We start from the raw sequence: 57041 nt of genomic DNA, 5'->3' as shown, positions 1-57041 counted from the left end.
TGGGCCTCGCCGTGACCGCCGTCGTCCTCCTTCCGGCACCCTGGACACTGGCCGGGCTGTACCCCGCGTTCCAGGAGCCTGCGCGCCATGCCCAGGTGCTGGCCCTCCTGGTGATCCTGTTCCAGTTCGCCACCGAGCTGTTCATGACCAGGCACTACGGCTTGGCGATGGTCTGGTTTACCCCGGTGATCCTGCTCATGACCCAACTGGCCTCTCCGGCCGAACCAGGGGTCCTGATCCTGGAGCGGGCCGTGGAAACGTTGGTGGGCGCGCTGCTGGGGATCCTGGTGGTGGTGGCCGTCCGCCGCTCCGGGCCGCACGCAGGCACCGGCTTCGAAAGCCCGGTGCAGCTACCCGGGGTTGCGCGCCGGCTTGGGTTTGCGCGCCGGTCCCGCCATTAGCCGCGCCGGCGCCAGCTTGGCCACGGCGGCCACCGCCTTGTAGCGCCTGGAAGGCACGGACACCGCCTTGCCGCGCTCGTTGTCCGCGAGCCCTTCCCGCACCACCCGCTCCGCGCGCAGCCACGTCCAGGACGGGGCCACGGACTTGTCCATGCCCATCCGGTCGTGGAATTCGGTGTGAGTGAAACCCGGACATACCGCGGTGACCTTGATCCCGCGCGAGCGGTACGCCAGGTTGGCCCACCGGCTGAAACTGACCAGCCAGGCTTTCGCTGCCGAGTAGGTGCCGCGGGGAAGGAAGGCGGCCACGCTGGCCACGTTGATGATCCTGCCCTCCCCGCGTTCGAGCATTCCGCCGAGCGCCGCATGGGTGAGCACCATGGCCGTTTCCCCGTGCAGCTTCAGGTGGTCTTTTTCCACGCTGATCGGGTTGTCTTCGAAGTTGTGCAGCAGCCCGATTCCGGCGTTGTTCACCAGGATTCCCACCGGCCGCGCGGGGTCCTGGAGACGTTCGACGACGGCGGCGACGTCGGCGTCCACCGTGAGGTCAGCGCGCAGCACCTCAGCCGTGATCCCGTAGCGCCGGTGCAGGTCCGCCGCTGTTTCCTCCAGGCGGGAGGCGTTGCGGGCCACCAGGACAAGGTTGTTCCCCTGGGCCGCTAGCTGCTTGGCGAATTCGTGTCCCAGCCCGGCGCTGGCTCCGGTAACGAGTGCGATTGTTGGCTCCATGCTGCCAGCCTAACCAGTTGCCGGTGCTACACCCCTGCGAACCGGGCCAGCGGGTTGGCCAGGCGTCCGGCCAGCTGCAGGCCGCCGGAGGGATCGGAGAGGTCCAGCATGTGCTGGTTGTTGCGCAGCTGCAGCCGGTTGAGGCACGACAGGGGAAAGTCCGGGGCGAACAGGTTGTGCCTTGCGAACTGGTCCGCGAGCTCGGGATGCTCCGCCTGGTAGTCCCGGATGGCTGCGGCTGCGGTGCGCCAGAACTCTTCCTGGGGCAGGGTGCCGTCCGCGTCCAGCAGGGCCGCGAGGAAGCGGAAAATGCAGTCGAAGACGTCGGTGAAGATTGCCAGTACCTTCTCCCCGTCCGGAATCGCGGCCTTGATCCTTGCGGCTTCGGCGGGCACCTCCAGCCGGTCCCCCATCACCACGATTTCCTCGGCAATGTCCTTCATGACGGCCCGGACGGGCACGCCGTCGTCGAGGACCAGGATGACGTTTTCGCCGTGCGGCATGAACGCCAGCTCGTAGCGGCAGAGGCAGTGCACCAGGGGAACCAGGTAGGCCTCGAAGTACCGGCGGAGCCACGTGGCCGGCGCCAGTCCGGAACGTTCGATCAGTGCGGCGGCCATCGGTTTTCCTGACGCATCCACATGCAGGAGCGACGCCATGGTGGCCAGCTGCCCGCCGTCGCGCACCAGCGGCAGCGGACTTTCCCGCCACAGGGCGGACAGCATCTTGCGGTACGGTGAGCCTTCCGCGGAGCCGGCCTCGTAATGCCGGTTGTGGTAGCCGACGGCGGCCACCTCGCCAATCATGGTGAACCCGCGGCGCTGCAGCGCCGGGTCTGAGCCCATCAATCCCCGCAGCCAGTCGTTGATGGCGGGCGTCGCCTTCATGTACTGGGGGAGAGTCCGCGCATGAAGCCCATGTTCAGCACGGACAGGGCGGTCTTGACGTAGTGCTTGGCGGGGGCTGTGGTGTTGAAGAACGTCCGGATCGACTGCTGCGCCTGGTACTGATCGGTTCCCGTGCCCAGGTGGACGATGCGTTGCCGGGCGATCTCCGCCGCGAACGTACCCGTGAGCTTGTTCTGCCACTGCCAGGGATGCACCGGCATGAGGAAGTACTGCTCCGGCCGGAGTCCCTGTTCCACCAGCACGGCCTGGAAAGTGCCCAGCAGGGGCCCCAGTTCGGCGGCCAGGTGTGTCCGGTAATCCAGCCCCGCTGCGGAGGTGAAGACGGCGCAGCTGCGGTGCACGGCGATCCATTCCAGGCGCACGGCGGCACCGGTTTCGGGGGCGAAGGCGTGGTAGTCGCCGATGCCGAAGCCCAGCCGGCCGTTGTTGGCCACGAAGCAGGGGTGGCCCTCGGACATGCAGCGTTCGATGGCCTGGAAATCGGCGGCAGCGTCAGCGCCGCCGGTTATTCCGGCCGCCAGCTCCGCCGAGTCCGGCCGGCGGGCCGCCAGTTTGTAGGCGTGTCCGGCCAGCGTGCTGCTGGCTTCTTCCAGGTAGACCGGAAGCATGGAGATGGTGATGCCGAGGGTCTTGTGGAAGGCAGTGATGAACTCCATGGCGTCCAGCGGCGCCTCGGAGCCTTCGTGGAGATGCCGGATTGAACCGGCGTCGATGGACCAGTGGTCCAGGTCCAGGATCCGCGCGTCGAAACGGTACTCGCGGGTTCCGTCGTCGCTGACCACCCGATAACTGGCGGTGTGCTCCGTCCCGCTGAGGCGCTCAGGCGCAAGGATCCGTTCGTGCGAGAACTCGGCGAGCGCCTTGCGGAGCAGATGCCGGTTGGCTGCCTCCCAGCGGTGCGGGCTGAGGTGGGAAACGTCGGACGGGAAGGCAGGGGCCGGGGCGGGGTAGAGGTCAGTGGTCACAGTGGTGCTCCATTGCGGTCGGAGTGGCGGGCAAGCGGATTGGGGCGGTGAGAAGGTTCAACGCCCGGGCGGCCAGGTAGTCCTCCCGGCTGCAAAAGCTCAGGAGCGCGTCCTTGTCCGGGAGGGCCACCACCCCCTCGGGGCGGAAGCCGAGCCGTTTATTGAGGGAGTGGATCCGGGTATTCCGGACGTCGGGTTCCACCACGATCCGGTCCACCCCGGGCTTGGCGAACAGCCGGGCCAGCACGGCATCCATGACGGCCGTGGTGAAGCCGGCCACAGGAGCGTTCGACGGCGGGGCCACCAGCAGGTGCATGCCGGCGTCACCGGGCCGGACCGGGTAGGCCGTGGCCAGCGGTGAGGACGCGGGCAGGTACTCCTCAACGAGGAAGGCCGGCACGCCGTCGTCGAGCCCCAGCAGGGCGTGGTGGTGTCCGCTCGCCTGGATGGTGGCGTACTCCTTTTCGACGTCGTCAACGCCGGCGGCCAGCATTCCCCAAAAGGAGGCGTAGGGCCTCGTGACCCAGCTGTGCAGGAGCGGGGCGTCGGCCGCGGGGTCGACGCAGCGGAACGTGAACCTCATGCGTGCACCTCCGCCGTGATGCTCTCCGGTGCGCCGAAGTGTTGGAACGCGATGCTGCGTTCCACCGGGTAGACCTCCCGCCCGCTAATTGCCCGGAGGATGCACGAGTTGCGGTAGGCGCCCATGCCCAGGTCCGGGGCGGCGAATCCGTGGGTGTGCAGTTCGGCGTTCTGGACGAAGATCTCTCCGGGTTCCACGCCGGTGCTGTAGTTGCGGTCCACCGCAAAACGGCCCCCGCTGTCCCGGGCAATCCTGTCCCGGATTCCCGCGAGGAACTCCGGTTCCCGGTAGGTGTAGCCGGTGGCGAAAACCACGGCGTCGCTGTCCAGGGTGTAGGGGGTGCCCTGCTCGTCGTGGTGCAGGTGCAGGGTGTGGGTTCCGGCGGCGGCGTCCCATGCGGCGGCTGTGAGCGTGGAACGGGTCAGCAGCCGCGTGTCCACCAGCCCTGCGAGGCTCCGGGTGTAGAGGAGGTCGTAGATCGCGTCGATCAGGTCCGCGTTGATGCCCTTGTAGAGGTTCTTCTGCGCCTTGTTGAGGTGGTCGCGGCGGTGCGGCGGGAGGCCATGGAAGTAGTCCACGTACTCGGGCGAGGTCATCTCGAGGGTCAGTTTGGTGTACTCCAGGGGAAAGAACCGGCCGGAACGGGTCACCCAGTCCAGCCGGTAGCCGTGGGCGTCCGCGTCCGTGAGCAGGTCAAAGTAGATCTCCGCCGCACTTTGCCCGCTGCCCACGATGGTGATGCTGCGGCGCTGCTGCAGTTCCGCCTTCCGGGCCAGGTAGTCGGCATTGTGGAAGGCCATGCCCCCGCGGCCTGCGGCGGCCTCGGCCATGATGCGCTGGCCGGCTTCCGGTACGTAGGGGCCGGTGCCGGTGCCCAGCACCAGCCGGCGGGCGGAACGTACCTCCGTGCCGCCGGGTCCGGAGACGGCCAGCCGGTACACGCCGTCGTCGTACGCCGCATCCAGCACGGTTGTGCCAAAACGTACCGAAGGCAACTGCCCGGCCACCCACTGGCAGTACTGGTTGTATTCGGCTCGCAGCGGGTGGAAGTCCTCGCGGATGTAGAACCGGTACAGCCGGCCGGTCTGCTTGAGGAAGTTCAGGAACGAGTAGGGCGACGTGGGGTCCGCCATGGTCACCAGGTCCGCCAGGAAAGGGACCTGCAGGTGGGCCGGTTCCAGCATCATGCCGGGATGCCACTCGAAGGATTCGCGCTGGTCGAGGAAGATGCCGGCCAGGCCCTCGACGGGCTCAGCCAGGGCGGCGAGGCCAAGGTTGAAGGGGCCGACGCCGATGGCTGCGAAGTCATGGACGTGGCCGGTTGCGGGGGTGGTCATGCGGCTGCCCCGTCCTGCAGGAGGTCCGCGCCGGTGCGGCGCAGGAGGGCGATGATCCCGGCGATGTCCTCGAGGGTGGCCTCGGCATTGAGGAGGGTGAACTTCAGGTAGTGGCGGCCGCCCACCGTGGTCCCGGCAACCACCGCCCGCCCGGACGCGAAGACGGCGGCGCGCACGGCAGGATTGAGCGCGTCGGCGGCGTCCTCACTGAGCCGCGCTCCCCCGTCCAGCCTCGGGCGGTAGCGGAACACGAGGGTGCTGAGCTGCGGCGGTGCCGCGAGTTCGAAGTCGTCGTCTGCGTCGAGGAGCAATCCGACGCGCCCCGCGAGGTCGATGGCTTCGTCGAACAGAGCGCCGATGGCGTCCGCACCCATGACCCGCAGCGTGAGCCACAGTTTCAGGGCGTCGAAGCGGCGGGTGGTCTGGAGGCTCTTGTCCACCTGGTTGGGAATGTCCGCGAGGGCAGCGCTTTCCGGGTTCAGGTAGTCGGCATGGAAGGTGACGTGCCTCAGCATGGCCCGGTCCCGGACCAGAAGCGCACTGGAGCTGACGGGCTGGAAGAAGGTCTTGTGGAAATCCACGGTGACCGAGTCCGCGAACCGGGTCCCGTCCAGGAGGTGCCGGTACCGGCCGGAGACCATGAGGCCGCCGCCGTAGGCGGCGTCCACGTGGAGCCAGGCGCCGGAGGCGCGGGTAAGGGCTGCGAGGTCTGCGAGCGGGTCCACCGCGCCAAAGTCGGTGGTCCCGGCGGTGGCCACCACCGCCATCGGGACCAGGCCGGCCCGGTTGGCGTCGGCCAGTGCACCGGCGAGGGCTTCGGGGTCCATCCGGCGGTCCGGGGTGTAGGGGACGCTGATGACGGCGTCGAATCCGAGGCCGAGCATGGCGGCCGACTTTTGGATGCTGAAGTGGCTGTCCCCGGAGGTGAAGATCCGGAGTTTATCCAGCAGCGCCGGCAGGCGGAGGCTGCTGCGGGCCGGGTCCTGGCGGAGGCCTGCCACGGCATGGTTGCGGGCGATCAGCAGCGCCTGCAGGTTGGACTGGCTGCCGCCGGAGGTGAAGATGCCGTCCGCGGTGGCGCCCAGGTGCAGCCGTTGCGCGGTCCAGTCGATGAGGCGGCGCTCGATCATGGTGGCCCCGGCGCTCTGGTCCCAGGTGTCCAGCGAGGAGTTGACGGCGGAAAGGACGGCTTCGCCCACCAGCGCCGGGATCACCACCGGGCAATTGAGGTGCGCCGCGTATTTTGGGTCGTGGAAATAGACGGCGTCGCGCAGGTAGACGTCCTCGAGCTCCGCCAGTGCCGCAGCGGTGTCCCGCAGCGGCACGTCCAGGTCAACCGTTCCCACCCGGGCCTCCAGCTCTGACGGTTCGACGCCGGTGAAGGGCCGGGTGGTCCGCTCCAGCTTGGTGGCCACGGCGGTGACACCCTGCAGGACCTGCGCCACGTACCGGGCTGAGTTCCTGGCATTGAGGAGGTGGTTGCTGGCCCCGAGCACCAGTTCCAGCCGGGAGGCAAAATCCTCACCGGCCGAAGTGGATGGCGGGCTCTTTGGGGAGGCGGTGGCGGGTCGCGGTGTTTCCACGTGCGGAGCAGGGTGGGGCATCAGCGGCATGGGTTTCCTTTGCTGGGCATTGCCGGAGTGGCAGTGGTCGTATAGCAGGCAGGGCTGGAGCGGAACACCCCGCCCTGCATTCTTGTAAGGTAAGCCTTACTTAGGTAACCCTTTTAATCAAACTTTTGTGATGTATTTCGTGTTGAACCGCAGCTACCCGCCCGGAGGCGCCGGCGGAGCCCCACGACGCTACGCTGGCCAAGCGGGCACTAGGGGCTGCCGGTCCATCACCAGATACCAGAACTTGTGCATCAATTAGTAAGCATGCTTTTCTTGTGGGGTAGATGAACCTCCGCAAGCAGTTCGCGGCGGGACTGCCGGCCATGGCGGTTCCGTGAAAGAAGCCCAAGGAAGAACATAATGACCACCGCAATGGATGAGCAGCTGATGGCGTTTGGGGAGCGCCGCGAACCGGCTGAGCAGTTTCTGGCCACCACGGTACCTGTCGACGCAGGACTGCTGGTGACCCTCAATTCGCGCATGCACTGCCGCACGCCGATGCAGCTTGTCGATCACGGAGAACTACCGGTCCGTCAGCCCGTTTACGTTGACGGAACCTCCGTGGTTGCACTGCGGCCGGAGGCGGCCGAAACCGTCACCACCTACCGCTGCGCCTGCGGCTTCACCATCGACGACCCCGGGACCGCCTGGGCGGTCAGCGATTCGGCCCTGGCCAGCTGACTCTGCTCCGAGCGCGGACGCCGGCCAGCGGCCAGCGGTCATCGCATGCGATCAGCGTGCGGGGCCGGCGGGCGGGTCAGCGCTCGGGCCAGTCCACGAACTGTTCGTAGCCCTCGTGCTTGCGGAGGTAGCTGGACATAAACGGGCAGTGCGGGATGATGCGTTTGCCGGTGGCCACCACGTCATCCAGGGCAAAATGCGCCAGCACCTTGCCCAGCCCTTGCCCTTCGAAGTCCTGGCCCGTTTCGGTATGGGTGAAGTCGATATGTCCCGGCAGGTCGTGGAAGAAGGCCTGGACAGCGAGCCTGCCGTCCACCAGGAGTTCATACCGGTGGTCCGCGTCGTTGCGCCGGAGGGTGACGTTGGGGGTGAACTTATCCTCTGTGGACATGGTGTTCTCGGTCATGGTTTGACACTGGCACTACTTCACCCCGCTGGCAATGCCCCTTCGGCCGCGCCTCCGGCGGGAGGTGGTCCGTGCCGCCGGGCCGCGCGCCGGCCGTCGCGGGGGTCTGGTTCCGGCCAATGGCCGGCGCCGCAGCGGAAACCCGCCCAGCAGGAGGATCGCCGCGGAAAAGCACAAGGTGCCGGCAGCCAGCAGCCCCAGTGACAATCCTTTAAGGGCGGCGTCTGCCGCGGGAAGGAATACCACTACGACGGCGGCCGCCGCCAAGGCTGGCCGGCTGCGGTAGGCGTATGGCGCCGTCACCCGATCCTCAAGGCGGCCGAAGGCGGCAGCCACGGGGAGCAGCAGGAGGACCAGGGCCAGGACCACCACGGGCCGCGACCACCACCATGCGGCGGTGCCGGCACCGGGCTTGGGGAACGGCACCAGGAGCAGCAGCCCCGACATCGCGCCCAGCAGCGGCAGGTGCCACAAGTACACCGTCAGGGACCGGCTGCCCGCCAGGCCTACGAGGCGGCCAATCCAGCGGACCTCGGCGAGCGACGCGAGGACCGGCCGCGCCAGCTCCATCACGGCCAGTTGGGAAACGCCCAAGAGGACCAGGGTGAGGTTGGGTGGATTGAGGTTCACCAGCATGTTGCCGGTGTACAGGCCCAGCCCCGTCACCAGGCCCAACGAAAGGTTTGCTGCCAGCGCGATGGCCAGCAGCCCGGAACGGGACAGCCGGGACGTCCAGCCGTCTGCCGCCAGGAAGCCCAGTTGCTGCACTGCGCACCACACGAACACCAGGTTCGCGTAGGCAAGGTTCGGCAGCGCCTCGCGGAGGCAATCCACGGCGACCACCAGGCCGAGGAGCAGGCCGAGGGCCAGCCAGGGGGAACGCGCATGGAGCGCCGCCAGGACCGGAATGTTCAACTGCGCCGCGAGGTAGGCGGCCAGGAACCACAGCGGCATGCCGGCGCCGGTGGCCATGAGCTGGACCACCTGAGGGTCCACCCCGAGGGCACGGGCCAACGACAGTCCCAGGACCATCGCCGCAAGCAGCGCGGTGGCCGGACGGACCAGGCGCAGGAGCCGTGCCCGGATGAACTGGGCCGCCGTCCCGCCCCGCGCCTTCAGCCGGCGCCAGGACTGCAGGCCGGTCACACCCCCGGTAACGAAGAACAGGGGCATCACCATGAAGATCCAGATGACGGGGACAAACCAGTCCTGGTCGCCAAGGGTGTTCTCCGTTGTCACGGTCCCGTCCGGGTGCAGGACCGGACTGACCATCATGGAATGGCCCACCACTACCAATGCCAGGCAGACGAAGCGGACAAGGTCGATCGCCGGATCACGGCCTGCCGTGTCCGAGTGCTTTTCGTTCCCTTGACCCCGCCGCACCGCGTGGCCTTACAGCGTCCCGGCCCTGTTCACAGCACCATTCTGCGCCTGTTGCCGGTGGTGTAGAAGGGGCAGCGGTGCCGGACTAGAGCACCGCCAGCAGGCCCAGGACGACGGCGAGCAGCGGCGTTGCGCCCTGGGTGGCGGCCGCACGGAGGTACTTGCGGCCGCTGAGGGCCAGGACCACGGCCGCCAGGAGCATGGAGCCGCAGCTTGAAAACACCAGGGTCCAGCCCGCCACGTGCTGCGCCGGGCCGGCCCCGAACACCACCAGGCCGATTCCAATCAGGGCGCCCACCGCCAGGAACAGGTTGTAAAACCCTTGGTTGTACGCCAGTGGCCTGGTGATCTCCGCATGATCCTGGGATGCGATGCTGAAGCGTTTCCAGGTGGCGGGCCGGGTCCAGGTCACGGATTCCATGGTGAAGATGAAAACGTGCAGCGCCGCGGCGAGGAAGGCAAAAGAGGGAGGCCAGGATCATGGCTTGATCCTAGCCTCCCCCGGAGTGGAGCCTTTCCTACCGTGCCAGCGTGGCCAGGGTTGCGGTGGCGAAGTCCTTGGCCGAGTGGTTCCACCGGGCCAGCAGGCCCTGCAGGTTTTCGCCGTCCGCACGGTGGGCGGGCAGCTGGTCCTGGAGGGTGGCCAGCACGCCGGTCCGCAGCTCGGTGTTGAAGTTGACCTTGCCTACGTTCATGGCCGCGGCTTTCACCAGTTCGCCGGCGGGGATGCCGGAAGCGCCGTGCAGCACCAGCGGAATGTGGACCCGGGCCGCAATGTCCTGGAGTACGTCCCAGCGCAGCCGCGGCTCACCTTTGTACTTGCCGTGGACATTGCCCACGGCAACGGCGAGCAGTTCCGCGCCGGTGCGGGACACGAAATCCTCCACCTGCGCGGAGTCGGTCAGGCCCGCAACGTCGGCGCCGGACTGGTCTGCACCGAAGGCGCGGTCTTCGTCGCCGGCCAGGCCGCCAAGTTCCGCTTCAAGCACCACGTCGGGGCCCAGCAGGGCGCGGGCCGACTTGACCAGGGCAATGTTGTCCTCGTAGGGAAGGGACGAACCGTCGGCGAGGACCGAATCCGCCCCTGCTGCGACGGCGTCGGCCATCACCTTCAAGTCGCTGGCGTGGTCAAGCTGCACGGCCACCGGAACCGCGGCCGCGTCAGCCAGGGTGCGGAGCGCCGCGATGAGCCTGAGTCCGTTCGTGGTGGCGGCGGTCTTGGGTGCCACCAGCAGGATGGCGCCGCGTCCTGATTCCTCTGCGGCACCCACCACGGCCAGTGCGGTGGTGAAGTCGTAGCAGGTGAAAGCCGGCACGGCGGAACCCTGCTGCAGGGCGGAGGTCACCAGGTGGTCCAGTCGGGTACGCATCAGACTCCCAGGCCTCCCACCAGGATCCAGGCCACGAAGGTCAGCGCGAAGCCGGCCAGGCCCAGGATGGTGGTCAGGACGGTCCACGTCTTCAGGCCGTCCGAGACGGTCAGTCCGTAGTAGCGCACCACCACCCAGAAGCCGGCGTCCGTGACGTGGGAGAGGCCCAAGGCGCCAAAGCCGATGGCGATCACGATCACGGCGATCTGGGCCGGGCTGTAGCCGCCGCCGCTGACCGCTGCGGAGAGCAGGCCGGTGGTGGTCACGATGGCCACGGTGGCCGAACCTTGGGCAGCACGCAGTGCGAGGGAAATGATGAAGCCGAGCAGCAGCAGCGGCACGCCGAGCGTGTCCAGGGTCTTGGAGAGCGCCCCGCCGATGCCGGAGACCTGCAGGACGTTGCCGAACACGCCGCCGGCAGCCACCACCATCAGGATGGAGGCGATGGGAGGCAGGGCCCCTTCGAAGATTTCACCGGTCTCCTTGAAGGACCAGCCGCGGCGGACGGCCAGCAGGAAGAAGGACAGCGCCACAGCCACCAGCAGGGCCAGGAAGGGGTTGCCGATGAAGGATGCCAGGCCGTAGAGGGGGTCGCTCTTGGGGAGGATGAGGGTGCCGGCGGTACCCAGGAGGATCTGCACGATCGGTGCGGCGATCAGGAAGATGATCAGGCCCGGGCGAGGGGGTGCGATGGCGGCAGCACCGGGGCCGTCGTGGCCCACCTTGACCAGCGAGTCGGAACCGAACTCCTCCACCTGGGTCTTCACGGCCGGCAGCAGCTCGTAGTCCTTGCGGTTCATGATGGACGCCACCCAGTAGGACAGGAAGCCGAGCGGAATGCAGATGAGCAGTGAGATCAGGGCGATCAGCCCGATGTCGGCACCCAGCACGCCGGCGCCGGCAACGATTCCCGGGTGCGGCGGAACGGCCACGTGGATGGCGAGCATGATGCCGGCCATGGGCAGGCCGAACTTGACCGGGTGGACCTTGGCGATCTTGGCGAAGGCGTAGACGATGGGCACCAGCACGATGATGCCGACTTCGAAGAACACGGGGATGGCCACCAGGAAGCCGACGGCGGTCAGTGCCACGGCCACCCGGCGTGCGCCGAGTTTGCGGGTGAAGTGGTCGGCCAGCGACTGGACACCGCCGGAAACCTCGATCATGCGGCCCAGCACGGCACCGAGCGCGATCAGGATGGCCACCTTGCCCATGGTGCTGCCCACGCCGCCGGACACCACGGTGAAGATGTCCTGGAGCGGGATCGTGGCGGCCACGGCGACCAGGATGCTGACGGTCAGCAGGGCCACGAACGCCTGGACCTTGAAGCGGATGATCATCACCAGCAGGATGGCGATGCCAACGGCGGCGATGGTGAGCAGCAGCGGGGTGCCCAGCTCCACGGCGGGCTTGATGGCCGGAGCATCGGCCGCCCGCTGTATCAGCGGGCTCATCAGGTGGTTCACGGGAAATGTCTCCTTTGACGTGCCGGTCCGGGGCAGACGGGCATCAGGTATCGCGGCGGGGATGGAACGCTGCGGAACAAAGCCGCAACGCTGGGAGGTACGACGACGGCGGAGGGGGGACCGCCGTCGTCGTACCGTTTGGGGGAAGGCGCTTACTTGGTCCGCTTGGCCGGGGCGACCACCTTGATGACGGCGGAGTCATCGGCGGCGGCGAGGCCCTGGGCCTGGCCCAGCAGGTAGAGCTGCTCGGCGGCGGCGGCAACGGGGGCGGCCAGGCCGGCGGCGCGGGTGGCTTTGCCCACGATGCCCATGTCCTTGACGAAGATGTCCAGGCGGGACAGGACCTCGGCGCCTTCTTCGTTGTAGGCCTCCAGGATGCGGGGGCCGCGGTTGGACAGCATGAAGGAACCGGCAGCGCCGGCTTCGAGGGCGGCAAGGGTCTTGGCCTGGTCCAGTCCCAGCGCGTCGGCCAGGGCCAGGGCCTCGGCGGCCGCGGCGATGTGGACGCCGCACAGGAGCTGGTTGACGGTCTTCAGGGCCTGGCCGTCGCCGGGGTTGTCACCCACCACGGTGAGCGTGGAGGCCAGCAGGTCCAGGGCCGGCGCGGCCTTTTCGCGGGCTTCGGGGGACGCGCCGACGACGATCAGCAGGTCGCCTTCGCCGGCGCGCTTGGGGCCGCCGGACAGCGGGGCGTCCACCAGGTCCACGCCGTATTCGGCCAGCTTGGCCACGGTGGCGGGGATGGCGTCGGTGCCCACCGTGCTGCCGAGGATGACGACGGCGCCCGGCTCCAGGACGGAGGCCACGCCGTTTTCGCCGAAGAGGACGTCGTTGAGCTGCTCGCCGTTGCGGACGGCCAGGAGGACGGCGTCCGCGCCCTTGGCGGCTTCGCGGGCGGTGGTGAAGGTGGCAATGCCGGATTCTTCGGCGAGCTTGAGGCGGGGCTCGGCGATGTCGAAGCCGTGGACAGTCAGCTGGGAGGCCAGGCGGGTGGCCATGGGCAGGCCCATGGCGCCGAGGCCCAGGACGGTGACGGTGTAGTTGCTGGTCATGGTGTTCTCCGTTGAATTTGTTCGGGACTCTTAGAACTTGTTGCTGAGCTTGCGGGTGACCTGGGCCAGGGAGTCGTCGTCGCCCACGTTGCCGGCGAACACGATGTACGGGATGCCCTTGGCGGGGCCGTCCACCGGTTCCCAGAGGCTGACGATGCCCGGGAGCATGGGACCGCGGACAATGCCGTGCCGGATTTCCAGGCCGTGGGCGGCGACGTCGGAGGACGTGATCCCGCCCTTGGCGATGACGAACCGCGGCGGGAAGGTCTTCAGGGTGCGGTTGACCACGTCCACGACGGCGGCGGAGACCGTGCGGGCGATCCGCAGGCTTTCGGCGGGGTCGTCCGTCTTGATCAGCAGGCGGCTGGTGTGGACGATCACGTCACCGGCGTGAAGGGCCTCGACCACGGCGTCCACCGTGCGGTCCAGGTGCTCCATGGCGTCGGGGTCGGCCGTTCCAGTTTCGGCGGCGAGGAGCTTCTCGACGTCGATCTCGATGATGTGCGCCGAGCTGTGTTCGGCGGTGAGGACGTTGAGCTGGCGGGTGGTCAGGCCGACGTGCGAGCCCACCACGATCAGGCCGCCCGCCTCCGACGGGGTGTTGCCTGCGTAGGCCTCTTCGGAAGTCAGTGCGGTGCGGACTTCCTGGCCGATCCGGCCGCGGACGAATGGCGGGCCCACGCGGTACAGGAGCTTCTTGCCGCGGCGTTCGGCCTCTTCCAGGCCCAGCGCCAGGGCGCGGAAGTCGTTCTCGGTGACGATGTCCGCCACGATGGGCGTGGAATCGGTGGCGGGCTCGATGGCGTCCGCGATCGCCTTGGCGGAGATGGCCGGGTCCTGGGCGGCGGCGCCGGCACGGATAATGTTCAGGTCCAGGACGACCACTGAGTCCGCGGGGAACCTGCCCTGGGATTTCTCAGCGACATAGTCGGCCATGACGGAGGTGCTGAAGCCGAAGGACGCATCCCTGGCGAATTCGGTCTCGGAGACGGGGAGCACAGTGCCCTTGGCGTCACCGGTGCCGCGCATGTAGTGGACGCCGCCGATGGTGAGCCGGCCGGCGTCGGGGAATGCGGGGACCAGGACCACGCCGTCGGTCTTCTCTCCGCTGACCTCCGCAACGGTGGCCGCGATGACGTCGGGCTCCAGCGGGTAGTGGCCGCGGAGGGTGGAGTCGCTGCGGCTGACGAATCCCAGCCGCAGGGAGTCGGGCGATCCTGCTGCGGTGAGGGCGTTGCGGACCACTTCCTCATTGCGCGCTGCCGCTTCGGCGGGGTCGAGGGACCGGGTGTTGGTGAGGACGTAGACCGCGGGTTTCCCCTGCGCAAAAGCCCAGGTGAAGTCCTCCACGTCCCACCTGGTGAGCACGGGGAGGTCTGCCACGGACTGGGTGCCGGTGGGGTCGTCGTCGAGCACCACCAGGACGCGGGGAACCTCTGCGTTGGAAGCGGCCAGGGTGCCGGCAACGAGTCCTGCGGGGATCTCGAGGTCTGCCGGATAGGCGGCCAGAAGGTCTGCTTCAAGCGTCACAGTGCACTCCATTGTGTAGCGATCCGGGACCCGGATACTGATGTAAAGGTAACTGTAAGATGTCTGACATCTTGCATTTGAATGTTAGTGTGGCACACGGCATAAAGACGCGCAAGTAGACTTGTCTGACATATCCGCCGGGCGTGGGCCGGAAGCAGGAAGCGGGGGAACCATGGCAAGGAAATCGCTGGTCGGCATCGTGGCCGATGAGCTGCTGGACCGCATCATCGAAGGCGAGTTTCCGCCCGGCGCCACGGTTCCCGGCGAACTGGAACTCAGCGCCCGCCATGAAGTCAGCCGCATGACGGTCCGTGAAGCCATGAAGACGCTCCAGGCCCAACAGATCCTCAGCGTCGAACGCGGGCGGGGGACGTTCGTCAACCCCCTGAGCCGGTGGACATCGCTGGAAGCGGTGCTGCGGGCGGCATCGGAAGGCAAGAACGACGCCGACGCCTCCATCCAGCTCATCGAGCTCCGCCGGATGCTGGAAACCGGAGCCTGCGAACTTGCCGCCGGACGCATCTCGGAGGAGGACATTGCCTCCTTGTTCGCCTACGTTTCCGCCATGAAGGCCGCCAACAGCATCAACGACGTCGCAGCGTTCGTAGAAGCCGATCTCGGCTTCCACGACGTCATCCTGCGCGCCTCGGGGAACGTCTTCGTCTCGGTCCTGTTCGAGCCGCTGCACCGCGTCCTGGAAAAGCGGCGCGCCGAGACTTCGGCGGTACCGGCCATCCAGGAACACGCCATCGGGCACCACCAGAACATCGCCGAGGCCCTCGAGTCCCGCGACCCGGCCCGCTCCCGCACCGCCATGGACGCCCACATGCAGCAGACCCTGGACGACCTGCGGAACCTGGTCCTGCCCGCCAAGTGAGTCCGCGGGCGGCCTGTATGAAGGGGGCCCGCCCCTCTGGTCAACGCTCTCGCAGTGCCACTAGGCTTCAGGAACGGCCCGCAACCGGGAGCAACGATGATCACGAGGAGCGAAGTTGTCCAACCACACGTACAGCATTTCTGAAATTGTCGGCACCTCCACCGAAGGCGTGGACGACGCGGTCCGGAACGGGATCGCCAAAGCCTCCCAGACCCTCCGGAACCTCGACTGGTTCGAGGTGAAGGAAATCCGCGGCCACCTGGAGGAAGGCAAGGTCGCGGACTGGCAGGTAACCATCAAACTCGGCTTCCGGCTGGAAGATCACTGAGCACTCCAGCCTTAACGCCGGGAGGTCGTGAAGCACTGGCTTCACGACCTCCCGATTTCAAGCTTGGTGCCCCGGGCTCGTGCCTTAGTTGGCTGTTCCCGGGCTGCGGCGCCGCCAGACTGTTGGAACGCCGTCGAACGCGGGGAAAACCTGGCCTTCGAAGAAGGACAGGACGGTGCGGGAATCGGAGTCCGGGCTCCAGAGTCCGGAGGCCGGGCAGTGCGAACCCGTGGCTGTGGACGTGGCACCGGCGGAAGCCTGGCGTTCCTTCAGCAGTGCGATGCGTTTCATCGTTGAGACCATCCTGGGGTGATAAGAACCGGGCGGGAAAGCTTGCTCTTCAACCCTAGGAAACAGCCGGCCGAAGCCCAATGGGCGGCTGGCCAGAATCGGTGCCATTCGCTGGACGAATGTACAGTTACCGCGCCCTTGCCGCCCCGCTTAGTCCGCCGGGCCGCCGTCGGCCGCCGTGGCTGCGGCCCGCAGCGTGCTTGCATCCCCCGCACCAGGAGCACTGGGCGCACCCAGGCTGCCAAGCAGGGCCAACGCGTCCGACGACGGCGAGCCCGGACGGGCCGAATACACCCGCAGCATCTGGTCGGGATCCTCCGGCAGGACCAGGTTCTCAAAGTTCAGTTCCAGGTCGCCCACCGCCGGATGGTGCAGCCGGACAGTTCCCGCCGCCCTGGTGGCCACCCGGTGCCCGGCCCACCACTGGCGGAAATGCTCGCTGTTCACGGCCAGCTCCCCACCAGGTGGTTGGCCTGGGGATCGTTGGGATGCCGGCCCACGTCGAGCCGAAGGGATCCGGCGGCTTCGGCAGCCACTGTCTTCCAGTCCCTGAAAAGCTCCCGCGCCGCTGGATCAAGGATGGTCCAGCGGGTGAGGTTCCGCTCCGCCGCAGGCAGTGCCGGAAAATCGGTGAACAGCAGGAACGCCATCCGGTTGCCGGCCAGGACATCGCTGCGCCGGCCCAGTACCAGGGCGGGAACCTCCCCCACCGCGTCGAGGAGCTGGCGCAGCGCGGGCCGGACACCCTGCGCAGCCGCCGTGCCGGCCTCGCGCGGACCACCGGCGCAGTTCTCCAGCAGGTCCAGCATGTGCGCGTGCTCGCTGCTGTCCAGCCGCAGCGCCCTTGCCACGGCGTCCAGGACGGTACGTGAGGGGTGGATGTTGCGCCCCTGCTCCAGCCGGACGTAGTAGTCGGTGCTGACCCCGGCCAGCCGCGCCACTTCCTCCCGCCGCAGGCCCGGAACCCTGCGGGCACCGGTGCTGGGACCCGTTCCGGCAACCTCCGGACTCAGCCGGGACCGCATGGCTTTGAGGAATTTTCCGAACTCGGCGCTTTGACCCATGCAGACCATTCTGCCCGGGAAGGGTGCCCCGCTCCACCCAAAAGGTAGGACTGGGAATCCTAGGAAAAACAGGAACAGCCTTGCCTGCTGACTTGTCGGGCAAAAGTGCATAGGCTCAGGAGTGAGCCAGCGGAAACCGCTTTCTTCGTCGAGCAGCCGGCACCGATCCACATCACCATCGTCCTAGGAGCACACCCATGTCAGAGCTGACACTCAACAACGGCGTCACCATCCCGCAACTTGGCTTCGGCGTTTTCCAGGTTCCGCCGGAAGACACCCAGCGCACCGTGGAGGACGCCCTTGAGGCCGGCTACCGGCACATCGATACCGCCGCCGCCTATCGCAACGAGGCCGGAGTGGGTGCGGCGCTGGCCGCCACCGGCATCGACCGCGACGAGATCTTCGTAACCACCAAGCTGCGCAACGGCGAGCAGGGCCGCGCGCAGGAGGCCTTCCAAAACAGCCGCAAAGCACTGGGCCTGGACTTCATCGACCTCTACCTCATCCACTGGCCGGTCCCCTCACAGGGTTTGTTCGTCCAGGCGTGGAAGGAGATGGAGCGGCTGTACCAGAACAAGGAAATCCGCGCGATCGGGGTCTCGAACTTCCTCTCCGACCACCTGGACACCCTGCTGGAGTCCGCCGAAACCGTCCCTGCCGTCAACCAGATCGAACTGCACCCCAGCTACCAGCAGGCGGACCTCGCCGCAAAGTGCCGGGACCTGGGCATCGCCGTGGAGGCGTACAGCCCGCTGGGCCAGGGCGGGGACCTGAACGGAAACGCCGTCACCGCGATCGCCAGCGCCCACGAGGCCACCACTGCCCAAGTGGTACTCGCCTGGCACCTGGCCCAGGGAAACATCGTCATCCCCAAGTCGGCCAACCCCGGCCGGATCCGGGAAAACTTCGCGGCATCATCGCTCACGCTCTCCACCGACGAACTGGCCGCCATTACGGCACTTGAGTCCGGTGCCCGCATCGGGTCCGATCCCGCCGTCGCGGCCTTTACCCAGATGTAGTTTCGACAAGCCCGACCACCGGGCCGACAAGCTCCACCACCGAAAGGATCTTCCGTGCAGTACACCCACCTGGGCCGCTCCGGCCTGAAAGTCTCCCGCCTCTGCCTTGGCACCATGAACTTCGGGCCGCAGACGGAGGAAGCGGACGCCCACAGCATCATGGACTCCGCGCACGCGTCCGGCATCAACTTCTTCGACACCGCCAACGTGTATGGCGGGGCAGACCACCGCGGCTGGACCGAGGAAATCATTGGGCGCTGGTTCGCGAAGGGCGGCGAGCGCCGGGAGAACACCGTCCTGGCCACCAAGCTCTACGGCACCATGACGGACCGGCCCAACGAGTCCAAGCTCTCGGCACTGAACATCCGCAGGGCCCTGGATGCGAGCCTCAAGCGGCTGCAGACGGACTACATCGATGTGTACCAGTTCCACCACATCGACCGTGACACACCGTGGGACGAGATCTGGCAGGCCATCGAGGTGGCGGTGCAGCAGGGCAAGATCCTGTACTCCGGCAGCAGCAACTTCGCCGGCTGGCACATCGCCCAGGCCCAGGAAGCGGCGCGGCGCCGGAATTACACCGGGCTGGTCAGCGAACAGTCCATCTACAACCTGTTCATGCGGCAGGTGGAGCTGGAAGTCATCCCGGCGGCGCAGCAGTACGGCCTGGGCCTGATCCCTTGGTCCCCGCTGCAGGGTGGCCTGTTGGGCGGTGTGCTGAAGAAGGAGCGCCAGGGCGTGCGGCGTACCGAAGGCCGTGCCGCCGAGACGCTGAAGAAGCATGAAGACCAGATCCGCCAGTACGAGGACTTCGCCGACGAACTGGGGCACGAACCGGGCGACGTCGCACTGGCGTGGCTGCTGCACCAGCCCGCCGTGACCGCCCCGATCGTGGGCCCGCGCACGCAGGAACAACTGGATGCCGCCATCCGCGCCCTGGACGTCACTCTCGACGCAGACGCGCTCAAGCGGCTCGACGACATCTTCCCCGGCCACCGCACGGCACCGGAAGACTACGCGTGGTAAATCCCCTTGCGGCCGGCACGGTGGCGCCAAGGAACCTCCTTTCGTCGGCGGCACCGGGGTCATCAGCGCGGCGGCGGCAGAACACGCCGTCGCGCTGGGCCACCGGCTGACCATCCTGAACCGGGGCCAATCCACCAGGCCGGTTCCGGACGGGGCTGAAGTGCTGCACGCGGACGTCCGTGATGCGGCCGCCGTCCGTGAGGTGCTGGGCGGCAGGGAGTTCGACGCCGTGGCGGACTTCATCGCCTATACCCCGGACCAGGCGCAAACCAGCATGGAACTGTTCCGGGACCGGGTGGGCCAGTACGTCTTCATCAGCTCCGCCTCTGCCTACCAGAAGCCGCCCACCAGGCTGCCCATCTTGGAGTCCACGCCATTGAAGAATCCCTTCTGGCAGTACTCCCGGGACAAGATCGCGTGCGAGGAACTGTTGTTCCGGGCCTACCGGGAAGAGGACTTTCCGCTGACCGTGGTCCGGCCGTCGCACACCTACGACCGCACCAAAATCGCCATGGTGGGCGGCTGGACGGACATCCACCGGATGCGGAGCGGACTTCCGGTCATGGTGCACGGCGATGGCACCTCACTGTGGACGCTGACGCACAGCAAAGACTTCGCCAAGGCGTTTGTTGGCCTGCTCGGAAGGCCCCAGGCGGTGGGTGAAAGCTACACCATCACCTCCGACGAATACCTGCCGTGGAACCAGATCTACCGGCTGTTCGCCCGGGCGGCAGGCGTCCGTGAACCCGAACTGGTGCACGTGGCATCCCAGACCATCGCCGCGCACGACCAGGAACTGGGCTCAAACCTGCTGGGCGACCGGTCCCACTCGGTGGTCTTCGACAACACCAAGATCAAATCCCTGGTCCCGGACTACACGGCCACCATCCCGTTCGCGGACGGAGCCCGGGAAATTGTCCGGTGGTACGACGCCCACCCGGAGCTGCAGCAGGTCAACGAGGCCTATATGCAGCTTTCGGACAAGCTCACCGGCTGGGCCCGGCAAGGCGCCTGATCCGTACCTGCCGGTGTGGCCGGCCTGCCGCACCATCCCGCGGCAGGCCGGCCACATTGCCGCTGTGCTAGATTTCGGCGCATGACCTCACCCCCTCCCAGCCATCCTGCCGACGGGCCTGTCGCCGCCGCCATCGAACTCCTGGCAAAGCAGGGTTTCGATGCGACGTCTGTTGAGGAACTCGCGGAGGCCTCGGGCATGAGCCGCAGCACGTTCTTCCGGAGGTTCGGGTCCAAGGAGGATGTGGTCTTCGCTGACCATGAGCGCATCCTGCAGCAGGTGAACAACCGGCTGGCGGACTCGCGGCTGGAGCCCCTGGCCGCCGTGGCGGATGCGGCACTCCTGGTGTTCGACCACCATTTGCGGAACCGCGAAACGTCCCTGGCCCGGTACGGTCTGCTGCAGGCGGTGCCGGCCCTCCGGGACCGGGAACTGGTCACCTCCCACCGGTATGAGCGGGCCTTCCTGCGGTACCTCAATGACAACCTGCCCAAGGACGGCCACCGCGAGTACGCCGCCGTTGCCTTCGCCGCAGCCGTGGTGGCCGTGCATAACGCCTTCCTCCGGCAATGGCTTCGCGCGTCCCCCGCGCCCGGGGAATCCGGGCAGCCTGACAGGGCCCGGGCGGCAGCCCTCGCGAGTGAACTCGCAGCGCTGGCCGATACGTTCCGGCCAATCCTCCTCGGTCCTGGCGCCACTGTTGACACCACGGATCAGAAGGCGGCCACAGTCGTCGTCACCGTGCTCGCCGGCCCGGCGGACAAGGATGCCATCGCCCAGGCGGTCCGCGATGCCTTGCCCTGACGCCCGGGCACGCAATTTGGCACGGAGTTTCTTGACGTGGGACTGCGTTTCAGTGCATTCTTAGTCGGTGCGGCGTGAGCCACATCACCCGGGCGGCCCGCAGCCGCCGCTGAACCAGAGGATGCAGACATGACGACGACGTCGCCCAGCCCGGCACCCACCGTCACCGGCGGTGCGCCGGACTTCCCGGCCGGGACGGTGGAACCCGAGTACCTTCTCACCGAGGCCCTCGGCACCGATCCCGCCTCGGTCTTTGCCGGCATCAACACCGAAGACCGAAAGTACTGGGACCGTGCCCGCCGCTTCGTCCAGGAGGAAGTCCTCCCTGTCATCGACGGGTACTGGGAGCGCGGTGAGTACCCGCTGCACCTCCTGCACCGCCTCGGCGAACTTGACCTGCTCCGCGACGGCATCGCCGTGGACGGCTTCGAACCGATGAGCAGCATGGCCGCCGGACTGGTGAACATGGAAATCAGCCGCGGGGACGGATCCGTGGCCACCATGATCGCGGTCCAGGGCGGCCTCGCCCTGCGGTCCGTCGCGGAGTGCGGATCCGAGGCGCAGATGGAACGCTGGCTGCCCGCGATCGCCCGCGGAACCGAGTATGCAGCCTTTGCCCTCACGGAGCCCACCCATGGATCCGACTCCGTGGCCCTGGAAACTACGGCGACCCGCACTGACGGCGGATTCCTGCTCAATGGCGAAAAGAAGTGGATTGGCAACGGCTCCATCGGCGGCGTCAGCGTTGTCTGGGCGCGCGGTGACGATGGCCAGGTGCACGGCTACCTGGTCCCCCAGGATTCCCCCGGCTACGCCGCCACCAGGATCGAGGGCAAGCTGGCCCTTCGCGCCATCTGGCAGGCCCACATCCGGCTGGAGAACGTCTTTGTGCCCGAAAGCAACGTCCTGCCGGGCGCACGCACGTTCAAGGACACGGCCCGCGTCCTGTTGGCGACCCGGCTCGGTGTGGCCTGGTCCGCCGTCGGGCATGCCACCGCCTGCTACGAGACGGCCGTCCAGTACGCCAAGCAGCGCAAGCAGTTCGGCCGGCCCTTGGCCGCCTCCCAGATCATCCAGGAGCGCCTGGCTCGGATGCTCAGCGAACTGGCCACCATGCAGCTCATGGTGGTGCAGATGACCCGGCTCGACGAAGCCGGAACGCTGACCCCGGAGCAGGCCTCGCTGGTCAAGTACACCTGCACCCGGACGGCCCGCGGGATCGCCTCGAATGCCCGCGACCTGTTGGGCGGCAACGGCATCCTGCTGGCCAACCGGGTGGCCCGGCACCTGGCCGATATCGAAGCGATCCATACCTACGAAGGCACCGAAACCGTGCAGGCCCTGATCATCGGCCGCGGCATCACAGGTGTCTCCGCCTTCGCCTGACCCCTGCCGGCCGACTTTGGCCGCCCCATCGTCCCGAAAGGATTGTTCTTGAACCAGAACGCCAACATCCCCGTCATCCTCGGCGGCGCCCGGACTCCCTTCGGCAGGTTCCGCGGCGGCCTCACCCCCTTCTCCTCAAGCGAGCTGGGCGCCCACGCGATCCGGGCAGCGCTGGAACGGACGGGCGTGGCCCCGGAACTCATCGGAGCCGTCATCGTGGGGCAGGTCATCCAGGCCGGCGCCGGCCAGGGCCCGGCGCGGCAGGCCAGCCTGGCCGCCGGCATCGGCTGGGACGTTCCCACCATCACCATCAACAAGCTCTGCCTGTCCGGCCTGACGGCAGTCATTGACGCCGCCCGGATGATCCGCACCGGCGAAGCCGACTTCATTGTCGCCGCCGGCCAGGAATCAATGACCAACGCACCGCACCTTGTGCCCGGGCTTCGCGCCGGCGTCGTCATCGGCGATGCCCCCATGCTGGACTCACTGAACCACGACGGGCTCCAGGATCCGGTGAGCGGCAAACTGATGGGCGAGGCAACTGACGCCGGAAACGTCGAACGCGGGATCACCCGTGCCGAGCAGGACGCCGTGGCCGCCCGCTCCCACCAGCGCGCCGAAGCGGCGCGCGCTTCCGGTGTCCTGGCAGAGGAAATCGCGCCGATCCAGGTACCGCAGCGCAAAGGCCCCGCCCTGACCCTTGAGCACGACGAGGGCATCCGGCCGGAAACCACGGCCGAATCGCTGGCCCAGCCCGGCCTGCCTTCTCAAAGGATGCCGCAGCCACCATCACCGCCGGCTCGGCGTCGCCTCTGTCCGACGGCGCGGCCGCACTGGTGATTGCCAGCAAGGCAGCCGCCATCGCCGCGGGGCTGGAATGGATCGCCGAGATCGGCGCGCACGGCCAGACTGCCGGCCCGGACGGATCACTGCACTCCCAGCCCGCACGGGCCATCGAGCGCGCCCTCAAGGTCGAGGGCCTCAGCACGCAGGACCTCGACCTGGTGGAAATCAACGAGGCCTTCGCCTCGGTCCTGATCCAGTCCGCGAACGATCTTGGCATCGACGCCGAAACGGTAAACGCCGAGGGCGGGGCGATTGCCCTGGGCCACCCCGTCGGCGCCTCGGGCGCCCGCCTGGTGCTGCACCAGGCGTTGGCACTCAAACGGCGCGGCGGCGGCACCGGCGTCGTAGCCCTCTGCGGGGGCGGCGGCCAAGGCGACGCCCTCATCCTCAAAGCCTGACCCTCCCACCAGCGCGCCACTCCCACCAAAGAAGCAGGCCATGAACACCAACAACTCCGCCGACGGTTTCGCCACCATCTCTGTCGCCGCCATCCTGGCCGAATCGGCACACCGGACCCCGGACAGCATTGCCCTCGTCGTCGGTGAGGACCAGGTCAGCTACCGGGACCTGTGGAGCCAGACCCGCGCCTACGCCGGAGCGTTGCGGGCCCGCGGCATAGGTTCGGGAGACGCCGTCGCCGTCCTGATTCCCAACGTTCCGGACTTCGCGCGGGTTTACTACGCCATCCTGTCCCTGGGCGCCATCGTGGTCCCAGTGCACGCCTTGCTCAAGGCCCGTGAGATCGAATATGTCCTGCAGGACAGCGGGGCCGGGCTGCTGATCTGCGCTGCCCCGCTCCTGGCCGAGGGTGCGGCGGGTGCTGCCGCCAGCGGAGTGGACGTGGTGACGGTGTTGGCACCGGACGACGACGGGTTCCCCCGGCTGGAGACGGCGGCCGCCGCCGCCGACCCCATCCGGACCTATGAACCCTGCCGCCCCTCGGACACGGCCACCATCCTTTACACCTCGGGCACCACGGGCAAACCGAAAGGGGCGCTGGGCACGCACTTCGCCCTGGTGGAACAGACCAGCGTCCTGCTCACCAGCGTGATGGACTTCCGGCCCGGCGACGTCCTGTTCGGTGGACTGCCCCTGTTCCACACCTTCGGCCAGACCGTTGTCCTCAACACGGGACTCCGCGCCGGTGCCACGATCGTCCTGATGCCGCGATTCACCGGCGCAGACGCCCTGCAGCTGCTGGTAAAGCACGACGTGAACATCTTCCTCGGCGTGCCCACCATGTACGTCGCTCTCCTGGAAGCCGCCAAGTCAGCGCCTGAACGGCCGGCGGCCTTGCGGTACGGCATCTCCGGCGGGGCCTCCCTTCCGCTGGCCGTGATGGACCGGTTCCGCGACGTCTTTGGGGTGGAAATCCATGAAGGCTACGGCCTCACCGAGACCTCCCCGGTGGCCGCCTTCAACCACGTGGGCACCCCTCCCCGGCCGGGAACCATCGGGGTCCCGATCTGGGGCGTGGACATCGAGATCGCCCGTCCCGAGACGGTGGAAAGCATCGAACTGCTGCCCAACGGGGAACTGGGCGAGCTCGTGATCCGCGGACACCTGCTGATGAAGGGCTACCTCAACCGCCCGGAGGCAACGGCGGAAGCGGTGGTGGACGGCTGGTTCCGCAGCGGCGACCTTGGGACAAAGGACGACGACGGCTACCTCACCATCGTGGACCGCAAGAAGGACATGATCATCCGCAATGGATACAACGTCTATCCCCGGGAGGTGGAGGAAGTCCTGCTGACCCACCCGGCCGTGGTCAGCGCCGCCGTTTACGGAATTCCGGACGAGATGCATGGGCAGGAGATCGCGGCCGCAATCGTACTGGACCCGGGAGCCGCCGTCACCGAATCCGAGCTGGTCGAGTTCGCCAGCACCCGACTGGCGGCCTACAAGTACCCGCGGGTGGTCAGGATCCTCTCCGAACTGCCCCTCGGACCAAGTGGAAAGATCCTCAAGCGGAAACTGGCCGGGGACGCCGGCTAAGCCCGCGGGACCGGCACACCGGAGGACAAACCCCAAAGCTTCCCCCGAAACCTCATGGACGAAGGCACCGCCGCGGCCGATTCAGGGCAGACTGATGCCATGACACTTGCACCGCTCATCCCCCTCAATGACGGCAACAGCATTCCCCAAATGGGCCTTGGCACCTGGCCGCTGGACGACGACCAGGTGGCTGCCGCCGTCGTACAGGCCGTGGAAGCCGGGTACCGGCACATCGATACGGCCGTGAAGTACGGCAACGAACGCGGCGTGGGCAACGGCATCCGGGCGAGCGGACTGGACCGCAGCGAGCTCTTCATCACCACCAAGCTCGACGGTGAGTTCCAGGGCCACGACCGCGCCGTCTCAGGACTGGAAGGCTCGCTGAAACGCCTGGGCCTGGAGTACGTGGACCTTCTGCTGATCCATTGGCCCCTCCCGGGCAGGGACCAATATATTTCCACCTGGCAGACGTTCGAGCGGCTGCAGGCGGAGGGAAAGGCCAGGTCCATTGGGGTGTCCAATTTCAAGCCGTCGCACCTGGAGCGCCTGATGGCGGAGACGGACGTGGTGCCCGCGGTCAACCAGGTCCAGCTCAGCCCCGCAATTACCCGGACCGCTGAGCGCGAATTCCATGCCAGGCACGGGATCGTCACGGAATCCTACAGCCCATTGGGTGGATCCGGAGCGGGTTTGCTGGGTGCCCCCATTCTGGCGCAACTGGCGGAAAAACACGGGAAAACACCCGGCCAGCTGGTCCTGCGATGGCACATACAAAACGGATTGGTAACGATTCCCAAGACCTCGTCCCCGGAGCGGATGCGGGAGAATCTGGACGTGTTCGATTTCGCCCTGGACCCGCAGGATCTAGCGGAACTTTCGGTCCTGGACGAGGGTCCCGGGGCCGGCAATGATTCCGACAAAACCGGGCACTAGAAACAGCCTGGAGAGCACTTTTTCCAAAACAGGTTGGCAAATAGATAGTAAGCATGATTACTATTGAGCCAGAAGGATGAAGTGCCTCCGGGACCCGGAGGCCTCCTCTACCTAGGAAGAGAGCAACAAATGGGATTTATTGCATTTCTGATTCTCGGACTTATCGCTGGTGCGATCGCTAAGGCGATCCTCCCGGGCAGGCAGGGTGGCGGCTGGGTCGTCACGCTGATCCTGGGCGTTGTTGGTGCGCTCCTCGGCGGCTGGCTGGGCGGAATGATCTTCGGCAGTGGACTGCAGGAGTTCTTCTCCATCCAGACGTGGCTGCTGGCGATCGTCGGCTCGCTGATCGTCCTTGCCATCTACGGCATGGTCACTCGGCGCAGCGCCCGCTAACACCTCGGGCAAGCCAGGAAGCCGGCTTGGGGACATCCTCCCCAGGCCGGCTTTCATTTCTCCGGCAACGGGCGCCCCCGCCCACTGCCGGAACTGACAACCCTCTCGCAGAGCAGGAGTTCATCGTGAAAAACAAGCTTCTTTTGGGTGTGGGCGTGGCTGTCGGCTACGTTCTCGGCTCACGGTCCGGCCGTGCAGCGTACGACAAACTGAAGGCGCGCGCGGCCGGCATCTGGGAAAGCAAGCCGGTCCAGGAGAAGGTCGCCGCAGCCACGGAGGCCGTCAAGGATAAGGCTCCTGAAGTGGCAGACCAGCTCGGCGAAGCCGCCCGCAGGGCAGGCACCGTGATCGGCTCCGCAATGCACCGCGACGGTGCGTCCGACGGGAGCCGGACCTCCGCCACCGTTCCGGGCATCTCTCCGACTGACAGCGCGGCAGGGGTGGGCGAAGACCACGTTCCCGCCCACAGTACCCACCCGGAGACCACCAACCTTGGCACCTCGGACATGGCCGGACGTTAGGCCTGACTCCAGGTCTTCGCCATAATTCAGTGCTGCAGCCGTGTGACAAGCACAGCCGGCCAGTGTTGTGCTACAACTGAATCGCCTTGCTGGCCGTCGCGATCCTTGGGGGACGCGGCGGCCAGCATTGTTTTAAGCGCGGCGGGGTCATTTCCAAAGGGCAGAATTCCTGCGCCGCGGCGGGACTTAGCCCCTGCCGGTCCCGGTCAGGGCGCGCCCCGCCACCACCGTCGCGTCCAGGTCCTCCGAGCGGACCGTCTGCGTCCGGAAACCGGCCCCGGACAGGATGGCAGCTGTGCCGGCCGCTTGGCGATCACTGGTTTCGATCAGCACGTGTCCTCCGGGTGCGAGCCACTCGATGGAGCCGGCGGCAACGCGTCGGTGGAAGTCCAGCCCGTCCTCGCCGCCGTCCAGCGAGGCCACAGGCTCGTGGAGCCGGGCCTCGGGCGGCATGGTCCTGATGGCCCCGGTGGGCACATAGGGCGCGTTGACAGCCAGCAGCCCGACCCGGCCGTGCAGCGAGGAAGGGAGTGCCTCGAACAGATCGCCCCGGTGGACGCGGCCGCCAAGCGGCCCGATGTTTCGCATCGCACACCGGGTGGCGGTGGCGTCGATGTCGGCCGCGTGCAGCTCCACGCCGGGCAACGCGTACAGGATGGCTGCCCCCACGGCACCGGACCCGCAGCACAGGTCGACGACCACCGGGGGTTCCGCCACTGACCAGCCGGACAAGAGTGCCACAGCGTGGTTGGCCAGCAGCTCAGTGCGGCGCCGGGGTACGAAAACCCCGGCCTCAACACCAATGCGGCGGCCCGCGAACTCCGCCCAGCCCAGCACGTACTCCAGCGGCACCCCCTCAACGCGCCGCCGCACATTCCGCGCGAGCTCTGCTGGCCCGGACGCTTCCGCCAGCAGCAGCCGGGCCTCCTCCTCGGCGAAAACGCAACCGGCCGAGCGCAGGAGGGTGACGATGTGGTCGAAGGCCCGGGTGGGGTGGCCGGCAACAGCGCTTGATTCAGGAACTGGCATGTCGACGCCTCTCAGGTGAATCAGCAGGAACACCCACCGCACCGGCCGCCAAGAGTTTCGAACGGCATCCGGCAGGCCTCCGAAACTGCAGAAAACGGCACGGCGCCCTCCTGCCACAGCCGGAATTCCCATGCTAGCGGCCAGCGCGATGCAGGGAAATGGGGCCCAGTCCTGCACCGCCTTTCCACCCCGTCACCCACCGCCCTCATAGCCGCCGGCTGACGGCAAGGCATCCGGGTAAGCCACCTTCCCCAAACGCTGGAGTAATCCGATGCAAGCGCTTACAGTTGTGACTTGGTTCACAAGGACAGCAAGCTGTCCTTTCGAGCTTCTCCTGCCGCATCCCCATGTCAACGGCACGCCTGTACAGCAGCGCTGCTTCCCAGGAAGGTCTCACCCTTGTTATTCCGCACCCCTCATGGCGCGCCCCCACGCGCCCACCTGCCGGGCACTCCGGCACCCTCCCAACACGTCCCTGCGTCCCGACGGAACAAACGGTCCCGCCGCGCCGCATTCCGGCCAACTGCCGCAGTCTGCTACACCGCTGCCCGGTCCGCCGCCGCATTGCTGGCAACGGCACTGGCCGCAGGCATTGCGGTTCTCCCGGCCCAGGCGGCGCCAGGGACCAAGGACCCCGGATCCGCTCCGGCACTGCATTCGCTGCGCGGCCCGGTGACCGACGAAAACTTCTACTTTGTCATGGCGGACCGGTTCAACAACGGCAGCACCGCCAACGACCAGGGCGGTCTGGGCCCGGATCCCATGGTGTCCGGCTTCGACCCCACCAAGAAGGGTTTCTACAACGGCGGCGACCTGGCTGGCCTGCTCAACAAGATCGACTACATCCAGGGCCTGGGCACCACCTCCATCTGGTTGACGCCCAGCTTCAAGAACAAGGCAGTCCAGCCGGAGGACAAGTCGGCCGGTTACCACGGTTACTGGGTCACCGACTTCACCCAGATCGATCCGCACCTGGGCACCAACGATGAACTCAAGGCGCTCATCGACCAGGCCCACGCCCGCGGCATGAAGGTCTACTTCGACATCATTACCAACCACACGGCGGACGTCATCGGCTACCAGGAGGGCGACCGCAAAGGCTACGTGTCGAAGGACGCCGCACCGTACAAAACTGCCTCGGGCCAACCGTTCGATGACCGGGATTACGCCGGCACCGGGACCTTCCCGCAGCTGGATGCCGGGGCATCCTTCCCCTACAAGCCGGTCCTGGCGCCCGGCGAAGAGAACCTCAAGGTGCCGGCCTGGTTGAACGATCCCACGCTCTACCACAACCGCGGCGACACCACCTTCACCGGCGAAGATTCCATGTACGGCGACTTCTTCGGCCTCGATGACCTCTTCACCGAAAATCCGACGGTGGTGCACGGCATGGAAGACATCTACAAGTCGTGGATCGGCAATTTCGGCGTGGACGGCTTCCGGATCGACACCATGAAGCACGTGAACAACGAGTTCTGGCAGGAGTTCGGCCCCAACGTCCTCAGCTACGCCAAGGAACACGGCAAGGACGAATTCTTCATGTTCGGCGAGGTGTTCGATACCAGCAAGAGCTTCACCTCCCAGTTCACCACCCGCAACAAAATGCAGGCAGTCCTGGATTTCCCGTTTCAGGATGCCGCCCGCAACTTCGCGTCCAAGAGCCAGGAAGCCAAAGCACTGCAGGCTTTCTTCGCCGGCGATGACTGGTACACCGACGCCGATTCCAACGTCTACGAGCTGCCTACCTTCCTGGGAAACCACGATATGGGCCGCATCGGCAGCTTCATCAGCCAGGACAACCCCGCCGCAGGCGACGCCGAGAAGGTGGCACGGGACGAACTGGCCCACGAGCTGATGTACTTCTCGCGCGGCAACCCGGTGGTGTACTACGGCGACGAACAGGGATTCACCGGCCCGGGCGGTGACCAGGATGCCCGGCAGACGCTCTTCGCCAGCAAAGTTCCGGACTACCTCGACGACGACCTGCTGGGCACGGACGCCACCCACGCCACCGACAACTTCAACCCAAGCCACCCGCTGTACGCCAAGATCCGGGAGCTTGCAGCCCTCACCAAGGAGCACCCGGCGCTGCGGAACGGCGCGCACCAAAACCGTTACGCCTCCGACGGCCCGGGCATCTACGCCTTCTCCCGCACGGACGCCCAGGACCAGCGCGAATACGTGGTGGCATTGAACAACAGTGCCCAGGCCCGGACGGCGGACGTTCCCACCTACATCGCCAAGCGCAGCTACACGCGCGTCTACGGCGAAGGCGCAGATGAAGCCAAAACCTCCGACGACGCCAAACTGACAGTGACCGTCCCGCCGCTCTCCGCCGTCGTCTACGAATCCTCAGGCCGCATTCCGCACTCAAAGGCCGCTCCCGCCGTCGCCCTCCAGCAACCGGCGGCAGCCGCGAGTGACAACGGACGCATCCAGGTGACGGCCGACGTCGACGGTACCTCGTTCAACGAGGTCACCTTCGAGGCCAGGACGGCAGGCGGCAGCTGGGAACCGATCGGGACGGACGATACCGCCCCGTACCAGGTATTCCACGACGTGGCGGCCCTGGATGCCGGGACACCGCTGGAATACCGCGCCACCGTGCTGGACAACGGCGGCCACACAGCCACCAGCCAAAGCCGCTCCACCAACGTTCCCGCGCCCGTGCTGACCCTGCAGAAGCCGGCCGACGGCAGCAGCGTCGAAGGCAAGGTTGAACTCAGTGCCACCGCCGACCCGGAGAAGGCAAGCCATGTGGTGTCCTTCGAGCGCAGCGTCAACGGCATGGACTGGACTGCTGTGGGCACAGACTCGTCCTCGCCCGTGTACTCGGCCACTGATGACGTCTCCGGACTGGCGGACGGCACCAAGGTCCAATACCGGGCCGTGATGACTGGCGCCGGCTTCAACATCACCAGCAACACCAGGACTGTCCTGGTGGGCCAGGCCCCGCAACCCGATTCGGTCACGGTGGCCGGATCACTGAACCAGGCGATGGGCTGCAGCGCACAATGGGACCCGGCCTGCTCCCAGGCACGGATGGCGCTGGACCCGGCGGACCGGATCTGGCGGCTGACCGTGGACCTGCCGGCCGGGAAGTACGAATACAAGGCAGCGCTCAACGGCGGCTGGGACGAAAACTACGGCGCAGACGGCCAGCTCAACGGGCAGAACATCGTGCTGGACCACCCCGGCGGCCCGGTCACGTTCCGCTATGACAACAGCACCCACCTGCTCAGCGCCGTCTACGCGTCGCAGCAGCCGGCCGCCGTGGCAGCCGCCGGAAGCATGGACAGCGAGCTGGGCTGCGCCTCGGACTGGGAGCCGTCCTGTCCCCAGGCGCAGCTGGTACTGGACCCTGCCGACCTCCTCTGGAAGCTGTCCATCCCGGACCTCCCGGCGGGAAGCTACGAGTTCAAGGCCGCCCTCAACAAGTCATGGGACGTCAGCTACGGAGCGGGCGGGGCAACGCCTGGCGCCAACATCGTGTTTAAGCACGACGGCGGCCCGGTCACCTTCCGCTACGACCACTTCATCCATGTGATGACCGCCGGCTAGCGTTCGCCGGCAACACCGAAGGGCCCCGCCGCTTCCCGGGCAGTTCACGCAGCGGCGGGGCCCTTCGTCAATGAAGACCAGTCAGGACCCGTGCAGGGCCCCCTCCACCACCGCGAGCAGCGAACTGAACCTCTTGTTGGCCGGGAGGTCGTCCAGGAAAACCGGCTTGCCGTCGGGGCCGCCCAGAGGCACCTGCCAGTTGGGGTACAGCGCTTCGGTGGTCCCGGGCTGGTTCTGGACCCGCCGCTCCCCTACCGCATCCACCAGGGCCACGCCGAGCAGTACCGAGGGCGCCTGGGCCAGCAGCAGGTGCAGCGCCTCGATGGTGTTCTCCTCGGCACCGGGTTCGCCCGGTCCGGTGGCATTCGCCTCGGTGAGATAGCCGCGTTCGCGCAGCAGGGCGAACATCTTTTCCAGCGACGCGTTGTGTTCGGCCCGCTCGTCCTCCTCGGAGCGCTCCAGCAGGCCAAGACGGCTCCGCAACGCCACATGGTCCCCGGCGAGGTAGCCGGCGGTGGGCGGGAGGTCGTGGGTGTTGACGCTGGCGAGTGCCTGCGTACGGTACTTTTCGGGCGCCAGCGGAGAGTCGCCGTCGTACTCGAACCACAGGATGGACGTGCCCAGGATGCCGCGGGCAGCGAGGTAGTCACGCACCCACGGTTCAAAGGTTCCCAGGTCTTCCCCGATCACCACGGCACCGGCGCGGTGCGCTTCGAGGGCGAGGATGCCGATCAGGGCCTCATGGTCGTACCGGACGTAGGCGCCGTCCCCCGGCGCGTTGCCTGCGGGGATCCACCACAACCGGAACAGGCCCAGGATGTGGTCAACGCGGATGCCGCCGGCGTGCCTGAGCACGGTGGCGAGCATGTTGCGGAACGGCTCGTAGCCGGTTTCGGCAAGCCGGGTGGGGTGCCATGGCGGCTGGCCCCAATCCTGGCCCTGCTGGTTGTACATGTCCGGCGGTGCGCCCACGCTGGTGGCCGGCGCCAGCACGCCGCGCAGCGTCCACGCGTCGGCACTGCTGTGGTCCACCCCTACGGCGAGGTCGTGCACCACTCCCAGCCGCATTCCGGAGCGCAAGGCTGCCTGCTGGGCTTCTTCCAACTGTTCGTCGCAGATCCACTGAAGCCAGCGGTGGAAACCGATCCGGTCCGCCAATTTCTCCCGCAGTGCCTCCGCCTCGCGGGTTCCGATGGCGCAGGCCGGGTCTGTCCAGAGCGGATCGTCCGGCGCGAGGTCCTCCCTGATGGCGGACCAGAGGGCAAAGTCGTCCAGGCCGCTGCCGGAGATATGGCAGAACTCGTCGAACGCCGCCTGCCGGGCCGGCGAGCGCCGGGTGTGGTACAGCATTTCCAGCGCCTGGAGCTTCGCCGCGTAGACGGCATCGCGGTGCAGCCGGGCCCCGTCCCTGTTCAGCCCGGCGACTTCCTCGTGCAGCTTTTCCAGCGCCGCCCGTTTCCGCGGCCGCAGGTAGGCAAGCTCGGGGACCGCCTCAATACGGATGTAGAGCGGGTTGAAGAACCGCCGCGTGGACGGGGAATAGGGCGAGGGCTGGATGGGTGGCACCGGTTCCGCCGCATGCAGGGGATTGACCAGCACATAATCGGCGCCGCGCCCGCCACTGATCGCCGCCAGGTCCGCCAGGTCCGCGAAATCGCCGATGCCCCACGAACGCTTGGACCGGACCGAATACAACTGCGTGGCCAGGCCCCAGCCGCGCCGCTCCATCAGGGGCGCCGCCGTGTCCAGGCGCGCCGGCGTCACCACCAGCGTGGCGGTGGCCGTGGCGCCCTCGGAGTCGGCGTGCAGGGTATGCCAGCCCAGCGGGAGATCCGGCGGCAGGGAAAAGGTGGCGCGTCCGGTGGGGATGCCGTCGACGTCCCGGGGCTGGACCCAAACGTCCTCCTGGGCCGCCTCGAGTGAGCCTGCGCCGCCTTCGAGGGCGACCGTCAGCCGGGCCGTTGCGCCGTCCCGGACATGGACCGGAACCTGGGCGGGCTCACCCTGCTTGATGACGACGGCGGGCGGCAGCATCCGCCGCCATGGCGCCAGTTCCGCTTCCGCCAGGGCAGCTTCGATGTGCTGGTTCGTATGGGCCTGCACACCCAGGGCGGCGAGCACCTTGATCAGCGTTGGCGCGGCCACGGAGTGCGGGAGCCCGTCCCAGCCTTGGAAGGACGTGCCCACCCCGTGCGCATCCGCCAACTGCTGGAGCAGGTGCGGATCCACCGGCGCCTGGGCGGCGGGAGGGTCTGCGGGCATGTTTGGCCGTGGTTCGTGCTGGTCTGAAGCCGTCATGGGTGTCCGCCTCGTCTGTGATGGTCCCGAACTTACAGTGCTGCCTGTTGCCCCGGGAGCTGACACCCCAGTGCACAACCGTTGGTTCAGATTATTGCAGGGGGCAGCCGGGGCGAAACCCGGGCCGCGGATGGCGGCGGCCGCCACAAAACGTCATCCTGCGGCGCTCCGGTTACTCCATGCGACGAAAAGAGAAGGACTAAGGCGGAATTCTGCGGCCGTCCGCGGAATCTGTGTAGCGTCATGACGATCCACGGCGCGGCAACTATATGGAGGAGACCGGAGATGAGCCTTAGCGAACTGCGGGTGTTCGGACGGTCAGGCACCCCTATCAGCCCGCTCACCCTTGGCACCATGAACTTTGGCGAAGGAACCGGTGGGCCGCCGGGCGCCCCCACAGGCGCCGATGAGGCCATCCGCATCATCCACGCGGCGCTTGATGCCGGCATCACGGCGGTGGACACCGCCGATGTCTATTCCCAGGGCGAGTCCGAACAGGTGGTGGGGAGGGCACTGCGCGGGCGGCGGGATGACGTCTTCCTGGCCACCAAGTTCCACGGCCAGATGAGCCCCAATCCGGCGCACTCGGGCAACTCCCGCCGCTGGATCACCCAGGCCGTCGAGGGCAGCCTCCGCCGGCTGCAGACGGACCGCATCGACCTATACCAGGCGCACCGGCCGGACTACAACACCGACGTCCTGGAAACCATCACCACCCTCAACGACCTCATCCGCCAGGGCAAGATCCTCTACTACGGCACGTCGGTGTTTACCCCGGCGCAGTCGTCGAAGCGCAGTGGCTGGCAACCACCAACCACCTGATTCCGCCGCTGGGCAACCAGGTTCCCTATTCAATGCTGGTCCGCGGCAACGAACGCGACGTGCTGCCCATCGCCCAGCAGTACGGTCTGGGCGTTCTGGCGTACGGACCCTTGGCGGGCGGCTGGCTTTCCGGCAGCTTCGTCCTTGACTCGGGGAAGCCGCCCACCCGGGTGCACACGCTGCCGGGGCGGTACGACATTTCCGGGCCCTCCAGCGAACGGAAGCTGCTGGCAGCGGATTCCCTGGCCCGGCTGGCGGACAAGCTGGAGATGCCCCTGGTGGACCTGGCCGTCGGCTTCGCCCTGACCCACCCCGCGATCAGCAGCGTAATCGTCGGCCCGCGCAGCGAGGAACACCTCCAGGCATACCTCCGCGCCGCGGATGTCCAGTTGGGCGAGACGGTCCTGGACGCCATCGACGATCTGGTTCCGCCGGGGACCAACTTCGTGGAGCGGGACGCCGGGGCAATTGTCCCGTCCATCGAGTTCGCCGAATTACGACGCCGGTAGCGGGCCCACGGGCGCGGCAGAACGGTCCGCCTCCGGCAGAACCGTCACGGCCCGGCGTCGAACGACGCCGGCGGGCGGGACGGCCGGGCGGGCGGGGCGGGCGGGGCGGGCGGGGCGGGCAGGGCGGGCCGCCGGGGAAACTATTGACTAAGCGGTAGAAGACTTCTACGGTCGATAGCGAAACCGCCTCCCAGGGAATACAGGGGCTGCCATGCCAATGTCCGATGAGGAGCGACGCCTGCTCAAGGAGCTGGAACTGGGGCTGATCGCGGACGATCCCCATCTGGCCATGGAACTGCTGTCCGGCTATCCAGCGCGCCGTTTCCCCACAGCCCTCCTCCCGGGATTGGCGGTGGCGGTCATCGGCCTGGTGTTGATCCTGGCGGGGGCAGGCCTGCCGGCGCCGGGCGCGGTGGTGCTAGGAATCCTGCTGCTGGGGCTGGGCGCCTGCCTGTTGCTGGGCCCCATCGGGTTGAACAGGAGCACGCGGCGGCAGCCCACCGCCTGACGGCGCCGCTGGTGAGCGCGGACCCGGGATCGCTGCCGGCCCTGGTACGGCCCGGGTGCGCGGCGCCAGGATGAACAGGCTGGCCAGGACCGCGGCGGCGCCAAGCCAGCCGAGCGCCGGAAGCCGTTCACCCACTACGAATACCGCCAGTACGGCGGCAACCACCGTTTCGAGCAGCGAGATGCCGGTGGCCGTGCTCGCCCCCACCCGGGCAAGGCCCCAGCCGAACAGGAGATAGCCGGCGAACATCGGCACCACCGCCATATAGGCGCCGACGCCGACCGTGGACCAGGAGGCCAGGAGTGGGCCGCCCGTCAGGGCAAGGACCGGCATCAGGAAGAGCCCGCCCAGGCCAAAGACCGTGCCCATGGCCGCCCTGGGTGTGACACCGTCCCCGATCAGGCGGTGGGCTGCCCAGGAATACAGGGCGTACGTGCTGCCGGCCAGCAGTCCCAGGGCCACTCCCGCCGTGGTGGTCCAGGAATCCGTGGCGGCGGGCCCGGCAGGGCCGTGCCCGGCAAAGGAAAGGAGCGCCGCTCCACCCACTCCGAGCATTGCCCCGGCAATCCACCGCCGGCGCAGTGGATTCCTGTCCGCCGCCCGCTCGATGAGGGCCGCCGCGATGGGGGCCGAGCCGATGGAGACCACAGTTCCCACGGCCACGCCGGAGAGGTGCATTGAGCTGTAGAAGGCCAAGGGATAGACAGCCACCGCTGCCGCCCCCAACAACACCAGTCGCCACCGCCGGAACAGGCCGGCTGGCCGGCTGGCAATGTGCCGTGCGGCGTACAGCGCCTGCAGCAACCCTCCGGCCCCCATGGCCACCGCGCCGATGGCCAGGGGACTTACATCCGGTGCGAAGGTGGCGGCCGTCCCGGTGGTCCCCCAGAGGACGGACGCCGCCACCACGGACAACGCTCCCCAGGGCAACGCAGGGCGGCGTGGAGTGGAGTTCACAGCGTGTCCAACAGTTGCGCGGCGATGGCCCGGGCTTGCCGCAGCGGCGCGTCGCCGCCCTCCAGGCCTGCCCTGGCCATGGCACCTTCGAGGAGGAAGGCCAAGTGGGCGGCAACGGCGGGCGCTTGCCCCTCCCTCCCGGGCAACAGTGCCGTGACGTGCCGGGCCAGGAGTTCCTCTACTTCCTCCTTGTGGAGCCGCACTGCAGTCCGCCCGGGGTCCCCTGCGGGCAGTTCAGCCGCCGCGTTCAGCAGCCCGCAGCCGCGGAATCCGTGCTGGTAGGCGGCATTTGCGTGGTCCAGGTAGGCGTCGAAGACCGCCAGTGCCTGCTCCGCCGGGGTCCCGGCCTTTTCCAGCCGAGTCCGGTAAAGGCCCAGCCACTCCTCATGCCGTGCTTCCAGGTAGGCGGCCACGAGGTCCGCTTTGGACGTGAAGTTGTTGTAGAGGCTCTTTTTGGCCACGCCCGCCTCCGCAGTGATCGTGTCGATCCCGGTGGCCGCAACGCCGCGGTCGTAGAAGAGGCGGGCGGCGGCGTTGATCAGCAGTTCCCGGGCGGGACGCCGGCTGGTCGCCGAGGCGTGTGACACAGGCATGGGGCTCCTTGCGGTGGCAGTAGGTAGACCAGTCTACCTACTGCCATCGCCACGCGGAATACCCGTTTGTGGATCAGGCGGTGCGGACCGCCCGTGCGGACAGGCCTTGGAAGCTCCGTGGCCAGCCGTTCCACCAGGAAGCCGGGGGCACGGTGATATCGGCCAGGACGTGGGCCTCATCCTGGTCCAGTTCCTCCAAGGCTGCGAACTGGGATTCCAGCAGGGTCCGCGGCATGAACTCATGGGCGCGGGCTTCCATCCGCGCGCCAATGGTGTCTGTGCTTCCGGTCAGGTGGATAAACACAACATCCGGCGCAGCGCTGCGCAGCAGGTCCCGGTACCGGCGCTTCAACGCTGAGCAGGCGACGATCGGCGGGACTGTCGTGACGCCGTCGGCCTTTCCTGCGAGCAACTCCCCCAGCGTGCCAAGCCAGGGGTCCCTGTCAGCGTCCGTGAGCGGTATGCCGGCGCCCATTTTCTGCTTGTTGGCGGCCGGATGGAAATCGTCGCCATCGAAGAACGGCATGTCCAGGCGCAGGCCCAGCAGGGAGCCCATGGTGGATTTCCCCGAACCGGACACGCCCATCACCACCAGGGGCGGCAACGGGGCGTTCACCGGCCCTCCCCTTTCCCGTCGAAGCTGAGGAGGACTTTGCCGGAGCTGGTGGAGTCTTTGGCCATTTCGAAGGCGTGCAGGGCGTCCTCCACGGGGTATTGGTGGGTGATGACGGGGTCGATGTGCAGTGACCTGTCGGCAAGCGCCGCGATGACCTCGTCGATTTCGTCGTTGAAGCGGAAGGAGCCTTTGAGGTCCAGTTCGCGGGTGATGGCCAGCGAGATGGGTAGCGGCTGCATGCCGGTGGGCAGCAGCCCCACCATGACCACGGTCCCGCCGCGGACCGCGCCGCGGATGGCGGAGGCCAGGCCGTGGTGGTTGCCGGAGGATTCGATCACCACATCGGCCTCCACGGCGGCGATCGCTTCGGTGTCTGCGGCGTTGATGACCTGGTCCGCGCCGACGGCCCGGGCGATCTCCAGGGGTTTGGGATGGAGGTCCACAGCGGTGATGTGCGCGGCTCCAGCGCGTTTGAGGACCGCGACAGCGAGGGCACCGATGGGGCCGGAGCCGATCACCAGCGCGGTCTTCCCGGCCACGTCCCCGGCCCGGGAGACCGCGTGCCAGGCCACGGACGCGGGCTCGACCAGGGCGGCCGTGCGCAGGTCGATGCCCTCGGGCAGGGCCCGCAGCATCCGGACGGGCAGGTTCACGTACCGGCTGAAGGCGCCGTCCGTGTGCGGGTTACGGGCGGCGCTGCCCAGGTACGTGCACCCGGGTGAGAGGTTGGGCCGGTCCACAGGGTACCGGGCCGCACCCGGGCCCGGGGTGGCGGGGTGGACGGCGACGGCGGTTCCAGGCTGCGGGCCCTGGCCGTTGGCCGCGGCGCGGACCACCACACCGGAAATCTCATGGCCCAGCACCAAGGGCGCCTTCAGGATGGACTCCCCGGCCGCGCCGTGCAGCCAGTAATGCAGGTCCGACCCACAGATCCCGCCATACAACACCTCAACCACGGCCTGGTCATCCGCCGGCCGGGCCAGCGGGACCACATCGACCCGGAGGTCCCCCGCGGCGTGCGCCACCACGGCCGGCCCGGAGCCGGGCAGCATCTGGGCCCCTGCCTGGACAGGTGCGTTCGCGGGCATCAGACCACCACCGTCATTCCACCGTCGATAAAAATGGTCTGCCCGTTCACGAAATCCGACCCGTCCGAAGCCAACCAGACCACCGGCCCGGCCAGATCCTCCGGCGTGCCCCAGCGATGGGCCGGGGTCCGGCCCAGGATCCAGGCATTGAACTGCTCGTCATCCACCAGGTTCTGCGTCATCTCCGTATGGATATACCCCGGCGCGATCCCGTTCACCTGCAGACCGGAAGCGGCCCACTCGGCCGTCATCGCCCGGGTCAGGTTCCGCAGCCCACCCTTGGCCGCAACATACGGGGCGATCGTCGGGCGGGCCAGGTCCGTCTGCACCGAACAAATATTGATGATCTTGCCCCGGCCCCGCGGAATCATGTGCCGGGCCGCTTCCCGCCCCACCAGGAACGCACTGGTCAGGTCCGTGGAAATCACCCGCTCCCAATCCGCCACCTCCAACTCCAACATCGGCACCCGGTGCTGGATCCCGGCATTATTCACCAGAATCTCCAACGGACCCACATGCTCTTCGATCCACGCGATACCGCGGGCTGCCGCCTCACCGTCGGTAACGTCAAACGCGATGCTGGCGATGCGGCCGGCCGGAAAGTCGGCGGCGAGCGCGGCTTCGGCTTCCTTGAGCCGCTCCGGGTTGACGCCGTTCAGCACCACCGTGGCACCAGCGTCGGCCAACGCCCGGGCGAGCGAGGAACCGATACCGCGGCTGGAGCCCGTCACCAACGCAACCCGACCGGTCAGGTCGAACAGGGAGCTCATGCGAACGGTCCCTGCTGCACCAGGTTGACCGGGGTTTCGCCGGCTGCGAGGGCCTCAAGCTGCCGTTTCAGGAGTTTGAGGATCCGCGGCTCGAACGCTGACGCGTTGCCGCCAACATGCGGAGTGATGAGGGCGTTCTCCGAGGACCAGAGCGGGTGGCCGGCGGGCAGCGGTTCGGGATCGACGACGTCGATGGCGCAGTGCAGGCGGCCGGACACCACTTCAGCCGAGAGGGCGTCGGTGTCGATCACGGAGCCGCGGCCCACGTTGACCACCAAGGCTCCGTCCGGCAGGGCGGCCAGGACCTTGGCTCCCACCAGGTGGTGGCTCGCCTCGGTGAGGGGAAGGACGGAGACCAGGATGTCGTGGCTGGCGGCGAGCTCTACGAGTTCATCCGGACCGTGGACCTGACCATCCGCATCGGTACGGGCGGCGCTTCCCACCCGGGTCAGTGTGACTTCGAAGGGCTCCAGGCGGCGGGCCAACTCCTTCCCGATTCCGCCGATGCCCAGCAGCAGGACCTTCCGGTCGGCCAGCGACTGGCGGCGTTGCGGGTTCCAGCGTTCGGCCTGCTGGTCCCGGACAGCCTGGTCAATGCCGCGCAGTTTGGCGAGGATGAGGCCAACGGCCAGCTCCGCGGTGGCAGCTGCATGGACGCCCGAGGCGTTTGCCACCCCGGCGGCCGGACCTGCTGCCTCGCGGACGCCGTCGAACCCTGTTGACTGTGTTTGCACGAACTTCAGGTCCGGGACGCTGCCAAGGGAACCCAGCACGGCGCCGGCGTCGATGTAGGGGAGGATGACGCCGTCGATCCCGCCCAGGTGGGCGCCCGGTGCTTCCGTCATGTCCCACACCACCCCGCGGAGGCTGCCCGGAAGTGGCGACAGCTGGGCCAGGAGCTCGGAATCGGGAAAACTGACGGTTTGCACGTGCTGCATCGTTGAAGGCCTATCGGTTGGTGGGAAGGTGCTGCGGGCGGATCGTTATGCGTCGCGGCGGTCGAAGGTCAGTCCGCCGGGGACCTGGAAGGTGGGCATGAGCTCGAGCATGCCCACATTCACGTGCCGCGGGGTTTCGATGGCGTAATCAAGGGCATTGACGATGTCGTCCGTGGTGAGCGATTCGTAGCCCTCGTAGTAGGTCTGCCAGGCTTCTTCCATGGCCTCGGGGCTGCCGCCCAGGTTGCGGCCGAAGATTTCGGTCTCCACGCGGCCGGGGCAGATTTCGGTGACGCGGATGCGCTTGCCGACCGTGTCGTTGCGCAACTGCCGGGAGATCTGGTGCACGGCGGCCTTGGTGGCGTGGTACGCGGTGTGGCCGTAGAAGTTGTAGAGCCCGGCGATTGAACTGATGTTGACCACGTGGCCCAGGTCCCGCTCCACCATGCCGGGCAGTACCAGCCGGGTGAGCTGCAGCAGGCCGCGGAGGTTGACGTCGATGAGTTCGTCGATGTCCTGCTCGGAGGAGTCCAGGATGTTGCCGGTCCGGGAGACCCCGGCGCAGTTCACCAGGACGTCCACCTTGAGGTCGCGGACGACGCCGGCCAGGGCGGCGGTGTCGGTCAGGTCCACCACATGCGGGACTGCTCCCGTGCGGTCGGCCAGTTCGGCGAGGCGTTCCTCGTTGCGGGCCACCGCGTGCACGGTCAGTCCGCGCTTGGCAAGACGTTCGGCGATGGCCGCTCCCATGCCGGTGGACGCTCCGGTGACGAGGGCTGTGGTGTAGTCGGAAAAAGGCACAGGGACTCCAATAAGTGGTAAGTGGCGGGCTCTTAGGTCCGGCAACGGGCTTGGCGTAGTGGTTGGCAGGGGTTAGGGATCGCGCGGCAGTTTGTGGGTGCGGTCCCGGGCGGGAGGACGGGCATTCATGATGTTCAGGCTCCTGACGCCGGGCTGAGTTCGTGCCAGCGCTGGCCGGCGCCGACGCCGAGGAGTCCGAAGACCGTGTTCACGGTGTTCCGGAGTCTGTCCAGGTCCAGGCAGGCTGCGCGGTGCATGGCTGTTGCTTCAGCCACGGTTGTCTTTCTGAAGGTGACGGTGTGTCCAGGCCTGGATTGCGCCAGGACATCCAGGGAGCGGCTCGTGACGACCCCCAGGACCGGATAGCCCGCCGTAACGCCGCGTCCCCGGTGCAGGACCAGCAGTTCGTCCCGGGACGGAACCTCGATGGCCCCCACCGGGACACCGCGGGAGAGGACCTCGGAGGTGAGCTGGCGTTCGGGCAGTGCGCCGCCTAGCCGGAGTCCGATGTGGTTGCTTCGGGGGCTCACGGTGTACTGCGTGGTGAAAAGCAGGTCTGCGGTGTCGCCGAATTCGGCTACGTCCGGCCCGTCGGTGACGTCGATGACCGGGTGGGTTGTGAATTCCGGCTTTGCCAGCCCCAACCGGAACAGGGGCAGGCCGAAATGTGGCTGGGTGATCGGTGCGGTGGTCTTTTGCGTTGCAAGCCGGGTGCCCTCTACAAGTTTCAGTCCGAAGCCCACCACCGTGTCCGGTGCGCAACTGCCCAGCAGGGTGGGGACGGTGAAGGAACCGCGGACGGCGATGTAGGCCCGGAGACCGGTGCGGATTCCGCGGACCGTCACTGTTTCGCCGGCCCGGACGGAGACGGGCTCCCACTGGGGGCAGCCGCGGCCGCCCACAGAGAGGTCCAGCGGCGCGCCGGTCACGGCGATCAGCAGGTCCGTGGTGGCGCGCATCCTGAAGTCCAGGGCGGTGAGTTCCAGCAGCGGATCGTTGTCCCCGTTGCCGGCCAGGATGTTCGCGGCCTTGGCCGAAAACTGGTCCAGGGCGCCGTTGACGGGAAGTCCGAAGGCAGGACCCTTCGTCCGGCCAAGGTCGGTGACGACGGAGTGTCCAGGTTGGAGGACGATAAGTGACCCGGTCATGGCCGGGCCTCCAGGAACTGCCCCTCGTACTTTCCGAAGTCCTCCGGGGGAATGCGGTAGAAGCGCAGTTCATCGCCGGGGACGTAGGGCACCAGGGGTTCGCGTGCTGCGTCCAGGACCGTCAGGGGGGTCTGGCCGATGACGCACCAGCCGCCTGGTGCGACGGCGGGCGCGATCACGGCTTGGCGTCCGGCCACGGATACTGCCCCGGCGGGTACGGACAGCCGCGGGTCCTTGAGCCTGGGGACGGGGACCGGGAAGTCTGGTCCGTCCATCATGGGCGAGCCTGCCGGCGCTCCGAGGCAGCGGATGACGTAGGTCTTGGCCGTGTGCCGGGCGATCACGTCCTGGACATCCAGGCCCTGGTGTTCTGCCACGCTTTCCAGGTCCGGCCCGTAGCTGCCGCCGTACACGACGGGTACCTCGAAGCGGCGCGGCTCGCGCAGGGTGGTGCCCACAAAGTCCAGCTGGCGCATCCCCAGGAGGATGAACGCCCTGACCTGGCGGGCGGAGGTGAGGTAGGGGTCGAATTCGACCAGGACGGAGTCGTAGGTGGGAACGGCGCCGTGGATGCCGTCGACGCCGACGGTCGCCAGCCAGCCGGCCAGGGAGTGGACGGTGGCCCAGTTGGCTTCTGCGTCACCGGACTGTGCCACCACGCGCAGGGCGGCGTCGCCCGACTCGTAGATCTCCAGCATTGTCCGGCTGGTTGTCGTTGGGGCGGCCATGGTCAGGAGACCTTTTGCTTTGCGGCGAGCACTTGTGCCAACGGGGCAATGGTGACGCCCGCGGCGACCAGTTCGCTGCGGACCAGGCGGGCAAGTTCGACGGCGCCCGGATTGTCGCCGTGGAGCAGCACCGTGTCGGCATGGACGGCGATGTCGCTGCCGGAGACTGTTTCGATGAGTCCTTCGGTCACCATCCGCACAGTGCGCCGGACAATGACGGAGGGGTCGTGGATCACGGCGCCGGGCCGGCTGCGCGGCACCAGAGTCCCGTCATCCTGGTAGGCTCGGTCCGCGATGCCAACGATGGCCACCCGCAGGCCGCGCTCCGCCGCCGCAGTGGCGAGTTCACCGTCCTGCGCCAGGATGATCAGTTTCGGGTCCACCCGGGCGGCGGCATCGGCTACGGCTCGGGCGTAGTCCGCGCGGGTGGCCACCAGGTTGCCCAGGCGGCCGTGGGGAGCCAGGTGGGAGACGGTCCCCCCGTGGTAGGCGGCAAACGCCGACAGGGCACCCAGCTGGTAGATGACGTCGTTGCGGACTTCGTCAGCCGTGAGGTCCATGGCCCGGCGGCCGAAGCCGCGAAGATCCGGGAAGCTCGGATGGGCGCCGATGCCGACTCCCGTCCTGACACATTCAGCCACGGTGGCGTCCATGATGTCAGGGTCCCCTGCGTGGAAGCCGCAGGCGATGTTGGCGCTGGACACGATGTCCAGGAGGGCGTTGTCGTCGCCGATCGAGTAGGCGCCAAAACCTTCACCAAGATCCGCTACGAGATCGACTGTGGGCATTGCGGGCCTTCCTCTGCTGGTGCTGCGGGTGTAAATCAGTGTGGCATCGGGATTGGAGCCACACAAAGACGAATGCGGTATCACGCTATAGGGAACAGTTATGACCTTTGGAGGCCGCTATTGGCGACCTAAAAACGCAAGCGGTCCTTATTTCGTGACGACAAGACTGGCCCTTTCCAACAAACCATTTCCCTGCTTATGCACAAAACATATGCCGGCATCAAAACCGGCGATGGCTTGGGTCGGGATAGAATGCTCTGGTCATTGGAAAGTCATCTGCAATTAACCTATGCCCGAGACTCGGATCACACAAAGACGTATTGCCTGTCCCGCCATAGCGCCAACGTATGACCCCGCATGCTGTGCCGTCCCCGGCTGGAAAAGAGGAGCGCTATGGACACCCGGAAGCTGGCGTACTTCGTGAAGATCGTTGACTCGGGAAGCATCACGAAGGCGGCCGCCGCCCTCCACGTCGCCCAGCCGGCGCTGAGCCAGCAGGTGTCGGCCCTGGAAACGGAACTGAAGCAGCGGCTCCTGATCAGGAGCAAGCAGGGCGTGGAGCCCACGGCGGCCGGCCATACCCTCTACCGGCACGCCCAGACCATCTTGCGCCAAGTGGAGCAGGCAAGGATCGATGTCGCAGCTTCAGGGGCAGCACCTTCCGGGCGCGTCTCCATAGCAATCGCCCCCTACAGCATGGCCTCAAGCCTTACCCCTCGGATTATCCGCGAAGTAGGGCGGCGCTACCCAGACATCGTGCTGCACCTGACCGAGATATACGGCGGCGTACTCAGCGAGGCCATCAAGAACGGGCGGCTGGACATGGCCCTCATCTACGAACCGGGGCCCATCCGGGGTGTGCAATTCACTACCCTCATCGTCGAGGACCTGTACCTGGTGGTCAACGCCGCGCGGGAGCTTCCGGTGGATCCCGGGGCCGGCACCATCACCCTGGAAGCGGCGGCCACGCTGGGCCTGTTCCTGCCCGAACGGATCCACACCCTCCGCCAGGTGGTGGAGGCGGGCTTCGACAGCAAGGGCCTCACGCTGCATCTGGTGGGGGAAGTGGAATCGGTGCCGTCCCTGACCAGGCTGCTGCGCAGCGACCTGGGCGCCACCATCCTGCCCAAGTCGGCCGCGGATGCCCTGTTCCATGAGGAGGACTTCCGGGTCCTCCGGATCACCGGACCTGCACTGCAGTGCAAGATCGCGCTGTGCACTCCGGACCACGAACCGCTCTCCGAGGCCGGTTCCGCCGTCCTGCTGGTACTGAAGGAAATGCTCCAGGAAATGCTGCGCAGCAAATACCAGCCGCTTTCCAGTGGAACACCCTCCGCTGGCGCGGATGCATCATAAGCGGCCCTTATCAGGTCACGCTCCATTAGTCTTATCCATAGATTTTGCTGAGTCCTAGGATAAAAGCCATAAAGGTTCGCCAACGGCGTTTACCCGGCACAAATGATTCCCTTGGAGCCCAGCATGAAAAAGATCACCAGCCTGCAATACCGGAAATCCACGGAACGAAGGATCCAGCTTAAGGCCAGCACCGGTTCGCATTGCCCCACCAATGGTTTCTGGCGGGCCGAGGACGGCGCTGCCTCGGATCCGGTGTTTGTCTTCGAGGGCAGCATGATGCCGCCGGGCAAGCGCGGATCCACCATGTGGTACCTGGACGACTCCCAGGTGGGGCCGCCTGCGTATCTTCTTCCCGGGATGAACTGAGGTGGCTTGAACCACCGCACCGCCGGCGGCCAACAGAAGGCCCGGAGTTCCAGGAGGAACTCCGGGCCTCTGTGGTTCAACCCCATCGGCGTGAAGCTACAGCGCGGGCTCCAATTCGGCGTCTTCCACCAGCAGCCCCTTGGCCTTCAGGACCTCGGTCAGCTTGCACAACTCGATGGTGGTGCCACCCTCCTTGTAGCGGCGGATGAGGTCGTCCTCAGCGTCCACGCGTGCCTGCGACAGCTTGATGACTTCCTCGATCTCATCCTTGCGGACCACCACCACACCGTCGGCATCACCCAGCAGGACATCGCCCGGATAGACAATTTCGTCGCCGAACACCAGGGGATGGTTGATCGGGCCAATGGTTTCCTTGACGGTCCCCTTGATGCAGACACTGCCGGAGAACACCGGCAATCCGAGTTCAATCAGGTCCTTGGTGTCGCGGACACCTGAATCCGTGACCATACCCGCCAGGCCTTTCGCCTTCATGGCGTTGCCCAGCACGTCGCCGAATGTCCCGGCTTCCTCGTACTCACCGGCTGCCACGAGGACAACGTCGCCCTTCCGGGCGTAGTGGATGGCCACCTGAAGCATCAGGTTGTCCCGCGGTGCACAGACCACGGTGACGGCGGGGCCGCAGAAGGACATGCTGCGGTCAATCGGCTTGATCTTCGAACTCAGCGCACCTTTGCGGCCCTGTGCTTCATGCACTGTGGCAGAGGAGAACTTGGAAAGTCGCTGAACGGCGTCTTCGGAAGGGCGGTCGAATTTCGTTTTGACATGGATCATGAGGTGCTCCTGTTTTGTAGAAAGCGTGGGCAGAGTAGTGGTTGGGTCAGGCAAGCGCCCTGACGGCCTTTTCGATGGCAGCGATGGCATCCTCGATCACCGGCAGCCCGGTGGCATAGGAAATCCGGAAGTAGGGGCTTAGTCCGTACGCCGATCCCTGGATGACGGCAACTGACGCCGCTTCCAGCAGGTACAGCGTGAAGTCCTCGTCGTTGCTGATCTGCCTGCCATCGGGCGTCGTCTTGCCGATGACCCCGGCGCAGTTGACGTACGCGTAAAAGGCGCCTTCCGGCGTCGCGCACTGCAGGCCATTGACCGCGTTAAGCCCGGAGACTGCCGCATCACGCCGTTCGCGGTACACCTCCACGCTTTCGCGGACGAAAGCATGGTCTCCGGTGAGTGCCGCGGCGGCAGCCGCCTGGCTGATCGAGGACGGGCAGGAGGACATTTGGGACTGCAGCTTGTTGATGGCAGCCACCAGGGGCGCCGGACCGCCGGCGTAACCCAGCCGCCATCCGGTCATCGCGTAGGCCTTGGACACCCCGTTGGTGACCAGCACACGGTCCTTAAGCTCAGGGGCAACGGCCACGAAACCCGTAATGGGCTCTTCGCCGAAGTGGATCTCATCGTAGATCTCGTCAGTGAGGACATAAACGCCAGGGTGGTCCTTGAGGACGGCGGCCAGGCCTGCCAATTCTTCGCGGGAGTACACCGCTCCTGTGGGGTTGGAGGGCGTGTTGAGGATGACCCACTTGGTGCGCTCCGTCAGTGCGCCTGCCAGTGCCTCAGGGGTTAGTTTGAAACCGGTGTCCTCACCACAGGAAACGATGACGGGGGTGCCTTCGTTGGCGAGCACCATGTCCGGGTAGGAGACCCAGTACGGTGCGGGAATGACAACCTCGTCGCCCGCGTCGAGGGTGGCCATGAATGCGGTGAAGATGACCTGCTTGCCGCCTCCCCCGATGGTGATTTCGCCGGCGGTGTAGTGCTGCCCGGTTTTGCGGTGCAGCGTCTGCAGGATGGCCTTTTGCAGTTCGGGCGTCCCGGTGACCGAGGTGTACTTGGTTTCACCGCGGTCGATGGCTGCGACGGCAGCGTCCTTGATGTGCTGGGGCGTGTCGAAATCCGGCTCGCCGACCGTCAGGTCCAGGATCCGGCGGCCCTCGGCCTTGAGCTCCCGGACACGGGCCGCCGCGGCAACGCTGGGTGAGGATTTGATACGGGTTACGCGTGATGCGGGCACGAATTCAGGCATGGTGTCTTCCAGGCTTCCGGTACGGATGAGGGTGGTTCATTCGAGCCTAGGGAAAGAGCCGCCCCCTTGGATAAGACCTAAAGTGCGTGGACAGATAAGCAGCCCTTATGACGGAGCACCTAGAACTTTCGCCTATTGCTCCACGCACTTTCGGTATTGCCCTGCCGGCTTGCCCGGGGCGTAACCTGCAGGGTGGATCACGGGCCCACTGAAGGCACACCGCCGGCCCCCGCGACGCCTCCAAGGCCGACGGGCCGAACCGCAGGAGGGGTACGCCTGCCGGCGGGGAGCCGCGCGGGCACGGAACACCAACGGAGACAAGGAGCAGAGGTGCCCGGCAGAAAAACTCACGATCGGATACCCCCGCGTTCAGCCAGCGCCGGAAAGGCCTCGGCCGGCGTGGCAGCGTACCGGTACCGCGGCGTCCCGAAGCCGGACCCCGCCACCGCCCGAGCCCAACAAGCCCTGGCCATGCTGGCCCAGCTGAGGACGACCCTGGCACTTCGGTCCAGCAGGGTACGCGCCCTCACCACCGAGTTGGGTGATTGCCTCGCCCAGGCCGTGTGCGATGGCGTGAAAGTTGCCGCGGTCGCGAAGGCCGCCGGACAGCCCGCAGCCAGTATCCGGTCTGCCGCGCTGGCACGCGGCGAGCTGCACCCGTCCGGCCAATCCCAGAGCGGCCATCTTCACCTCATTGCGGGATTGGCTTCGGAGCTGGCGGCAGCCGAAGGCGCCCGGAGTGACGCGGAAGAACAACGAACGCAGGTACTGGCCCGGGCCAGGAAATCCCGGCTCCTTGACGACTACCAACTTGCCGGGGCAAGCGGGCTTAAGTCCGACGAAATCCGCAAAATGACCAGAGGCGTCGGCTTGCGTGTGGCCCAGCCGCAATAATCGTCCCGGCTGATCCCATGCCGGCGGCCCTCCGCTCTCCCATCCCCGTTCCACGGCGAGCTTCCTGTCGTCCAACGTCTACAGGTTCGGCGACTCCAAGCCATAACAAATCGCTATGTAGGTACATAAAAGCCGACTTTGTGTGACCCATACCGCAAACGTTAACTTGATGTTTGAGGCCGGTCCGCAAAGCCGTAAACACGATTTGCGAGAGAGCTCACAGCAGGACCCACAGGACATTCCATTCAAGATCTCTTTCCGAGAGCCCAGGTTTAGCGGCAACCGGTGTTCACCCATCACCCACGGAGACGAAATGACAGAAACCACACTTCCCAGGAAGACCCCGGTCAAGGCCGCAATCGCGGCCTGGATCGGTACGACGTTGGAGTACTACGACTTCGCGGTGTACGGCACCTCGTCGGCGTTGGTTCTGAACGTGCTCTTCTTTTCACCTGAGCTTCCCCAGGGCCTCAGCGTGCTGCTCGCCATGATCACCTTCGCGGTCGGCTACGCGGTGCGCCCCCTCGGCTCCCTCATCCTGGGGCCGCTGGGCGATCGTCGCGGCCGCAAGTTCGTCATGATGATCACACTGTTCGGCATCGGCGGCTGCACCTTCCTGATCGGGTGCCTGCCCACATACGCCCAAATCGGTCCTCTTGCTCCAGTCTTGCTCGTGCTGATCCGCGTCATCCAGGGACTGTGCCTTTCCGGTGAGCAGCCCAGTGCCATCACCATGAGCCTGGAGCATGCTTCCGACGGCCGGCGCGGGTTCCTGGCGAGCTTCACCACCTTGGGTTCCTCCTCCGGCACGCTGCTTACCCTGCTGGTCTTCATCCCGATCGCCGCCATGCCTTCGGAGCAGTTGCTGAGCTGGGGTTGGCGGCTGCCGTTCTGGGCCTCCGCCCTCGTCGTCGTCGCTGCCTACCTGATCCGCCGCCACATCGAGGAGCCGCCGGAGTTCGTAAAGGCCCAGGCCGCCAAGGTGAACGTTGCTCCCCTCCGGCACCTTCTGCGCTTCCACTGGCGGGCGGTGCTGCGGATCGTGTTCTGTGCCCTCATCGCGGGTACGAGCTACATGATGCAGACCTTCTCGGTGGCATTCGGTACCGCCGGATACAAGCTGGATAAGCCCACCATGCTCCTGACGACTACCGTCTCGGCCGTGATCGCCCTCGGGATCACGCCCCTCGCAGGATTCCTTGTGGACAAGATCGGCCGCAAGACGATGTTCCTCATCGCAACGGGCGGCGTGGGCGTCACGATGGTCCCCTACCTGTGGTCAATCACGACCGGGAACTGGTCGCTGATCTTCCTGTTCGGCATCATCAACTACTCCCTCTTCTACTCAATGGTGAACGCGTCCTGGCCGTCATTCTTCGCGGAGATGTTCCCCGGCCGCCTGCGCGTCTCCGGACTCGCCCTTGGCACCCAGGTCGGCTTCGCCATCTCGGGCGTCATCGGCCCCGTTCTCTCGACAGCACTCGCTGGCCCCGACCTGAAGGATTGGGTCGGGCCGTCCATGGTGGCGCTCGGGTTCATGGTCCTGGCCGGAGCCTCAGCCCTGACCGCCAAGGAGACCAAGAAGTACACCCTCAAGGAGCTCGACGAGGTGCAGCAGAGCGAACGGGAAACGTCCGTCCTCACGGCCGCGGCCATGTCCCCAAGTTCAGCTGCCCGCGGCCTCGCCGGTTAGACCGAAAAGCAGGATGACGGGATATCTCCCTTGAGATGATCACTGGCTCGCTGAACGTCCCACAACGTTGATTCCGTTGTGAACAGTGAAGACCTCTTAGTGACGGCACCAACAGCCAACCACTAAGAGGTCTTCCTGTTGCCAGGACCGCCGCACCACCAATCCCCGCGTACCCTGGTTCCAGTCCGGAAGACCCTGGCCCGCCGCCCCGATAAGTGCTGGGATAGTGCCTTCAACTGCTGGCGATGTGGAGGCGATGGCGATGGCACGGTTGGACGGGCGGATTGCGGTAGTGACCGGGGCAGCCGGCGGCATTGGACGGGCGGTTGCTGCCGGCCTTACCCGCGAAGGGGCCGCCGTCGTGGTGGTGGCCCGCAGCCAGGCGCGCGCCCTGGCGGCCATGGCGGATATCCGGACCCGCGTCCCGTTCGCGGAGCTGGAGCCCCTGGCCTGTGACCTGTCGCTGCAATCGTCCATCCGTGAGGCCATGGCCGAACTTCTTTCCCGTCACGACCGGGTGGACGTCCTGGTGAACACCGCCGGCGTCTTCCGGAAGGAACGCCAGGAAACCGCGGAAGGGCTGGAGCTCACCTTTGCCACGAACGTGATGTCCTATTTCCTGGTGACCGGGCTCCTCCTGGATGCCCTCAAGAAGGGTGCCACGGCCGCCCTGCCGTCACGCATCATCAATATCGCCTCCAAATACGGCAACGTCAGGCTCCCGTTCGATGACCTGCAGACCGCCACGGGCAAATACAGTTTCCTCCGTTCCACGCCACCCACCATGCTGGCCCGGATCCTGCTGACGCAGGAGTTCGCCGAACGGCTGCGCGGCACGGGCGTGGTGGCCAATGCGGTGCACCCGGGACTGGTGCGGAATACGGGGCTGCTGCAGGACGTGGGCGGTCCGTTACGCCGGCTGACCAACACGCTGGGCAAGACGGCGGAACGGGCCGCGGACACGCCGCTGTGGCTGGCAACCTCGCCCGAGGCTGCAGCCGTGACCGGCAAGTTGTGGGGGAAGCGGAAACAGCTTCCCACCCCGGGCATGGGCTCGGACCCGGAAGCCAGGCGGCGGTTGTGGGAGGCGTGCGTGCGCCTGGCCGGTACGGATTTCGCGTGAACGGCTCCCGGACGGCAACGGACTGGCCAACGTAGCGGGCAGGGAATTTGTTGACGCGCCCCTGCGTTGTCGATCTGTCCAGAACAATCTGGACAACTGCAGCTCGACAGGAGAAAACACCACATGTCAGTTGACTACGACGCTCCGCGGGTTACTCCCGAGGAAGAGCCGAACGTCGCTTTGGAGGAGCTGAAGTCCGATAAGTCCGGCCGCCGGGAGGCCAGTCCCGACATGGACGAGACGGACCTCGCGGACAGCTTCGAGCTGCCCGGCGCGGATCTTTCCAACGAGGAACTCCTTATCCAGGTGGTCCCGGTGCAGGCCGATGAGTTCACCTGCATGTCCTGCTTCCTGGTCCACCACCGCAGCCAGCTGGCCCGGGAGAAGGACGGCAAGAAGTACTGCAAGGAATGTGAGGGATAGCCGGCAGGCAGGCCGGCCAGGTTCGGATTCCAACCATTGGAATCCGGGCTCGTGGACGGAGCGTGTGGAAGCCATGATGTAGGTCACGCTCCGGCAAGGGCCGGCCGACTGGAAAGAAGGAAACCATGTCCCTCAGCGTTGAGGAAATGAACAAGCAACTCCCGGTGGCCAACGCGCTGCCCGGCGAGGCAGTCCCGTATTACATGGCGTCCGGTGAGGGCGCACGCTACGAGATCAACGGCCAGCTGGTGACAGTCATCGCCCGCGCCGCCGATACCGGAGGGATCTTCAGCGCAGCCTACGTTTCCGGCGGCATGGGAGCCGAATCCCCCTTTGTCAGCCACAGCATCGAGCACAAGACGCTCTACGTGTTCGATGGAATCCTGCACGTCTGGCTGCCTGGCGAGAGCCGGATCCTCACGCCGGGCGACTCGGTGGTCATCCCCCCGAACACTCCGCACGCCTACCGGATGGCGAGCCACTACACCCGGTTCCTGAACTGGATGACTCCCGGCGGCGGCGAAGCCTACTACGAGGGGGTCGGCACCCCCATCGATTCGCACGTCCCGCCGGCCAGGCCCGGGCACAAGGCCAGCCTGCAGGAGCAGGCCGAGGTGGGCGCCGAGTTCGGCATCACGTTCCCCGACGTTGAGCGCGTGGCGCCGTCGTTCAAGCACGACGCCGGCCTGCCGCCCACGCAGAGCCCCTACTTCCTTAGCGCCGGCGAGGGGGAGCGGCTGGCCAGCTACCAGACGATGTTCACCTACCTGTCCCGGCCCGCCAACACCGGCTCCAACTACTTCGCCGTGCACACCAAGGGCGCCAAATCCCCCTACATTCCGCTGCACTTCCACTCGCAGCACACGGAGAACTTCCTCTGCACTGAAGGCCGGATGTGGCTGTACGCCAACGGCCGCGAGATGCTCCTGACCAAGGGCGACTTTGTGCATGCCCCCGCCGGAACCGTCCACTCGTTCGCGCTCGATGCCCACAACACCCAGATGGTGGGTTTCCTCACGCCCTCGGTTTTCAACGGGTTCTTTGAGTACTTCAACAAGCCCACCGAGGACTACATCTACACCGAAGGGGGCGAACCGTACATGGACATGGAAGGCTTCGGCCGCGCCCAGGCCGAGATGGACCTGACCGTGGTGGGTCCCCCGCCGCAGCGCCGCGCAGCCCTGGACATCCCCTAAGCCGCACCACAGAAGGCCCGGACTTCCGAAAGGAAATCCGGGCCTTCCCTGTGTTACCGGGTGGTTTGCCTGACGAGTTCCCGGCCGTAGTCGTTGCCGTTGGGCGTGCGGACCACGGTGTGCATGTGGAACGGGGCAGGCTCCTCGTTGCTGAGGAACACGCCGGTGTGGTGGTCCAGCTCCAGGACCACCACGGGGCTCTGCAGCCGGAAATAGAACGCCTCGCCGCCTTCCCAGCCTCCGATCCAGCTGAAGTATGTCTCGCCGTAGTGCTCGCGGATTTCGCGGCGGCGGGCTGCTCGCGGGCCTTCCGGGAGGTAGGCGGTGAAATCGTCCACCACCGCGTCCAGCAAGGCGCGCGCCCCGGAGGGCATGTCAGCAACCCGGATGCCCTCGTACGGGATCACCCGGTTGTCCTGGAAACAGCCGCCCAGGTGCCGTTCGTCCCCGGGGTGGAGGCGGCCTTCCGGCATGGCAGGGTCCACCATTGCCCCGTACACAACGGCGCGGGATCGTAGCTCGGCCGGCAGGGCGCGCATCAGTTCCCGGGCCAGGGCGATGCGCTCCTTGAATACTTTGACGCCCCGGTGCGGGCCGGCGTCGATCATGTCCGGCTCGGCGCCCATGAACACCGGCGAGATGACCAGCTGCGTCCCCGCGACCAGGCAGTTCAGCGCCGCGTGGTGGCCGAAGCTTGCCACCCCCACGGTTCGGTTTCTGACGGCGCGCCATAGAGGGCGAAGTTGTAGCTGAACTCGTTCATCAGCAGCGGCAGCTCCACCAGGTCACCCAGGAATCCGTTGATGCGCATCAGGTTCCGCACCAGTTCAAAGCCTTCGGCGCTCAGGCTGGCTTCCACCACGCCAAGCACGGCGTCGCGCACCGCGGGTTCCACTTCATCGAGCCGGAGGCCGGTGTCGTGCTGCATGAACTCCGGGTTGGCCCAGCTCTGCCATTCGGGGGCGTCCACGGCATGGCTGAGCTTCCGGGCCCGGTCGGCGTCCAGGGTGCCGAGGAGCTTACGGGCTGCCGCCACCATCTGCGCGGTGGGTGCTTCTTCGCCGGGCCTCGCCGGTGCGAGCTGGTACAGCCCTTCCCGCCGGACGCCGTCGCTGGTGATCCCGGTGAAAGGCTGAGGGTAGAGCTCGCTGCCACCCTTCGATCATGGGCCCGGCGAACGAATCGGTCTTGGCGGCTTCCGCGTACTCGCGGGCGTCCAGTCCGCGGATCCCAGCGACGCGCGGATGGTCCGGGGGGAACAGGTAGTCACGGAAGGACGGCGTCTGCACGGATGCTCCTGGTGGTCTCGAGGGAAGTGGGCGACCAGCCGGCCGCTACGGACAAGGCGGCGCCTGCGGCAGCGGCGGAATTGCCCCGCCACGCCACGTGCTGGTCCGGGCGGACCAGCAGGGTGCCGGCGCCCCATACCTGCGAAAGGTGCGTGCCGTCGTCGGCGGGTCCGACGACGGCGATGGTCACCGGGCAGCCGGTGCGGGCAGCCGCCGCCAGCACCGGCTGGAAGGCTTCCGCCGCCGGCACCCCGGCCAGCGCGCCGGCGTCGGCCAGCAGCGTGAAGCCGATTCCCAAGTGGCTGTACAGGGAGGTGCCGTCCGCCAGCCAGGCGTGCGGCAGCAGGGCGCCGGGGGCGGCTGAGGGAAGGTAGTGGATGGGGTCCTCGGCGGGGGCTGGCAGGGCGTCCGGCACCACCAGGGTTGAGTCCGCGTACGAATAGCCGAGCACCAGGCCCAGTGAGTCGAACTCGCTCCGCTTTATTGCCAGTGCCGCATTGGCGGCCCGCCGCGCCGCGTTGCCCCGTGCCCCTGGGGCCGCGAGGTGGGTGTCCGCGAAGTGGTACGCCAGGGCCTTGCCGTTTTCGGCGGCGTCCCGGATGGTGCGGGCGGCCACCGGGCGGCGCTCCTCCCCATAGCTGGGCAGGAGTCCGGGGCCGGCCCATCCGTTGATGGCGGCGGCGAGCTTCCAGGCCAGGTTGGCGGCGTCGCCAATGCAGGTGTTGAAGCCGTGGCCGCCCCACGGCGGGTTCAGGTGTGCGGCATCGCCCACCAGGAAGATGCTGCCGTGGCTGTACTGCGGAGCCAGCAGCATCCGGGCGGTCCAGGGGTCGGTAGCCACCACCTCAATGTCCACCTCCGCGCCCACGAGGGAGCGGACCATCCCGGCGGCGTCTTCCGCGGTGACATTGACGGCGGGATCCACGCCCTGGACGATCGCCCACCAGGTGCCTTCCAGGTCCATGGGCCCCACCATGCCGGAGGTTTCGGACCCCACCACCCAGTACTGGACGGCCGGGTCCAGTGCAATTGCCGATGCCAGGGACTGCGAGCGGAACAGGATGCTGACGTTGGACAAGGCCGCGGAGCCGCCCTCCAGCCGCAGCCCCAGGCTGCGGCGGACGGTGGAGGACCCGCCGTCGGCTCCGATCAGGTACTGTGCCCACAGCGTGCGGGAGGTGCCCACCGCATCGGTGACGACGACGGCGTGCGGCCCGGTGGCATCGCCGCCCGCAGAGCTGGCATCGGTGACAGACCACCCGGTGACGAAGGTGACCAGGGGGTTGTCCGTTGCGGCCTTGCGGAGGACTTCCTCAAGGACCGGCTGCGGCACCTGCTGGCCGCACTCGGGTTGCGGGCCGTACCGGCCGGGGACCAGTTGGAAGGCGTTGCGGAACCGGCGCAGTTCGTGGGCGGCGGGGCCGGTGAGCCCGGTGCAGAAGATCACGTCCTGCCCATAGTCCACCGGCAGCGGCGCCGCGTCCCGGAGCGCGTCCGCGAGCCCCAGCCGGCGCAGGTGGGTCATGGTGCGGGCGTTGGTGGTCTTGGCCCGCGGCCGGGTGTGGTCCACGGCGGTGCGGGGTTCGATGACGGTGCTGGCGATGCCGCGCGAGGCGAGGTCCAATGCCAGGAAGAGCCCGCTGGGGCCGCCGCCGGCGATGAGTACCTGCGCCTCCGCCGGAAGGTCTGCAGCGTGATGGGATGCGGTCATCAGGCACGGCTCCGCAGGGAAAGGTCCCCCACCGGCGTGGTCAGCGTGCCGAGCTTCTCGATCTCCACTTCCACGGTGTCGCCGGGCTGGAGGAGCCACTGCGGGGTGCGGGCATAGCCAACGCCGTCGGGGGTGCCGGTGGCGATGACGTCGCCGGGGTGCAGCGTGAACGTCTGGCTGATGAGGGCAATGATGGCGGGGACGGAGAAGATCATGTCCCGGGTGTTGCCGTTCTGGGCCTCGATGCCGTTGACGCGGGTGCGGACCTGCAGGCCTTCGCGGAGGTCCCCCACCTCATCGCGGCTGACCAGGGGACCCAGCGGCCCGCTGAAATCGCCGTTCTTGCCCAGGGTCCACTGCGAGGTGAGCTTCTGGGCCCTGCGGGAGGTGATGTCGTTGAACGTGGAGTAGCCAAAGACGGCGTCGCCGGCGGCGGATTCGTCCACTGACTCGACCCGGCGGCCGATGTAGGCGGCCACTTCGCCTTCCCAGTCCAGCCCGTCTTCGCCGGCGGGGACGGGGACCGGGACGTTGCCCACCGACAGGGACGCCGTCCAGCGGGCGAACAGGGTGGGGTACGGGGGCAGTTCCTGGTCTTTGAAGCTGCCTTCGGCAACGTGTGCCTTGTAGTTCAGCCCGACGCAGATAATCCGGGCCGAGGCGGGGACCAGCGGCACCTCGGTGACGCTGCGGCGCTCAAGCCAGGCGCCGGCGTCGGACGCTTCACTGCCCGCCGCGCCGGCAACCAGGCCCGCGGCCTTGTCCTGCCAGCCCTCGGCGTCGGCCCAGAATCCTGGGACGGGTACGAGCGGGAGGACGCGGGAACCGGCGAGGGCGGCTGCCCAGGGTTCGCCGTGGTGGGTGATG

The 57041-nt window shown here is 67.1% G+C and carries 48 protein-coding genes and 7 pseudogenes (2 of these 55 running past the window's edge); 24 read left to right on the top strand and 31 right to left on the bottom strand.

What is annotated here, in order from left to right:
• Positions 1–401 carry the end of an FUSC family protein gene (locus tag ACX5I6_RS07145; protein WP_461839993.1) on the top strand. 742 nt of this gene lie to the left of the window's left edge, so 401 of the gene's 1143 nt are visible here — the last part of the coding sequence; its start codon lies off the left edge, out of view; the stop codon is at positions 399–401.
• On the opposite strand, the gene ACX5I6_RS07140 is transcribed toward ACX5I6_RS07145, so the two are convergent.
• The 5 genes and pseudogenes from ACX5I6_RS07140 to ACX5I6_RS07120 all read right to left on the bottom strand — a co-directional run bounded on the left by ACX5I6_RS07140 (position 351) and on the right by ACX5I6_RS07120 (position 6536).
• Positions 351–1130 carry an SDR family NAD(P)-dependent oxidoreductase gene (locus ACX5I6_RS07140; RefSeq protein WP_461839992.1) on the bottom strand — a complete coding sequence of 260 codons (780 nt, stop codon included), beginning with the start codon at positions 1128–1130 and terminating at the stop codon, positions 351–353. The genes ACX5I6_RS07145 and ACX5I6_RS07140 overlap by 51 nt on opposite strands.
• Positions 1131–1156: 26 nt before the next feature.
• Positions 1157–3003, bottom strand: a pseudogene (locus ACX5I6_RS07135) (IucA/IucC family protein).
• A complete protein-coding gene (locus ACX5I6_RS07130; protein WP_461839991.1) occupies positions 2993–3586 on the bottom strand; it encodes a GNAT family N-acetyltransferase in 594 nt (197 codons plus the stop codon). Before ACX5I6_RS07130 ends, ACX5I6_RS07135 begins: the two are co-directional and overlap by 11 nt.
• A complete protein-coding gene (locus ACX5I6_RS07125; protein WP_461839990.1) occupies positions 3583–4923 on the bottom strand; it encodes a lysine N(6)-hydroxylase/L-ornithine N(5)-oxygenase family protein in 1341 nt (446 codons plus the stop codon). Before ACX5I6_RS07125 ends, ACX5I6_RS07130 begins: the two co-directional genes overlap by 4 nt.
• On the bottom strand, positions 4920–6536 hold the full coding sequence (locus ACX5I6_RS07120; protein WP_461839989.1) for a pyridoxal phosphate-dependent decarboxylase family protein: 1617 nt from the start codon (positions 6534–6536) through the stop codon (positions 4920–4922). Before ACX5I6_RS07120 ends, ACX5I6_RS07125 begins: the two co-directional genes overlap by 4 nt.
• 360 nt (positions 6537–6896) lie before the next feature.
• Between ACX5I6_RS07120 and ACX5I6_RS07115 the strand changes: the two genes are divergently transcribed.
• Positions 6897–7217, top strand: coding sequence for a hypothetical protein (locus ACX5I6_RS07115; RefSeq protein WP_461839988.1), 321 nt, complete (start codon positions 6897–6899; stop codon positions 7215–7217).
• 76 nt (positions 7218–7293) lie between these two features.
• Here the strand turns inward: ACX5I6_RS07115 and ACX5I6_RS07110 are convergent, their stop codons facing one another.
• The 7 genes and pseudogenes from ACX5I6_RS07110 to ACX5I6_RS07080 all read right to left on the bottom strand — a co-directional run bounded on the left by ACX5I6_RS07110 (position 7294) and on the right by ACX5I6_RS07080 (position 14424).
• Positions 7294–7623, bottom strand: coding sequence for a GNAT family N-acetyltransferase (locus tag ACX5I6_RS07110; RefSeq protein ID WP_018763726.1), 330 nt, complete (start codon positions 7621–7623; stop codon positions 7294–7296).
• 15 nt (positions 7624–7638) lie between these two features.
• Positions 7639–9006, bottom strand: a complete 1368-nt coding sequence (locus ACX5I6_RS07105) for an acyltransferase family protein (protein ID WP_461839987.1) — start codon at positions 9004–9006, stop codon at positions 7639–7641.
• Positions 9007–9091: 85 nt separating this feature from the next.
• Positions 9092–9488, bottom strand: a pseudogene (locus ACX5I6_RS07100) (DUF1304 domain-containing protein).
• 36 nt (positions 9489–9524) lie between these two features.
• Positions 9525–10376 (bottom strand): class II fructose-bisphosphate aldolase, encoded by an 852-nt coding sequence (locus ACX5I6_RS07095; RefSeq protein ID WP_461839986.1) that lies wholly within the window; start codon positions 10374–10376, stop codon positions 9525–9527.
• Positions 10376–11842, bottom strand: coding sequence for a GntP family transporter (locus ACX5I6_RS07090; protein WP_461839985.1), 1467 nt, complete (start codon positions 11840–11842; stop codon positions 10376–10378). Before ACX5I6_RS07090 ends, ACX5I6_RS07095 begins: the two co-directional genes overlap by 1 nt.
• A gap of 152 nt (positions 11843–11994) precedes the next feature.
• Positions 11995–12894 carry an NAD(P)-dependent oxidoreductase gene (locus tag ACX5I6_RS07085; protein ID WP_285246898.1) on the bottom strand — a complete coding sequence of 300 codons (900 nt, stop codon included), beginning with the start codon at positions 12892–12894 and terminating at the stop codon, positions 11995–11997.
• Positions 12895–12924: 30 nt separating this feature from the next.
• Positions 12925–14424 carry a four-carbon acid sugar kinase family protein gene (locus ACX5I6_RS07080; protein ID WP_461839984.1) on the bottom strand — a complete coding sequence of 500 codons (1500 nt, stop codon included), beginning with the start codon at positions 14422–14424 and terminating at the stop codon, positions 12925–12927.
• A 172-nt stretch (positions 14425–14596) separates the two neighbouring features.
• Between ACX5I6_RS07080 and ACX5I6_RS07075 the strand changes: the two genes are divergently transcribed.
• Complete coding sequence (locus ACX5I6_RS07075; protein ID WP_018763733.1) at positions 14597–15301, top strand: FadR/GntR family transcriptional regulator; 705 nt, start codon at positions 14597–14599, stop codon at positions 15299–15301.
• A 115-nt stretch (positions 15302–15416) separates the two neighbouring features.
• Complete coding sequence (locus ACX5I6_RS07070; RefSeq protein ID WP_018763734.1) at positions 15417–15629, top strand: dodecin; 213 nt, start codon at positions 15417–15419, stop codon at positions 15627–15629.
• An 84-nt stretch (positions 15630–15713) separates the two neighbouring features.
• Here the strand turns inward: ACX5I6_RS07070 and ACX5I6_RS07065 are convergent, their stop codons facing one another.
• Positions 15714–15920, bottom strand: a complete 207-nt coding sequence (locus ACX5I6_RS07065) for a hypothetical protein (protein ID WP_018763735.1) — start codon at positions 15918–15920, stop codon at positions 15714–15716.
• A 150-nt stretch (positions 15921–16070) separates the two neighbouring features.
• A pseudogene (locus tag ACX5I6_RS07060) lies at positions 16071–16984 on the bottom strand (helix-turn-helix domain-containing protein).
• A 197-nt stretch (positions 16985–17181) separates the two neighbouring features.
• On the opposite strand from ACX5I6_RS07060, the gene ACX5I6_RS07055 reads away from it, so the two are divergent.
• The 10 genes and pseudogenes from ACX5I6_RS07055 (at position 17182) to ACX5I6_RS07010 (ending at position 26922) form a co-directional block, all read left to right on the top strand.
• Positions 17182–18003, top strand: a complete 822-nt coding sequence (locus ACX5I6_RS07055) for an aldo/keto reductase (protein WP_461839983.1) — start codon at positions 17182–17184, stop codon at positions 18001–18003.
• A gap of 54 nt (positions 18004–18057) precedes the next feature.
• Complete coding sequence (locus tag ACX5I6_RS07050; RefSeq protein ID WP_285246893.1) at positions 18058–19029, top strand: aldo/keto reductase; 972 nt, start codon at positions 18058–18060, stop codon at positions 19027–19029.
• Positions 19023–20044: pseudogene (locus tag ACX5I6_RS07045) on the top strand (NAD-dependent epimerase/dehydratase family protein). The gene ACX5I6_RS07050 and the pseudogene ACX5I6_RS07045 overlap by 7 nt, the downstream one beginning before the upstream one ends.
• Before the next feature lie 81 nt (positions 20045–20125).
• Complete coding sequence (locus ACX5I6_RS07040; RefSeq protein WP_461839982.1) at positions 20126–20848, top strand: TetR/AcrR family transcriptional regulator; 723 nt, start codon at positions 20126–20128, stop codon at positions 20846–20848.
• Between the two features lie 129 nt (positions 20849–20977).
• Positions 20978–22234 (top strand): acyl-CoA dehydrogenase family protein, encoded by a 1257-nt coding sequence (locus ACX5I6_RS07035; protein ID WP_461839981.1) that lies wholly within the window; start codon positions 20978–20980, stop codon positions 22232–22234.
• A gap of 48 nt (positions 22235–22282) precedes the next feature.
• Positions 22283–23478, top strand: a pseudogene (locus ACX5I6_RS07030) (acetyl-CoA C-acetyltransferase).
• A gap of 40 nt (positions 23479–23518) precedes the next feature.
• Positions 23519–25075, top strand: coding sequence for a long-chain-fatty-acid--CoA ligase (locus ACX5I6_RS07025; protein ID WP_461839980.1), 1557 nt, complete (start codon positions 23519–23521; stop codon positions 25073–25075).
• A gap of 99 nt (positions 25076–25174) precedes the next feature.
• Complete coding sequence (locus ACX5I6_RS07020; RefSeq protein ID WP_461839979.1) at positions 25175–26008, top strand: aldo/keto reductase; 834 nt, start codon at positions 25175–25177, stop codon at positions 26006–26008.
• A 129-nt stretch (positions 26009–26137) separates the two neighbouring features.
• Positions 26138–26401, top strand: a complete 264-nt coding sequence (locus ACX5I6_RS07015; protein WP_018763745.1) for a GlsB/YeaQ/YmgE family stress response membrane protein — start codon at positions 26138–26140, stop codon at positions 26399–26401.
• A 125-nt stretch (positions 26402–26526) separates the two neighbouring features.
• Positions 26527–26922 carry a YtxH domain-containing protein gene (locus ACX5I6_RS07010; RefSeq protein WP_461839978.1) on the top strand — a complete coding sequence of 132 codons (396 nt, stop codon included), beginning with the start codon at positions 26527–26529 and terminating at the stop codon, positions 26920–26922.
• 186 nt (positions 26923–27108) lie between these two features.
• Here the strand turns inward: ACX5I6_RS07010 and ACX5I6_RS07005 are convergent, their stop codons facing one another.
• Positions 27109–27951, bottom strand: coding sequence for a putative protein N(5)-glutamine methyltransferase (locus ACX5I6_RS07005; RefSeq protein ID WP_461839977.1), 843 nt, complete (start codon positions 27949–27951; stop codon positions 27109–27111).
• 399 nt (positions 27952–28350) lie between these two features.
• Here ACX5I6_RS07005 and ACX5I6_RS07000 point away from each other — a divergent pair, with 399 nt between their 5' ends.
• Positions 28351–31512, top strand: coding sequence for an alpha-amylase family glycosyl hydrolase (locus ACX5I6_RS07000; protein ID WP_461839976.1), 3162 nt, complete (start codon positions 28351–28353; stop codon positions 31510–31512).
• 81 nt (positions 31513–31593) lie between these two features.
• Here ACX5I6_RS07000 and malQ read toward each other — a convergent pair whose 3' ends face one another.
• The gene (gene malQ, locus ACX5I6_RS06995; protein ID WP_461839975.1) at positions 31594–33810 is read right to left on the bottom strand and encodes a 4-alpha-glucanotransferase; all 2217 of its coding nucleotides are present in this window, start codon (positions 33808–33810) and stop codon (positions 31594–31596) included.
• Positions 33811–34095: 285 nt separating this feature from the next.
• Between malQ and ACX5I6_RS06990 the strand changes: the two are divergent.
• Positions 34096–35141: pseudogene (locus tag ACX5I6_RS06990) on the top strand (aldo/keto reductase).
• Positions 35142–35352: 211 nt separating this feature from the next.
• Positions 35353–35649 (top strand): DUF3040 domain-containing protein, encoded by a 297-nt coding sequence (locus tag ACX5I6_RS06985; RefSeq protein WP_461839974.1) that lies wholly within the window; start codon positions 35353–35355, stop codon positions 35647–35649.
• Here ACX5I6_RS06985 and ACX5I6_RS06980 read toward each other — a convergent pair.
• From ACX5I6_RS06980 to ACX5I6_RS06935, 10 genes are all read right to left on the bottom strand, one after another.
• Entirely contained in the window at positions 35560–36606 is a 1047-nt protein-coding gene (locus tag ACX5I6_RS06980) for a DMT family transporter (protein WP_461839973.1), read from the bottom strand. The genes ACX5I6_RS06985 and ACX5I6_RS06980 overlap by 90 nt on opposite strands.
• Complete coding sequence (locus ACX5I6_RS06975) at positions 36603–37199, bottom strand: TetR/AcrR family transcriptional regulator (protein WP_461839972.1); 597 nt, start codon at positions 37197–37199, stop codon at positions 36603–36605. The genes ACX5I6_RS06980 and ACX5I6_RS06975 overlap by 4 nt, the downstream gene beginning before the upstream one ends.
• A 73-nt stretch (positions 37200–37272) precedes the next feature.
• On the bottom strand, positions 37273–37815 hold the full coding sequence (locus ACX5I6_RS06970) for a gluconokinase (RefSeq protein ID WP_461839971.1): 543 nt from the start codon (positions 37813–37815) through the stop codon (positions 37273–37275).
• Positions 37812–38903, bottom strand: a complete 1092-nt coding sequence (locus ACX5I6_RS06965) for an L-idonate 5-dehydrogenase (protein ID WP_461839970.1) — start codon at positions 38901–38903, stop codon at positions 37812–37814. The genes ACX5I6_RS06970 and ACX5I6_RS06965 overlap by 4 nt, the downstream gene beginning before the upstream one ends.
• Positions 38903–39673 (bottom strand): SDR family oxidoreductase, encoded by a 771-nt coding sequence (locus ACX5I6_RS06960; RefSeq protein WP_461839969.1) that lies wholly within the window; start codon positions 39671–39673, stop codon positions 38903–38905. The genes ACX5I6_RS06965 and ACX5I6_RS06960 overlap by 1 nt, the downstream gene beginning before the upstream one ends.
• Positions 39670–40611, bottom strand: coding sequence for a 2-hydroxyacid dehydrogenase (locus tag ACX5I6_RS06955; RefSeq protein ID WP_461839968.1), 942 nt, complete (start codon positions 40609–40611; stop codon positions 39670–39672). Before ACX5I6_RS06955 ends, ACX5I6_RS06960 begins: the two co-directional genes overlap by 4 nt.
• 45 nt (positions 40612–40656) lie before the next feature.
• A complete protein-coding gene (locus ACX5I6_RS06950; RefSeq protein WP_018763292.1) occupies positions 40657–41412 on the bottom strand; it encodes an SDR family oxidoreductase in 756 nt (251 codons plus the stop codon).
• Positions 41413–41546: 134 nt separating this feature from the next.
• Positions 41547–42560, bottom strand: coding sequence for a 5-oxoprolinase subunit C family protein (locus tag ACX5I6_RS06945; protein WP_461839967.1), 1014 nt, complete (start codon positions 42558–42560; stop codon positions 41547–41549).
• Complete coding sequence (locus tag ACX5I6_RS06940) at positions 42557–43288, bottom strand: 5-oxoprolinase subunit B family protein (protein WP_285246875.1); 732 nt, start codon at positions 43286–43288, stop codon at positions 42557–42559. Before ACX5I6_RS06940 ends, ACX5I6_RS06945 begins: the two co-directional genes overlap by 4 nt.
• 2 nt (positions 43289–43290) lie before the next feature.
• The gene (locus tag ACX5I6_RS06935) at positions 43291–44076 is read right to left on the bottom strand and encodes a LamB/YcsF family protein (RefSeq protein WP_307358925.1); all 786 of its coding nucleotides are present in this window, start codon (positions 44074–44076) and stop codon (positions 43291–43293) included.
• 393 nt (positions 44077–44469) lie between these two features.
• On the opposite strand from ACX5I6_RS06935, the gene nac reads away from it, so the two are divergent.
• Positions 44470–45432 (top strand): nitrogen assimilation transcriptional regulator NAC, encoded by a 963-nt coding sequence (gene nac / locus ACX5I6_RS06930; protein WP_461839966.1) that lies wholly within the window; start codon positions 44470–44472, stop codon positions 45430–45432.
• Positions 45433–45555: 123 nt separating this feature from the next.
• Positions 45556–45798 carry a hypothetical protein gene (locus tag ACX5I6_RS06925; protein ID WP_461839965.1) on the top strand — a complete coding sequence of 81 codons (243 nt, stop codon included), beginning with the start codon at positions 45556–45558 and terminating at the stop codon, positions 45796–45798.
• Positions 45799–45894: 96 nt separating this feature from the next.
• Here ACX5I6_RS06925 and ACX5I6_RS06920 read toward each other — a convergent pair whose 3' ends face one another.
• Both ACX5I6_RS06920 and ACX5I6_RS06915 read right to left on the bottom strand, forming a co-directional pair.
• Positions 45895–46590 (bottom strand): 4-carboxy-4-hydroxy-2-oxoadipate aldolase/oxaloacetate decarboxylase, encoded by a 696-nt coding sequence (locus tag ACX5I6_RS06920; protein ID WP_461839964.1) that lies wholly within the window; start codon positions 46588–46590, stop codon positions 45895–45897.
• A 46-nt stretch (positions 46591–46636) separates the two neighbouring features.
• The gene (locus ACX5I6_RS06915) at positions 46637–47845 is read right to left on the bottom strand and encodes an aspartate transaminase (RefSeq protein ID WP_461839963.1); all 1209 of its coding nucleotides are present in this window, start codon (positions 47843–47845) and stop codon (positions 46637–46639) included.
• Between the two features lie 399 nt (positions 47846–48244).
• Here ACX5I6_RS06915 and ACX5I6_RS06910 point away from each other — a divergent pair, with 399 nt between their 5' ends.
• The 5 genes from ACX5I6_RS06910 (at position 48245) to ACX5I6_RS06890 (ending at position 53174) form a co-directional block, all read left to right on the top strand.
• The gene (locus ACX5I6_RS06910; protein WP_461839962.1) at positions 48245–48739 is read left to right on the top strand and encodes a hypothetical protein; all 495 of its coding nucleotides are present in this window, start codon (positions 48245–48247) and stop codon (positions 48737–48739) included.
• 313 nt (positions 48740–49052) lie between these two features.
• The gene (locus ACX5I6_RS06905) at positions 49053–50432 is read left to right on the top strand and encodes an MFS transporter (protein ID WP_461839961.1); all 1380 of its coding nucleotides are present in this window, start codon (positions 49053–49055) and stop codon (positions 50430–50432) included.
• A gap of 262 nt (positions 50433–50694) precedes the next feature.
• Entirely contained in the window at positions 50695–51555 is an 861-nt protein-coding gene (locus ACX5I6_RS06900) for an SDR family NAD(P)-dependent oxidoreductase (protein ID WP_461839960.1), read from the top strand.
• A gap of 123 nt (positions 51556–51678) precedes the next feature.
• Positions 51679–51978 carry a DUF4193 domain-containing protein gene (locus ACX5I6_RS06895; protein WP_018763281.1) on the top strand — a complete coding sequence of 100 codons (300 nt, stop codon included), beginning with the start codon at positions 51679–51681 and terminating at the stop codon, positions 51976–51978.
• Between the two features lie 125 nt (positions 51979–52103).
• Entirely contained in the window at positions 52104–53174 is a 1071-nt protein-coding gene (locus ACX5I6_RS06890) for a quercetin 2,3-dioxygenase (RefSeq protein WP_461839959.1), read from the top strand.
• Positions 53175–53227: 53 nt separating this feature from the next.
• On the opposite strand, the pseudogene ACX5I6_RS06885 reads toward ACX5I6_RS06890, so the two are convergent.
• From ACX5I6_RS06885 to ACX5I6_RS06875, 3 genes and pseudogenes are all read right to left on the bottom strand, one after another.
• Positions 53228–54213, bottom strand: a pseudogene (locus tag ACX5I6_RS06885) (DUF3500 domain-containing protein).
• Between the two features lie 227 nt (positions 54214–54440).
• On the bottom strand, positions 54441–56174 hold the full coding sequence (locus tag ACX5I6_RS06880) for an FAD-dependent monooxygenase (protein WP_461839958.1): 1734 nt from the start codon (positions 56172–56174) through the stop codon (positions 54441–54443).
• A protein-coding gene (locus tag ACX5I6_RS06875) for a fumarylacetoacetate hydrolase family protein (protein WP_461839957.1) crosses the window boundary here: on the bottom strand, positions 56174–57041 show its 3' portion. Its footprint extends 14 nt past the window's final position; the window shows 868 of its 882 coding nt (coding positions 15–882); its start codon lies beyond the right edge, outside the window — the gene reads right to left on this strand; its stop codon occupies positions 56174–56176. Before ACX5I6_RS06875 ends, ACX5I6_RS06880 begins: the two co-directional genes overlap by 1 nt.

This window comes from Arthrobacter sp. MMS24-T111 (assembly GCF_054888995.1).
This window is presented reverse-complemented; position numbering and strand designations above follow the sequence as displayed.

What these genes read in the sequence shown, in the direction of transcription:
- ACX5I6_RS07085 (WP_285246898.1), bottom strand. Translation starts at nt 12,894, where the DNA reads ATGACCAGCAACTACACCGTCACCGTCCTGGGCCTCGGCGCCATGGGC.
- ACX5I6_RS07035 (WP_461839981.1), top strand. Translation starts at nt 20,978, where the DNA reads ATGACGACGACGTCGCCCAGCCCGGCACCCACCGTCACCGGCGGTGCG.
- ACX5I6_RS07015 (WP_018763745.1), top strand. Translation starts at nt 26,138, where the DNA reads ATGGGATTTATTGCATTTCTGATTCTCGGACTTATCGCTGGTGCGATC.
- ACX5I6_RS06905 (WP_461839961.1), top strand. Translation starts at nt 49,053, where the DNA reads ATGACAGAAACCACACTTCCCAGGAAGACCCCGGTCAAGGCCGCAATC.
- ACX5I6_RS06900 (WP_461839960.1), top strand. Translation starts at nt 50,695, where the DNA reads ATGGCACGGTTGGACGGGCGGATTGCGGTAGTGACCGGGGCAGCCGGC.
- ACX5I6_RS07130 (WP_461839991.1), bottom strand. Translation starts at nt 3,586, where the DNA reads ATGAGGTTCACGTTCCGCTGCGTCGACCCCGCGGCCGACGCCCCGCTC.
- ACX5I6_RS06965 (WP_461839970.1), bottom strand. Translation starts at nt 38,903, where the DNA reads ATGCCCGCGAACGCACCTGTCCAGGCAGGGGCCCAGATGCTGCCCGGC.
- ACX5I6_RS07025 (WP_461839980.1), top strand. Translation starts at nt 23,519, where the DNA reads ATGAACACCAACAACTCCGCCGACGGTTTCGCCACCATCTCTGTCGCC.
- ACX5I6_RS07040 (WP_461839982.1), top strand. Translation starts at nt 20,126, where the DNA reads ATGACCTCACCCCCTCCCAGCCATCCTGCCGACGGGCCTGTCGCCGCC.
- ACX5I6_RS06945 (WP_461839967.1), bottom strand. Translation starts at nt 42,560, where the DNA reads ATGACCGGGTCACTTATCGTCCTCCAACCTGGACACTCCGTCGTCACC.
- ACX5I6_RS06940 (WP_285246875.1), bottom strand. Translation starts at nt 43,288, where the DNA reads ATGGCCGCCCCAACGACAACCAGCCGGACAATGCTGGAGATCTACGAG.
- ACX5I6_RS07110 (WP_018763726.1), bottom strand. Translation starts at nt 7,623, where the DNA reads ATGACCGAGAACACCATGTCCACAGAGGATAAGTTCACCCCCAACGTC.
- ACX5I6_RS07125 (WP_461839990.1), bottom strand. Translation starts at nt 4,923, where the DNA reads ATGACCACCCCCGCAACCGGCCACGTCCATGACTTCGCAGCCATCGGC.
- ACX5I6_RS07055 (WP_461839983.1), top strand. Translation starts at nt 17,182, where the DNA reads ATGTCAGAGCTGACACTCAACAACGGCGTCACCATCCCGCAACTTGGC.
- ACX5I6_RS06985 (WP_461839974.1), top strand. Translation starts at nt 35,353, where the DNA reads ATGCCAATGTCCGATGAGGAGCGACGCCTGCTCAAGGAGCTGGAACTG.
- ACX5I6_RS06920 (WP_461839964.1), bottom strand. Translation starts at nt 46,590, where the DNA reads ATGATCCATGTCAAAACGAAATTCGACCGCCCTTCCGAAGACGCCGTT.
- ACX5I6_RS07115 (WP_461839988.1), top strand. Translation starts at nt 6,897, where the DNA reads ATGACCACCGCAATGGATGAGCAGCTGATGGCGTTTGGGGAGCGCCGC.
- ACX5I6_RS07140 (WP_461839992.1), bottom strand. Translation starts at nt 1,130, where the DNA reads ATGGAGCCAACAATCGCACTCGTTACCGGAGCCAGCGCCGGGCTGGGA.
- ACX5I6_RS06960 (WP_461839969.1), bottom strand. Translation starts at nt 39,673, where the DNA reads ATGAGCTCCCTGTTCGACCTGACCGGTCGGGTTGCGTTGGTGACGGGC.
- ACX5I6_RS06935 (WP_307358925.1), bottom strand. Translation starts at nt 44,076, where the DNA reads ATGCCCACAGTCGATCTCGTAGCGGATCTTGGTGAAGGTTTTGGCGCC.
- malQ (WP_461839975.1), bottom strand. Translation starts at nt 33,810, where the DNA reads ATGACGGCTTCAGACCAGCACGAACCACGGCCAAACATGCCCGCAGAC.
- ACX5I6_RS06915 (WP_461839963.1), bottom strand. Translation starts at nt 47,845, where the DNA reads ATGCCTGAATTCGTGCCCGCATCACGCGTAACCCGTATCAAATCCTCA.
- ACX5I6_RS07120 (WP_461839989.1), bottom strand. Translation starts at nt 6,536, where the DNA reads ATGCCGCTGATGCCCCACCCTGCTCCGCACGTGGAAACACCGCGACCC.
- nac (WP_461839966.1), top strand. Translation starts at nt 44,470, where the DNA reads ATGGACACCCGGAAGCTGGCGTACTTCGTGAAGATCGTTGACTCGGGA.
- ACX5I6_RS07075 (WP_018763733.1), top strand. Translation starts at nt 14,597, where the DNA reads ATGGCAAGGAAATCGCTGGTCGGCATCGTGGCCGATGAGCTGCTGGAC.
- ACX5I6_RS07065 (WP_018763735.1), bottom strand. Translation starts at nt 15,920, where the DNA reads ATGAAACGCATCGCACTGCTGAAGGAACGCCAGGCTTCCGCCGGTGCC.
- ACX5I6_RS06880 (WP_461839958.1), bottom strand. Translation starts at nt 56,174, where the DNA reads ATGACCGCATCCCATCACGCTGCAGACCTTCCGGCGGAGGCGCAGGTA.
- ACX5I6_RS06955 (WP_461839968.1), bottom strand. Translation starts at nt 40,611, where the DNA reads ATGCAGCACGTGCAAACCGTCAGTTTTCCCGATTCCGAGCTCCTGGCC.
- ACX5I6_RS06890 (WP_461839959.1), top strand. Translation starts at nt 52,104, where the DNA reads ATGTCCCTCAGCGTTGAGGAAATGAACAAGCAACTCCCGGTGGCCAAC.
- ACX5I6_RS07095 (WP_461839986.1), bottom strand. Translation starts at nt 10,376, where the DNA reads ATGCGTACCCGACTGGACCACCTGGTGACCTCCGCCCTGCAGCAGGGT.
- ACX5I6_RS06925 (WP_461839965.1), top strand. Translation starts at nt 45,556, where the DNA reads ATGAAAAAGATCACCAGCCTGCAATACCGGAAATCCACGGAACGAAGG.
- ACX5I6_RS07020 (WP_461839979.1), top strand. Translation starts at nt 25,175, where the DNA reads ATGACACTTGCACCGCTCATCCCCCTCAATGACGGCAACAGCATTCCC.
- ACX5I6_RS06975 (WP_461839972.1), bottom strand. Translation starts at nt 37,199, where the DNA reads ATGCCTGTGTCACACGCCTCGGCGACCAGCCGGCGTCCCGCCCGGGAA.
- ACX5I6_RS06895 (WP_018763281.1), top strand. Translation starts at nt 51,679, where the DNA reads ATGTCAGTTGACTACGACGCTCCGCGGGTTACTCCCGAGGAAGAGCCG.
- ACX5I6_RS07005 (WP_461839977.1), bottom strand. Translation starts at nt 27,951, where the DNA reads ATGCCAGTTCCTGAATCAAGCGCTGTTGCCGGCCACCCCACCCGGGCC.